This window comes from Caballeronia sordidicola, assembly GCF_001544455.2.
Lineage (GTDB): Bacteria > Pseudomonadota > Gammaproteobacteria > Burkholderiales > Burkholderiaceae > Caballeronia > Caballeronia sordidicola.
In genome coordinates, this window is record NZ_FCOC02000004.1 from 1 (window position 1) to 57,671 (window position 57,671).

The 57,671-nt window shown below is 61.0% G+C and carries 43 protein-coding genes (1 of these 43 running past the window's edge); 31 read left to right on the forward strand and 12 right to left on the reverse strand.

Features of this window, described 5'->3' with window-relative positions; genetic code table 11:
• Positions 1-106: 106 nt before the first annotated feature.
• On the reverse strand, positions 107-1,102 hold the full coding sequence (locus AWB64_RS09295; RefSeq protein ID WP_060818442.1) for an HpcH/HpaI aldolase/citrate lyase family protein: 996 nt from the start codon (positions 1,100-1,102) through the stop codon (positions 107-109).
• Positions 1,103-1,236: 134 nt separating this feature from the next.
• Positions 1,237-2,223: a malate dehydrogenase gene (locus tag AWB64_RS09300; protein WP_056362837.1), complete on the reverse strand. Its 987-nt coding sequence runs from the start codon at positions 2,221-2,223 to the stop codon at positions 1,237-1,239.
• Between the two features lie 579 nt (positions 2,224-2,802).
• On the opposite strand from AWB64_RS09300, the gene AWB64_RS09305 reads away from it, so the two are divergent.
• The 27 genes from AWB64_RS09305 to AWB64_RS09435 all read left to right on the forward strand — a co-directional run bounded on the left by AWB64_RS09305 (position 2,803) and on the right by AWB64_RS09435 (position 29,528).
• Positions 2,803-3,591, forward strand: coding sequence for a GntR family transcriptional regulator (locus AWB64_RS09305; RefSeq protein ID WP_060818443.1), 789 nt, complete (start codon positions 2,803-2,805; stop codon positions 3,589-3,591).
• Positions 3,592-3,748: 157 nt separating this feature from the next.
• Positions 3,749-4,159, forward strand: a complete 411-nt coding sequence (gene sdhC, locus AWB64_RS09310) for a succinate dehydrogenase, cytochrome b556 subunit (RefSeq protein ID WP_060818444.1) — start codon at positions 3,749-3,751, stop codon at positions 4,157-4,159.
• An 8-nt stretch (positions 4,160-4,167) separates the two neighbouring features.
• Positions 4,168-4,536, forward strand: coding sequence for a succinate dehydrogenase, hydrophobic membrane anchor protein (sdhD, locus tag AWB64_RS09315; protein ID WP_099050513.1), 369 nt, complete (start codon positions 4,168-4,170; stop codon positions 4,534-4,536).
• Between the two features lie 3 nt (positions 4,537-4,539).
• Positions 4,540-6,318, forward strand: coding sequence for a succinate dehydrogenase flavoprotein subunit (gene sdhA, locus AWB64_RS09320; protein WP_060818446.1), 1,779 nt, complete (start codon positions 4,540-4,542; stop codon positions 6,316-6,318).
• Positions 6,319-6,333: 15 nt separating this feature from the next.
• Positions 6,334-7,038, forward strand: a complete 705-nt coding sequence (locus AWB64_RS09325) for a succinate dehydrogenase iron-sulfur subunit (RefSeq protein ID WP_031362534.1) — start codon at positions 6,334-6,336, stop codon at positions 7,036-7,038.
• Positions 7,039-7,051: 13 nt separating this feature from the next.
• Positions 7,052-7,324 (forward strand): FAD assembly factor SdhE, encoded by a 273-nt coding sequence (locus AWB64_RS09330; protein ID WP_060818447.1) that lies wholly within the window; start codon positions 7,052-7,054, stop codon positions 7,322-7,324.
• A gap of 74 nt (positions 7,325-7,398) precedes the next feature.
• A complete protein-coding gene (gene gltA, locus AWB64_RS09335) occupies positions 7,399-8,700 on the forward strand; it encodes a citrate synthase (RefSeq protein ID WP_060818448.1) in 1,302 nt (433 codons plus the stop codon).
• A gap of 224 nt (positions 8,701-8,924) precedes the next feature.
• Complete coding sequence (locus tag AWB64_RS09340) at positions 8,925-9,140, forward strand: DUF3079 domain-containing protein (RefSeq protein ID WP_060818709.1); 216 nt, start codon at positions 8,925-8,927, stop codon at positions 9,138-9,140.
• 165 nt (positions 9,141-9,305) lie between these two features.
• The gene (locus AWB64_RS09345; RefSeq protein WP_060818449.1) at positions 9,306-9,527 is read left to right on the forward strand and encodes an HP1242/YdcH family protein; all 222 of its coding nucleotides are present in this window, start codon (positions 9,306-9,308) and stop codon (positions 9,525-9,527) included.
• A gap of 56 nt (positions 9,528-9,583) precedes the next feature.
• Complete coding sequence (ppk2, locus tag AWB64_RS09350) at positions 9,584-10,684, forward strand: polyphosphate kinase 2 (RefSeq protein WP_082850418.1); 1,101 nt, start codon at positions 9,584-9,586, stop codon at positions 10,682-10,684.
• Positions 10,685-10,932: 248 nt separating this feature from the next.
• Entirely contained in the window at positions 10,933-12,342 is a 1,410-nt protein-coding gene (gene leuC / locus AWB64_RS09355; RefSeq protein WP_060818450.1) for a 3-isopropylmalate dehydratase large subunit, read from the forward strand.
• Positions 12,339-12,467 carry an entericidin A/B family lipoprotein gene (locus AWB64_RS09360; protein WP_060818451.1) on the forward strand — a complete coding sequence of 43 codons (129 nt, stop codon included), beginning with the start codon at positions 12,339-12,341 and terminating at the stop codon, positions 12,465-12,467. The genes leuC and AWB64_RS09360 overlap by 4 nt, the downstream gene beginning before the upstream one ends.
• Positions 12,468-12,486: 19 nt before the next feature.
• The gene (gene leuD, locus AWB64_RS09365) at positions 12,487-13,137 is read left to right on the forward strand and encodes a 3-isopropylmalate dehydratase small subunit (protein ID WP_060818452.1); all 651 of its coding nucleotides are present in this window, start codon (positions 12,487-12,489) and stop codon (positions 13,135-13,137) included.
• A 31-nt stretch (positions 13,138-13,168) separates the two neighbouring features.
• Positions 13,169-14,236, forward strand: coding sequence for a 3-isopropylmalate dehydrogenase (gene leuB, locus AWB64_RS09370; protein ID WP_060818453.1), 1,068 nt, complete (start codon positions 13,169-13,171; stop codon positions 14,234-14,236).
• A 468-nt stretch (positions 14,237-14,704) separates the two neighbouring features.
• On the forward strand, positions 14,705-15,826 hold the full coding sequence (gene asd, locus AWB64_RS09375; RefSeq protein ID WP_060818454.1) for an aspartate-semialdehyde dehydrogenase: 1,122 nt from the start codon (positions 14,705-14,707) through the stop codon (positions 15,824-15,826).
• Positions 15,827-15,953: 127 nt separating this feature from the next.
• Positions 15,954-18,041 carry a motility hub landmark protein FimV gene (locus AWB64_RS09380; RefSeq protein ID WP_060818455.1) on the forward strand — a complete coding sequence of 696 codons (2,088 nt, stop codon included), beginning with the start codon at positions 15,954-15,956 and terminating at the stop codon, positions 18,039-18,041.
• A gap of 7 nt (positions 18,042-18,048) precedes the next feature.
• Positions 18,049-18,894, forward strand: coding sequence for a tRNA pseudouridine(38-40) synthase TruA (gene truA / locus AWB64_RS09385; protein WP_244164006.1), 846 nt, complete (start codon positions 18,049-18,051; stop codon positions 18,892-18,894).
• Positions 18,872-19,540, forward strand: a complete 669-nt coding sequence (locus AWB64_RS09390; protein ID WP_082850432.1) for a phosphoribosylanthranilate isomerase — start codon at positions 18,872-18,874, stop codon at positions 19,538-19,540. Before truA ends, AWB64_RS09390 begins: the two co-directional genes overlap by 23 nt.
• Before the next feature lie 49 nt (positions 19,541-19,589).
• On the forward strand, positions 19,590-20,783 hold the full coding sequence (gene trpB / locus AWB64_RS09395; protein WP_060818712.1) for a tryptophan synthase subunit beta: 1,194 nt from the start codon (positions 19,590-19,592) through the stop codon (positions 20,781-20,783).
• 11 nt (positions 20,784-20,794) lie between these two features.
• Entirely contained in the window at positions 20,795-21,658 is an 864-nt protein-coding gene (locus tag AWB64_RS09400) for a DNA-methyltransferase (protein ID WP_060818458.1), read from the forward strand.
• A 61-nt stretch (positions 21,659-21,719) separates the two neighbouring features.
• On the forward strand, positions 21,720-22,523 hold the full coding sequence (gene trpA / locus AWB64_RS09405) for a tryptophan synthase subunit alpha (protein ID WP_060818459.1): 804 nt from the start codon (positions 21,720-21,722) through the stop codon (positions 22,521-22,523).
• Between the two features lie 64 nt (positions 22,524-22,587).
• A complete protein-coding gene (gene accD / locus AWB64_RS09410) occupies positions 22,588-23,460 on the forward strand; it encodes an acetyl-CoA carboxylase, carboxyltransferase subunit beta (RefSeq protein WP_060818460.1) in 873 nt (290 codons plus the stop codon).
• A gap of 116 nt (positions 23,461-23,576) precedes the next feature.
• Positions 23,577-24,899: a bifunctional tetrahydrofolate synthase/dihydrofolate synthase gene (gene folC, locus AWB64_RS09415; RefSeq protein ID WP_060818461.1), complete on the forward strand. Its 1,323-nt coding sequence runs from the start codon at positions 23,577-23,579 to the stop codon at positions 24,897-24,899.
• 35 nt (positions 24,900-24,934) lie between these two features.
• Complete coding sequence (locus AWB64_RS09420; RefSeq protein WP_060818462.1) at positions 24,935-25,822, forward strand: SPOR domain-containing protein; 888 nt, start codon at positions 24,935-24,937, stop codon at positions 25,820-25,822.
• A 6-nt stretch (positions 25,823-25,828) separates the two neighbouring features.
• Complete coding sequence (locus AWB64_RS09425; protein ID WP_060818463.1) at positions 25,829-26,365, forward strand: CvpA family protein; 537 nt, start codon at positions 25,829-25,831, stop codon at positions 26,363-26,365.
• Positions 26,366-26,502: 137 nt separating this feature from the next.
• Positions 26,503-28,050 (forward strand): amidophosphoribosyltransferase, encoded by a 1,548-nt coding sequence (gene purF, locus AWB64_RS09430; RefSeq protein ID WP_060818464.1) that lies wholly within the window; start codon positions 26,503-26,505, stop codon positions 28,048-28,050.
• 284 nt (positions 28,051-28,334) lie between these two features.
• Entirely contained in the window at positions 28,335-29,528 is a 1,194-nt protein-coding gene (locus AWB64_RS09435; RefSeq protein WP_060818714.1) for an O-succinylhomoserine sulfhydrylase, read from the forward strand.
• Positions 29,529-29,579: 51 nt separating this feature from the next.
• On the opposite strand, the gene AWB64_RS09440 is transcribed toward AWB64_RS09435, so the two are convergent.
• Complete coding sequence (locus AWB64_RS09440) at positions 29,580-29,921, reverse strand: FKBP-type peptidyl-prolyl cis-trans isomerase (RefSeq protein ID WP_060818465.1); 342 nt, start codon at positions 29,919-29,921, stop codon at positions 29,580-29,582.
• Positions 29,922-30,177: 256 nt separating this feature from the next.
• Here AWB64_RS09440 and AWB64_RS09445 point away from each other — a divergent pair, with 256 nt between their 5' ends.
• Together AWB64_RS09445 and AWB64_RS09450 are read left to right on the forward strand one after the other, a co-directional pair.
• Entirely contained in the window at positions 30,178-31,323 is a 1,146-nt protein-coding gene (locus AWB64_RS09445; RefSeq protein WP_244164007.1) for a sensor histidine kinase, read from the forward strand.
• Positions 31,324-31,383: 60 nt separating this feature from the next.
• Complete coding sequence (locus AWB64_RS09450; protein ID WP_060818718.1) at positions 31,384-32,790, forward strand: hemolysin family protein; 1,407 nt, start codon at positions 31,384-31,386, stop codon at positions 32,788-32,790.
• Between the two features lie 52 nt (positions 32,791-32,842).
• On the opposite strand, the gene treY is transcribed toward AWB64_RS09450, so the two are convergent.
• The 9 genes from treY to AWB64_RS09500 form a co-directional block, all read right to left on the reverse strand.
• Positions 32,843-35,755 carry a malto-oligosyltrehalose synthase gene (gene treY, locus AWB64_RS09455; protein ID WP_060818466.1) on the reverse strand — a complete coding sequence of 971 codons (2,913 nt, stop codon included), beginning with the start codon at positions 35,753-35,755 and terminating at the stop codon, positions 32,843-32,845.
• Positions 35,752-37,995, reverse strand: coding sequence for a 4-alpha-glucanotransferase (gene malQ, locus AWB64_RS09460; protein ID WP_082850419.1), 2,244 nt, complete (start codon positions 37,993-37,995; stop codon positions 35,752-35,754). The genes treY and malQ overlap by 4 nt, the downstream gene beginning before the upstream one ends.
• Positions 37,992-39,863 carry a malto-oligosyltrehalose trehalohydrolase gene (treZ, locus tag AWB64_RS09465; RefSeq protein ID WP_060818722.1) on the reverse strand — a complete coding sequence of 624 codons (1,872 nt, stop codon included), beginning with the start codon at positions 39,861-39,863 and terminating at the stop codon, positions 37,992-37,994. Before treZ ends, malQ begins: the two co-directional genes overlap by 4 nt.
• 108 nt (positions 39,864-39,971) lie before the next feature.
• On the reverse strand, positions 39,972-42,242 hold the full coding sequence (glgX, locus tag AWB64_RS09470) for a glycogen debranching protein GlgX (RefSeq protein WP_082850420.1): 2,271 nt from the start codon (positions 42,240-42,242) through the stop codon (positions 39,972-39,974).
• Positions 42,243-42,957: 715 nt separating this feature from the next.
• Positions 42,958-45,177 carry a 1,4-alpha-glucan branching protein GlgB gene (gene glgB / locus AWB64_RS09475; RefSeq protein ID WP_060818724.1) on the reverse strand — a complete coding sequence of 740 codons (2,220 nt, stop codon included), beginning with the start codon at positions 45,175-45,177 and terminating at the stop codon, positions 42,958-42,960.
• Positions 45,170-48,559, reverse strand: a complete 3,390-nt coding sequence (gene treS, locus AWB64_RS09480) for a maltose alpha-D-glucosyltransferase (protein ID WP_060818467.1) — start codon at positions 48,557-48,559, stop codon at positions 45,170-45,172. The genes glgB and treS overlap by 8 nt, the downstream gene beginning before the upstream one ends.
• Positions 48,560-48,694: 135 nt before the next feature.
• The gene (locus AWB64_RS09485) at positions 48,695-52,075 is read right to left on the reverse strand and encodes a maltotransferase domain-containing protein (RefSeq protein ID WP_063493188.1); all 3,381 of its coding nucleotides are present in this window, start codon (positions 52,073-52,075) and stop codon (positions 48,695-48,697) included.
• Between the two features lie 448 nt (positions 52,076-52,523).
• Positions 52,524-54,185, reverse strand: coding sequence for a glycogen synthase GlgA (gene glgA, locus AWB64_RS09495; RefSeq protein WP_060818469.1), 1,662 nt, complete (start codon positions 54,183-54,185; stop codon positions 52,524-52,526).
• Positions 54,186-54,580: 395 nt separating this feature from the next.
• Positions 54,581-55,237: a DUF1345 domain-containing protein gene (locus tag AWB64_RS09500; protein ID WP_060818470.1), complete on the reverse strand. Its 657-nt coding sequence runs from the start codon at positions 55,235-55,237 to the stop codon at positions 54,581-54,583.
• Between the two features lie 256 nt (positions 55,238-55,493).
• Between AWB64_RS09500 and AWB64_RS09505 the strand changes: the two genes are divergently transcribed.
• A complete protein-coding gene (locus tag AWB64_RS09505) occupies positions 55,494-56,075 on the forward strand; it encodes a sugar dehydrogenase complex small subunit (protein ID WP_060818471.1) in 582 nt (193 codons plus the stop codon).
• Positions 56,076-56,158: 83 nt separating this feature from the next.
• Positions 56,159-57,671, forward strand: partial view of a GMC family oxidoreductase gene (locus AWB64_RS09510; RefSeq protein ID WP_060818472.1) — the 5' portion only. Its footprint extends 89 nt past the window's final position; the window shows 1,513 of its 1,602 coding nt (coding positions 1-1,513); its start codon is at positions 56,159-56,161; its stop codon lies beyond the right edge, outside the window.

A 57,671-nucleotide genomic window follows, 5' to 3' on the forward strand; every position in this document is an offset into this window, starting at 1 on the left:
CACCTGAAAGCGCGACGGATTTTTTCGGTTTGAAGCCGCCGGCAGCGGGTGCTTCTTTTGTCAGGGTATCGCTCATTCGACCCGGTCTCCTGATAGGTAGGTCACGCTACTCGTCTTCTGAAAAAAGCGTCTCTGCGCTTTCGGGTAGCGCTTGTGCCGACGCTTTCGCGCGGCGCAGCACTGACCAGTAATATCGATAACTCGCGCGATCGTGCAAGGTGTCCCGATACCGCGTCGGGCCCCACTGCGCGTTTTGCGCAGCGAGCAAGATCTCCGTGGCCGTGACGATTTCGTCGCCGCGCGGCAGGAAGGCATCGACTATCGGCTTGATCTGATCCGGATGAATGCTCCACATGCGCGTGTAGCCGAACTCGTTGCGGGCGCGCCGGGCGTCGTTGGCAACCACGCTCATGTCGCGCACTTCGGTGCAGACGTTATGGGACGCCACTTTCCCGTGCGCATGGCAAGCCGCTGCGATTTCGAGCTTCGCGCGCCGCACGAGCGGATGATCGAACTGGCCGGGCGAGCGCATGGCGGTATCGGGAATCGCGCCGTTATGCGCCGACACAAAGTCCATCAGCCCGAAACTCAGCGCGTCGACGCCGGGCAAAGCCGCGAGGTCGAACACTTCGGCCAGCGCGCCATGCGTTTCGATCAGCAGATGGCAAGGGATGGCATGCTCGATCCCGAACTCACATCGCGACGCCTCGATAAACGCGATCATCTCGGCGGCGTCGAACACGCTGCGGATCTTGGGAAGGGTGATGTAGGCCGGCGCCTTTTTGGCGGCGCGCAAGATGATGCGTACATCGTCGCGCCACGCGCGGTTCGCGAAGTCGTGGATGCGAACGCCGACACGGCCGAAGCGGTCATCTTCGCCGCCCAGAAACGATGCCACCAATTCCGCGTGAGACGCTTCCTGCCCGACTTGCGCGCCGTCTTCGCAGTCAAGCGTGATATCGAATACCGGACCGAGTTGCGCCTGCAACGCGAGCGATTTCCTGATCAGCTTCTCGCTTCCCGCGTAGTGATCGCACGGCGGCATCACGGCGGGGGGCACATCGCCTTCAAACAGCACTTCGGCGGGGGTGAGAGCGCGCATCGTCGGCGTCGGGTTTGCTTTAAAGAGGGTGGAAACTGCGGATTCGAATGGATTCGGCTAGATATAAACCGGCCAAACGCACTCGAATCAGCCGCGGGCGCCCTTGAAAGCGCCCGCGTGACACATGAGGCGGCTTACTTGCCCAGCAGATGCGCAACGCCGTCGCGCTCTTCCAGCAATTCGTTCAGCGTGCCGGTCATCTTCTCGCGCGAGAACGCGTCGATTTCCAGACCTTCCACGCGCTTGTATTCGCCGTTTTCGCACGTCACCGGCACGCCGTAGATGATGTCTTCCGGGATTTCGTACGAACCGTCAGACGGAATGCCCATGGTGACCCACTTGCCGTTCGTGCCGAGCACCCAGTCGCGCACATGGTCGATCGCCGCATTCGCAGCGGACGCTGCCGACGACAGACCACGCGCCTCGATGATCGCCGCGCCGCGTTTGCCGACTGTCGGGATGAACGTGTTGCGGTTCCATTCGTCGTCGTTGATGAGCTTGGTGAGCGACTCGCCTTCGACCGTTGCAAAGCGGAAATCCGGATACATGGTCGGCGAGTGATTGCCCCACACAGCCAGTTTTTCGATGGCGGCGACCGGCTTGCCCGACTTCGACGCCAGCTGCGACAGTGCGCGGTTGTGGTCCAGGCGCAGCATTGCCGTGAAATTCTTCTTCGGCAGGTCCGGCGCCGACTTCATCGCGATGTATGCGTTCGTATTCGCCGGGTTGCCCACAACCAATACCTTCACGTCGCGGCTCGCCACGTCGTTGAGCGCCTTGCCTTGCACCGTGAAGATTTCCGCGTTCGCCGAAAGCAGGTCCTTGCGCTCCATGCCCTTCGAACGGGGACGCGCGCCGACCAGCAACGCCACGTCGGCGTCCTTGAACGCGACCTTCGGGTCGTCGGTCACCACCACGCCGGCCAGCAGCGGGAATGCGCAGTCTTCCAGTTCCATGACTACGCCCTTGACGGCGCCTTGCGCCTGCGGCAGGTCGAGCAACTGAAGAATGACCGGCTGATCCTTGCCAAGCAGATCGCCATTGGCGATGCGAAACAGCAGCGAGTAACCGATTTGACCTGCGGCGCCAGTGACGGCAACGCGCTTTGCGGACTTAGCCATTGAGAACACTCCTGAACGGTGCGTGAAACGCTGGGGAAAACGCCATTTTAGGCGTGTTACGCGAAGCGTTGATGAAGCAGGTGATCCGAACTGCGCGGGCAACCCTGAAAAGCCCGTGGCAACGCGCCTGAAGCGAGATTGTCACTGACTGTCCGGTAGCATGCCGGCAATCGCAGCCTGATTCGCCTGCTGGAAATCGGGTCCTGAGAGCGGGTTTGCGTTGAGGGTCAAGCTTCCGTCAGCAGCCCAGCGCCCTGTGCGTCGCGCTTTTCATATGCTCAGGCGTTGCGAGGGCGGAGCACTGACAGCGGCCGGGCGAACATGAAAACGGTTCGGCCTCAAGCGATGAGCCAGACAGTTCTGACGCGAGTTCGGCAAAAACGCAGTGCAAAAAGCGCTTGGTCAGCCGACAAGCCAGATACGCCCGGCGGCGCGTGCATCACCCCGCAAACCCTTGCTCGCCAAGGAGTGTAGGATTCGAATGAGCCAAAGTCAACCATATCATATGTCTTATATAAGACATAGGAATGACCGGGAAACCGCTGGACGCGGCTTGCGCCTTTATGATGAAATGCGCGGATGAATTCCAACCCAGCGAGCACACCGAACTCTCCCGGCACGCCCGGCGCGGCTGACGTCGCGCCCGCTTCGTCGCCGACGTTCAGCCCGCTGTATCAGCAGATCAAGGCCCTCATCACCCAGGGGCTCGAATCGGGCGAATGGAAGCCCGGCGAAATCATTCCCAGCGAAGTCGAGCTTGCTGCGCGCTACAAGGTGAGCCAGGGCACGGTGCGCAAGGCGATCGACGAACTCTCGGCCGACAATCTGCTCGTGCGCCGTCAGGGAAAAGGCACGTTTGTTGCGACGCACAACGAAGATCGCGTACAGTTCCGCTTTCTCAGGCTGCTGCCCGAAGACGGCGACGTCCATCCCCACGTCAGCCGTTTGCTGGAATGCCGCCGCTTGCGCGCACCCGCTGAGATCGCCCGCCAGCTCGACCTGAAGCCGTCCGATCCGGTGGTTTGCATCAAGCGTCTACTGCAGTTCGATGGCGAAACCACGGTATTCGATGAAATCTGGCTGCCTGGCGCGGTATTTCGCGGACTTACAGCCGAGCGGCTCGCGGATTACAAAGGCCCGCTTTATGCCATGTTCGAAACCGAGTTCGGCACCCGCATGATCCGGGCATCGGAAAAGATAAGAGCGGTTGGCGCGGACGTCGCGGTCGCGCAATTGCTCGGCGTAAGCGAGGGTTCGCCGCTGCTGTCTGTCGAGCGCGTGTCCTACACCTATGGCGACCGCCCGGTAGAAGTGCGGCGCGGGTGGTATGTCACGAACGGCTATTACTATCAAAACGATTTGAGTTGAAACAGAACGTGGACGGCTTGATGACGAACCCGCAAGGTCGGCATGAAAGCCTTTCTCACGCGATTGGCAATAGCTTCTTGTGAGGCATTTCGCTGCAGCGCGATATGAAAAGGCGCTAAAATCGCGGACTAGTGTGATAACAAAGTTGGGGTCTAGCATGGCTGAAGCTGTAAAAAAACCAAGGCCTGAGTACCGGAATATCGGACTTGCTCAGCTCGCAACCTACCGCTTGCCGCTAGCGGGCAAGGTTTCGATTCTTCACCGCATCAGTGGTCTGCTTCTATTCGTAGCGCTGCCGTTTCTGCTTTATCTGCTGGACCAAAGCCTGACGTCTGAAATCAGTTTCGACGCATTCAAGGGCTTTCTCGCCAACCCTCTCGTCAAGCTCGTGGTGCTCGTGCTGTCGTGGTCCTTCCTGTTCCACTTTTGCGCAGGCATCCGTTTTCTCCTCCTCGATACCCATCGCGCAGTCAGCAAGGAAGGCGGCAAGCAGACGTCCATCGTCGTCCTGACGGTGTCGACCCTGCTGACAATCGTCGTTGCGCTTAAACTCTTCGGAGCCTTCTGACAATGGCCGTGAATAACAACAACCGAATTGGTCCCAAGCGCCTCGTGGTCGGCGCGCATTACGGCCTGCGCGACTGGCTCGCGCAGCGCATTACCGCCGTTGTCATGGCTTTGTACACGCTGGTGCTGCTGTTCTGGTTTTTCGGTGCGCGCGATTTTTCGTATGACGGCTGGGCGTCGATCTTCGCCATGCAATGGATGAAGCTCGCCACTTTCGTAGCCTTGCTCTCGCTCTTCTATCACGCGTGGGTCGGCACTCGGGACATCTGGATGGACTACGTGAAGCCGGTGGGCTTGCGTCTGTTCCTGCAAGTGGCAACGATCCTCTGGCTGGTCGGTTGTATCGGCTACGCGGCACAGATTCTCTGGAGAGTTTAAAGAATGGCTGCAATTAAAACGTCCCTGCCGCGTCGCCGTTTCGACGTAGTCATCGTAGGTGCAGGCGGTTCCGGCATGCGCGCTTCGCTGCAACTCGCTCGCGCGGGTCTGTCGGTCGCGGTGCTCTCGAAGGTGTTCCCCACGCGTTCGCACACGGTAGCGGCGCAAGGCGGCATTGGCGCGTCGCTCGGCAACATGAGCGAAGACAACTGGCACTACCATTTCTACGACACCATCAAGGGTTCCGACTGGCTCGGCGATCAGGACGCGATCGAATTCATGTGCCGTGAAGCGCCCGGCGCTGTCTACGAACTCGAACACATGGGCATGCCGTTCGACCGCAATGCGGACGGCACGATCTATCAGCGTCCGTTCGGCGGCCATACCGCGAACTATGGCGAAAAGCCGGTCCAGCGCGCGTGCGCTGCAGCCGACCGCACCGGCCACGCGCTCTTGCACACGCTGTATCAGCAGAACGTCGCGGCCAAGACGCACTTCTTCGTTGAATGGATGGCGCTAGACCTGATCCGCGACGCCGACGGCGACGTGCTCGGCGTGACCGCGCTGGAAATGGAAACGGGCGACGTCCACATTCTCGAAGGCAAGACCACGCTGTTCGCAACGGGCGGCGCGGGCCGGATCTTCGCGGCATCGACCAACGCGTTCATCAATACCGGCGACGGACTCGGCATGGCGGCGCGTTCGGGCATCGCGTTGCAGGACATGGAATTCTGGCAATTCCATCCGACCGGCGTTGCCGGCGCGGGCGTGCTGATTACCGAAGGCGTGCGCGGCGAAGGCGGCATCTTGCGTAATTCGGATGGCGAGCGCTTCATGGAACGTTATGCGCCGACGCTAAAGGATCTGGCGCCGCGTGACTTCGTTTCGCGTTCGATGGACCAGGAAATCAAGGAAGGCCGCGGCGTGGGTCCGAACAAGGATCACGTGCTGCTGGACCTGTCGCACATTGGCGCCGAGACGATCATGAAGCGTCTGCCGTCCATCCGCGAAATCGCAATGAAGTTTGCGAACGTCGATTGCATCAAGGAGCCCATTCCGGTTGTGCCGACCATCCATTACCAGATGGGCGGCATTCCGACGAACATTCACGGCCAGGTTGTCGGCACACTCAAGGGCGGCTACGAAGAACCCGTCAACGGCTTCTACGCTGTCGGCGAATGCTCGTGTGTGTCGGTGCATGGCGCGAACCGGCTTGGCACGAACTCGCTGCTCGATCTCGTGGTGTTCGGCCGCGCGGCTGGCAACCACATCATCAAGCACGCGAAGGAAATGAAGGAGCACAAGCCCCTTCCGGCCGACGCAGCCGACGCCGCGCTCGCGCGCCTCGCGGTGCTGGAAAACTCGTCGTCGGGCGAATACACGCAAGCCATCGCCAACGACATCCGCGCGACCATGCAGGCGCACGCCGGCGTGTTCCGTACGTCCGCGTTGCTGGCGGAAGGCGTGGGCAAGATCAAGGAACTGTCCGAGCGCGTGAAGCATGTGCATCTGAAGGACAAGTCGAAGGTCTTCAACACGGCGAAGGTCGAGGCGCTCGAACTCGCAAACCTGATCGAAGTGGCGCGCGCCACCATGATTTCGGCGGAAGCGCGCAAGGAAAGCCGCGGTGCGCATGCGCACAGCAACTTCGAGATCCGCGACGACGACAACTGGATGAAGCACACGCTGTGGTTCAGCGAAGGCGACAAACTCGACTACAAGCCGGTGCACATGACGCCGCTGACGGTCGAATCGGTGCCGCCCAAAGCGCGGACCTTCTAAGGCAAAGGAATCGAAATGGCAAAGCGTACTTTTGAAATCTACCGCTACGATCCGGACAAGGACGCGGCGCCTCGCATGCAGACGTACGAGATCGAAATCGACTCGCACGAGCGCATGTTGCTGGACGCGCTGCTGAAGCTGAAATCAGTCGATGAAACCCTGTCGTTCCGCCGCTCGTGCCGTGAGGGCGTGTGCGGTTCGGACGCCATGAACATCAATGGCAAGAACGGTCTCGCCTGCCTGCAGAACATGAACGACCTGCCGCAGAAGATCGTGCTGCGTCCGTTGCCGGGCCTGCCGGTTGTTCGCGACCTGATTTGCGACTTCACGCAATTCTTCAACCAGTATCATTCGATCAAGCCGTACCTGATCAACGATACGCCGCCGCCGGAAAAGGAGCGTCTGCAGACGCCCGAGGAACGCGACGAGCTTGACGGCCTGTACGAGTGCATTCTGTGCGCCAGTTGCTCCACCTCGTGCCCGAGCTTCTGGTGGAACCCGGACAAGTTCGTGGGTCCGGCGGGCTTGCTGCAAGCCTATCGTTTCATTGCGGACAGCCGCGACGAAGCGACGGGTGAACGTCTGGACAACCTGGAAGATCCGTATCGTCTGTTCCGTTGCCACACGATCATGAATTGCGTGGATGTGTGCCCGAAGGGACTGAATCCCACGAAGGCAATTGGCAAGATCAAGGAATTGATGGTGCGCCGCGCTGTCTGATAGGGACTGTGTCATGAATGACTCCGGGCATCAGTCCGACCCTCTACGTCGCGCACGCCTTAGGTGGCGGGCGCGGCGCGGTCTGCTGGAAAACGATCTGATCTTCGAGCGTTTTTTCAGCCGATATGAGCATGACCTCAGTGACACGGACGTCGGCGTGCTGACGAAACTGCTGGAACTGAGCGACAACGACCTGATGGACTTGCTGCTGGCACGCAAGGAACCGGATGGCGAACTGGCCTCGCCGGATATGACTCGTGTGCTGGAGATGCTGCGCTCAGCCTGAGCCAGCCACGCAGTTGTGCAATTGTCGTGCGGATTATCGAAAACCTGTTTCCATACTTCGATTGAGGATGTGCTATGACCCCGTCAGATGTTAAAGCCACGCTATCGTTCAGCGACAACTCGCCGAGCGTCGAAATGCCGATCTACAAGGGCACCCTGGGCCCGGACGTGATCGACATCCGCAAGCTGTACGGCCAGACCGGCAAGTTCACCTACGATCCGGGCTTCATGTCGACGGCGGCGTGCAACTCCGCGATCACGTACATTGACGGCGACAAGGGCGAGTTGCTGTATCGCGGATATCCGATCGAGGAACTCGCGGTCAAGGCCGACTTTCTTGAAACCTGCTACGCGCTGTTGCATGGCGACTTGCCGACCGCCGAGCAGAAGGAAGAGTTCGTTGAAACCGTCACGAAGCACACGATGGTTCACGAGCAAATGCATTTCTTCTTCCGCGGTTTCCGCCGCGACGCACACCCGATGGCCGTGCTCGTGGCCGCCGTTGGCGCACTGTCGGCGTTCTACCACGACTCGCTGAACATCAACGACCCGCGTCACCGCGATGTATCGGCCATTCGCATGATTGCGAAGCTGCCGACGCTGGTGGCCATGGCGTACAAGTTCACGATCGGCCAGCCGTTCGTGTATCCGAAGAACGACTTGTCGTACAGCGCGAACTTCATGCACATGATGTTCTCGAACCCGTGCGAAGAGTACAAGGTCAACGACGTGCTCGTGCGCGCGCTGGATCGCATCCTGATCCTGCATGCGGACCATGAGCAAAATGCATCGACTTCTACCGTGCGTCTTGCCGGTTCTTCGGGCGCGAATCCGTTTGCGTGTATTGCCGCGGGGATTGCTTGCTTGTGGGGGCCGGCGCACGGCGGCGCGAACGAAGCCGCGTTGAACATGCTGGAAGAGATCGGTTCCGTCGATAACATTCCTGAATTCATCAAGCAGGTGAAGGACAAGAATTCGGGCGTGAAGCTGATGGGCTTCGGGCATCGCGTGTACAAGAACTACGATCCGCGCGCGAAACTGATGCGTGAAACGTGCCACGAAGTGCTCGAAGAACTGGGTCTGCACGATGATCCGCTGTTCAAGCTTGCAATGGCGCTGGAAAAGATTGCGCTTGAAGATGAATACTTCGTTTCGCGCAAGCTGTACCCGAATGTTGATTTTTACTCGGGTATTGTTCAGCGTGCGCTTGGTATTCCGACCGCCATGTTCACTTGTGTGTTTGCAATGGCACGTACCGTGGGCTGGATCGCGCAGTGGAACGAAATGATTGCTGATCCGGAGCAGAAGATTGGTCGTCCGCGTCAGTTGTTTATTGGTGAAACGCCGCGTGAAGCGAAGGCGATTGATAAGCGGTAAGCAATAAGCCATTTCGCGCATGCATGACCCCAAAGGGCGTGTAATGCGCGAGGCAAGGCTGGATTGACAAACGCCCTGACTGGTTCTCAGTCAGGGCGTTTTCTTTGGCTGATGCTAATTGCCGCAGCTCGCGTGCGCCGAGTGTGAACGGAGAGAGAATGTTCAGCGGTGCGAAGCCGGCAGCCGCTCTTCGCGTTTTTCATCTGCGAAGAGGAGTCAATCAAATGGCAAAGAAATTTCCGGAACACCCGAAGCATCCCGAACGAAATTGTTGGGGATGCGATAAATACTGCGCCGCCGGTTCCATGAACTGTGGAAATGGCAACGTCCGCACGCAACACCCGGTTGAAGTGCTAGGGGACGATTGGCTCGAATGGGAACGGGGCGTTGCTGAGGAGATGGTGGCGGTGCAGGTCAGGCGGCAAGACGAAGTGGCGTAGTGCAAAGTTCTTGACCGGCGTCCCAACCCATCACAACCCATCCCACCCAAGCCAAAACTCACGCAAACACGATGTTTATCAACATCGCAATTGTGTAGTAATGCCAAGATATCCAGGCTTACTGACCCTGCGGGCGTTACCCGCATCATGTTTGAGGAGCTCCAGATGTTTCCCGAATTCCGTGATCTGATTTCCACACTCAAAACCGAAGACGCTCACTTTGCCCGATTGTTCCAGCGGCACAACGAACTGGATCATCAGATCAAGAACCTGGAGAACGGTCCGCTTCCGGCGGATGGGCGGTCCGTCGAAACGCTCAAGAAGGAAAAACTGCTGCTGAAGGACAAGATCTATGTGGTTCTGAAGAAGGCCGCAACAACCGCTTGAGAGGGCGGTGCCCCGGCGAACCGGACAGCCGGGGCACTCAGACAAGGAAAAATACTTTGACAACACAGCATGACAAACTCGACGCTCGCAATTCAACCGTGCGCAACGTTGCGCGCGGAGACATATTACCGACCCGCACCGCGCGAGCCGCGCAGATCGATGAAACAAGCCGCGCCATCGACGCAGCCAACGAACATATTGCAAGCACCGTCCAGCAAGTACTGTCGACGAATGTCACGCAGGATCCCGTCACGTTGATGGAAACCATCAAGACGTTGATGAACGGCCTTTCGCCCGATGAAACCGCGGCCTTGCGCAGCGTCATGCTGGAGGGCGACCCGGCGTTGTGGAATGCCCGCTCTTCGCGTCACCCGGACGACGAGTTGTCGCGTAACTGGCGCACGGGCGGTTATCCGTACCGGAACCTAATGTCGCGGCGCGGATATGAGAAGGAAAAGTACGCCCTGCAAGTGGAATTGTTGAAACTGCAGGCGTGGGTACGGGAAACGGGCGAACGTCTCGTGATCGTTTTCGAAGGGCGCGACGCGGCAGGCAAGGGCGGCGCCATCAAACGGTTCATGGAACACATGAACCCGCGTGGCGCCCGCGTCGTCGCGCTGGAGAAGCCGTCGGAATCCGAGCGCGGCCAATGGTATTTCCAGCGATACGTCCAGCATCTTCCCACGGCGGGTGAGATCGTCTTGTTCGATCGTTCCTGGTACAACCGTGCGGGCGTCGAGCGTGTGATGGGCTTTTGCTCGGAAAATGAATACACCGATTTCATGCAACAGGTGCCGGAGTTTGAACGGCAACTGGTCCGCAGCGGAATACATGTCGTGAAGTTCTGGTTCTCGGTAAGCCGGGAAGAGCAACGCCGGCGTTTCAAGGAACGCGAGATTCATCCGCTCAAGCAGTGGAAGTTGAGCCCTGTCGATCTTGCATCGCTGGACAAATGGGACGAGTACACCGAAGCCAAAGAGGCGATGTTCGCGCAAACGGACACGGCCGATTGTCCTTGGGCGGTGGTCCGGTCGGATTGCAAGAAGCGCGCGCGGCTCAATGCCATGCGTCATATCCTGCATAAGCTGCCGTATGCGAATCGGGATATTCGCGCAATCGGGACGGTCGATCCGTTGATCGTGGGGCGAGCCTTGTAAGTTTGCAGGCTGAGATAAAGGTATTTCGGGCGTAAGTGCGATAAGTGCTTACGCCCGTTTTGCGTTCTGGCGCGCGGATTGTCCGCAACGCACCAGCCCGGTATTTCCCATACAGGTAGCACGAGTACCACCCTAACTCCATGTTTTATATCGGTTTTTGCTTGGAGCGGCAGCGCAGCGCGCCGTTGTGCGTGGCATAATCATCAAACCAAAAAACATACCCCGCAGTTACAACCGTTCAAAAGACCATGGCCCAGACTCTCTATGACAAGTTGTGGAATTCGCATGTGATCCACACCGAGGACGACGGCACGTCCATTTTGTATATCGATCGTCATTTGCTGCATGAAGTGACCAGCCCGCAAGCGTTCGAGGGACTGAAGCTCGCTGAACGGCCAGTCTGGCGAATCAGCGCGAACCTGGCGGTGTCGGATCACAACGTGCCGACCACCGACCGTTCACACGGCATCGCCGATCCTATCTCGAAGCTGCAAGTCGATACGCTCGACGACAACTGCGACGCCTACGGCATTACGCAGTTCAAGATGAACGACTTGCGCCAGGGCATCGTGCATATCATCGGGCCGGAACAGGGCGCCACGCTGCCGGGCATGACCATAGTCTGCGGCGATTCGCATACTTCAACGCACGGTGCGTTTGGCGCGCTGGCGCACGGCATTGGCACGTCGGAAGTCGAACACGTCCTCGCCACGCAAACGCTGCTGCAAAAGAAGAGCAAGAACATGCTCGTCAAGGTGGAAGGGCCGTTGCCGCGCGGCTGCACGGCCAAAGATATCGTGCTGGCGATCATCGGCAAGATCGGAACGGCCGGCGGCACGGGTTATGCCATCGAATTCGGCGGATCGACCATTCGGGCGCTGTCCATGGAAGGCCGCATGACAGTCTGCAACATGGCTATCGAGGCGGGCGCGCGGGCTGGCATGGTCGCTGTCGATGAAACCACCATCAACTACCTGAAAGATCGTCCGTTTTCGCCGCAGGGCGTGGAATTCGAGCAGGCGGCCACGTATTGGCGCTCGTTCAAGTCGGACGCGGACGCGAAATTCGATCGCGTGGTGGAGTTGAATGCGGCCGAGATCGTGCCGCAAGTGACGTGGGGTACGTCGCCGGAAATGGTGACGTCCATCGACGGCCGCGTGCCCGATCCCGAACGCGAGAAGGACCCGGTCAAGCGCGATGCGATTGAACGCGCGTTGAAATACATGGCGCTCGAACCGAACACGCCGATGCAATCCATCAAGCCGGACAAGATTTTTATCGGTTCGTGCACGAATGCGCGGATCGAGGACTTGCGCGCGGCGGCGTATGTGGTGAAGACGCTCGGCCGCCGCGTGGCGTCGAATATTCGTCTGGCGATGGTCGTGCCGGGCTCGGGTCTCGTAAAGGCGCAAGCCGAGCGCGAAGGGTTGGACAAGGTGTTTATCGACGCTGGTTTTCAGTGGCGCGAACCCGGTTGCTCGATGTGTCTCGCCATGAACGCAGACCGGCTGGATCCGGGCGAACGGTGCGCGTCCACGTCGAATCGCAATTTCGAAGGACGTCAGGGCGCGGGCGGCCGCACGCATCTGGTGAGCCCGGCAATGGCGGCGGCAGCGGCCATCGAGGGCCATTTCGTCGATATTCGCGAGCTCGCATGAAACGCGTCGCAATCTGGCTTGCGCTGATGGGCGTTGTACTCGGCGCCGCGGCCTGCAACACGGTTCACGGCTTCGGCGAGGACATGCGCGCCACCGGCAACGCAATCAGCAACGCGGTCAAATAAACCAAACCGGTTACGGATCATGGAAAAATTCACTGTACATAGCGGGCTCGTGGCGCCGCTGGATCGTGCAAACGTCGATACCGACGCGATCATCCCGAAGCAGTTTTTGAAGTCGATCAAGCGCACGGGTTTCGGCCCGAATGCCTTCGACGAATGGCGTTACCTGGATGTCGGCGAACCCGGCCAGGACAATTCGAAGCGTCCGCTGAACCCGGATTTCGTGCTGAATCAGGCGCGCTACAAGGGCGCGTCGATCTTGCTGACGCGCGAGAATTTCGGTTGCGGCAGCTCGCGCGAACATGCGCCGTGGGCGCTGGACCAATACGGTTTTCGAGCGATCATCGCGCCGAGTTTCGCGGATATCTTCTATAACAACTGCTTCAAGAATGGCCTGCTGCCGATCGTGCTGACGGAAAGCCAGGTCGACAAGCTGTTCAACGAAACCTACGCATTCAACGGCTTCACACTGACCGTGGACCTCGAGCGTCAGGTCGTGCTGACGGGCAACGGCACGGAATATCCGTTCGACGTACCGGGCTTTCGCAAGTTCTGCCTGCTGAATGGTTTCGACGATATCGCCCTGACGCTGCGCCACGCCGACAAGATCCGGCAATTCGAAAACGAGCGTCTCGTCACGCAACCGTGGCTGAACAATCGCCTCGTGCGCTAAGAACCAAACAACCAAGACCCAAGGAAACACCATGAAGATTGCAGTGCTGCCCGGCGATGGCATCGGTCCGGAAATCATCAAGGAAGCTGTCAAGGTCCTGAACGCGCTTGGCGAGAAGTTCGAGATCGAAGAAGCGCCGGTCGGTGGCGCGGGTTACGAGGCGAGCGGCCATCCGCTGCCGGACGCAACGCTCGCGCTGGCGAAGGCATCGGATGCGATCCTGTTCGGCGCGGTCGGCGACTGGAAATACGATTCGCTCGAGCGCGCACTGCGTCCCGAGCAAGCCATTCTGGGCCTGCGCAAGCATCTGCAATTGTTCGCGAATTTCCGGCCAGCGATTTGTTATCCGCAACTGACGGCGGCTTCGTCGCTGAAACCGGAGATTGTTGCCGGGCTGGATATTTTGATCATCCGCGAACTGAATGGCGATATCTATTTCGGCCAGCCGCGCGGCGTGCGGTCATCGCCGGATGGCTTGTTCGAAGGCGCGAAGGAAGGCTTCGACACCATGCGTTATTCCGAGCCGGAAGTGCGCCGCATTGCGCACGTCGCGTTTCAGGCTGCGCAAAAGCGCGCGAAGAAACTGACGAGCGTCGACAAGGCGAACGTGCTCGAAACGTCGCAATTGTGGCGCGACGTGATGATCGATGTATCGAAGGAATATGCGGACGTCGAGCTGTCGCACATGTACGTGGACAACGCGGCCATGCAGCTGGTAAAGGCGCCGAAAGCGTTCGACGTGGTCGTGACGGGCAACATGTTCGGCGACATTCTCTCGGACGAAGCGGCCATGTTGACGGGGTCTATCGGCATGTTGCCTTCGGCTTCCCTCGACAAGAACAACAAGGGCTTGTACGAACCATCGCATGGTTCGGCGCCGGATATCGCGGGCAAGGGCGTGGCGAATCCGCTCGCAACCATCCTTTCCGCCGCAATGATGCTGCGTTATTCGCTCGGCAAGACGGAGCAGGCGGATCGCATTGAAACGGCGGTGAAGAAGGTGCTGGCGCAAGGTTTCCGTACCGGCGATATCGCCACGCAAGACGGCCGCACGGTCGGTACGAAGGAAATGGGCGACGCGGTTCTCGCGGCGCTTTAAGTTCCTGGAAATGGCAACGCGCTTTTCCGCTGAGCAAAGCGGCGAAAAATTCCGGTGGAAAAGCGTCTCGCGATCGGGGTGTTATCAAGATACGGTCGATCGCGATATTTCATCTCGATTCGTGGCTTTTGGCGCATGAACCACGTCGAAACAGCGTGAAACGCTTGCGCAGAGCACGAAACGAGCACGAAATAGGTGGGTTATCGTGTAGACTCTTTTGTTATGGCGAAGATCTCTAAAATCTCTCAGGACTCGATTTCATGCGGCGGCATTGAAGGCGCCCGCACGATTCGTCTCGCCATTACGCGTTTGAACACACGCACGTGCCTCAAACGCATTACGAAAACCATTTCCCTCAAAACGATCACGTTGCGCTGATCGCCTGCCGTGCCCGCCCATCTTCCCCGCGCGGTCACGCCGGCGGAGGGTCGGATCCAAGCGGGGAAGTGTCCAAACTAAAGGTTAGTCATGAACGTAGGTCTCGTTGGTTGGCGCGGCATGGTCGGCAGCGTCCTGATGCAGCGCATGCAGCAGGAAGGCGATTTCGACCTGATCGAACCGGTGTTTTTCAGCACCAGCAATGCGGGCGGCAATGCGCCGTCGTTCGCGAAAAACGAGACGAAACTCAAAGATGCGACAAGCATTGACGACCTGAAAAAGTGCGACGCGATCATTACGTGCCAGGGCGGCGATTACACGAACGACGTGTATCCGAAGCTGCGCGCGGCCGGCTGGAAAGGTTACTGGATCGACGCGGCTTCGTCGCTGCGCATGAAGGACGACGCGGTCATCGTTCTTGATCCGGTGAACCTGAACGTCATCAAGGATTCGCTGGTCAAGGGCGGCCGGAATTTTATCGGCGGGAATTGCACGGTCAGCCTGATGCTGATGGCGCTCGGCGGCCTGTTCAATCACAAGCTGATCGAATGGACGACCGCCATGACGTATCAGGCGGCTTCCGGCGCGGGCGCGCAGAACATGCGCGAACTGCTGCAGCAAATGGGCGTGCTGTACGGGGCGGCCAAGGAAGATCTGGCGGACCCGGCATCGGCTATTCTGGATATCGACAAGCGCGTTCTGGCGGCCATGTCGAGCGAACGCATGCCTGTTGACAACTTCGGCGTGCCGCTCGCGGGCTCGCTGATTCCGTGGATCGATAAAGATCTCGGCAACGGCATGTCGAAGGAAGAATGGAAGGGCGGCGCGGAAACCAACAAGATTCTCGGGCTTCCCGCCATGGGCGAGCCAGGCTCGGTTCCGGTCGATGGCCTGTGCGTGCGCATCGGCGCAATGCGTTGCCATTCGCAGGCGCTCACCATCAAGCTCACGAAGGACGTGCCGCTGGATGAGGTGCACGGCATTCTGGCATCGGCGAATGATTGGGTGAAGGTGGTCCCGAACGAACGTGAAGCGTCGATGCGCGATTTGTCGCCGGCGGTCGTTACGGGTTCGCTGACGGTGCCGGTCGGCCGTCTGCGCAAACTCGCGATGGGCGGCGAATATCTGTCCGCGTTCACCGTGGGCGACCAGTTGCTATGGGGCGCGGCCGAACCGCTGCGCCGGATGCTTCGCATCCTGCTCGACAAGTAAAGTAAACTACGCGCCACGACGCGCGGCTGTTCGATTGAAGCGTCGCGCTTGCGCGGCGCTTTTTCGTTTTGCGACGGCGTTTCCGCGGTTCCGTTTCCTGTTTTCCGTCCACTCGCCTGGAGTTTCAATGATCGTTCGTCCGAGTCGGCCACTTCGTTCGCAGCCCCGCCACGCCAGCCGTGCGCGGCGCACGGTGCTGATTGCGGCGAGCGTTGCGAGTGTGCTGCTCGGGACGTCTGTTTCATTCGATGCAATGGCTCAAGCCAGCGCTGCATCCGCCACCGTGGCTGCATCGGACGCAGGCGCGGTCACGCAATACAGCGTGAAGCCCGGGCAATCGCTGAGCGATATCGCTACGCAGATCACAGGATCGACCGATCGCGCCACGCGCGAAAAAATGGCCCGCGCGCTCTTCGATGCCAATCCGAACGCGTTCATGGGTCACGATCCAAGCCGGTTGAAACTGGGATCGGTTTTGAACGTGCCTCAGACAGATGGCGCGGCGAGCGCGGCGGAGGCTTCGGCTCCTGATGGCGCGGCGTCCGGTACGGCGGCGTCGGTGGCGTCCGTGGCGTCGGCGCCCACAGTCGGAGCAAGCGCTCCGGAAACCGCAGGTGCTCCAGCGGAGGCGGCATCGAATGTCACCGGTGGGCCGATAAGCGGCGCCGCGACCGCAACGAGCGATGCAAGCGCAGCAGCACCTGTCTCCGAGGCTCAGCCTACTGCGAGCGGCAGCGAAAGTACGCCGGCATCCACGCCGGCAGTGGCGTCGGCGCCCGCTGCGCCGCCGGTTGTGCCCGCGTCCACGGTGAGTCCTTCGGCCGCGCCGGCAAACGGGCCGATTGCCTGGATCATCGGCGTGATTGTGGCTATTGGCCTGCTTCTCATGGCAATGCGAGCCGGCAAGCGGCGCCGTGTCGCCGCAGCGCCAGCGGACGAACCCGTAACGCCGGACACGCCTGTTGTTCCACCGCCACCGGAAACGCCGCGCACCCTGGCGCACGAAGCCCCTTCGCATTCGGCGACAGGCGCTGCCGATCTGGAAGGCACGGCCGTGCAACGCGGGCAAGGTGAGTTGAACGTGGTCGCGGGCAGCATGGAAAACTACGATGCGGCCCAGGTCTTCGATTCCCCTACTGAAGACATGCCGCTCACGCCGAACGAAGCCGATCTCGACGATGCCGACGCAGCGCGCGTGACGTTGAGCACTGCTGCCCTGCCGCCCGAGCCAGAGGCGAAGCGTGCGCCGTTCATGCCGGATGCACCGGCGGCGCTTCATCGTGATTTCACGCCGCCACGGCCGGGCGCGGTCGAGGCGGCGCTGGCTGCTGAACGCGCTGCAGCAGAACACGCCGCAGCCCTGGAGCAAGCGACGCGGGAGGCCATTGCCCGGGAAGCTGCCGTTCGGGAAGCGGAGGCGAGGGAGGCGGCGGCACGCGAGGCGGCTGCACGCGAGGCGGCTGCGCATGAGGCCGAAAGAGTGGAGGCTGAGGCGCGCGAAGCAGCAGTTCGGGAAGCCGAAGCCCACGAGGCCGCTACACGCGAAGCTGCGGCTCGAGAAGCCGAAGCTCGTGAAGCCGCTGCACAAGAAGCCACGATTCAGCCCCCCGATCACGCAACCGACTCCGATTCTTCCTACGACGACGAGCCATCCTCCGCCGCTTCGGGCCTTCCTCAACCCAAATTCCCGCAGGAAGCAATCGAAGCCTTGAGCGCGCTCGATTTCGGCTTGCCGCCTCGCCGGGAAGCGCCGCTTGAAACCGACCATCCCGCAGCGGCAGAACCACCCCAAATCGATCCAGCCACGATAATCCCGCAACCCATCGCCGATCCCGCCGTGTTCGATCGTCAGAACGAGCAGCATCGTCATCCCGATGCGCCGTCCGGGCCGTCTGCGGAATCGGCCGCCGGGCAAATCGAAACGGGGACGGCCGGCGCGGCCTCGGTGGCCGGTCTGGGAGCCTCGCGCTTCGGGCCGTTGAGCCTCGACTTCGACTACGACTCGCCCGCAAGCCAGACCGAGCCGCTGCCTGCATTCACCCCGGAGCAGATTGCAACCATCGCTCGCAACAAGCTGGAACTGGCTGTCGAATACATCGAACTCGGCGACTTGTCCGGCGCGCGCACGCTGTTGCAGGAAGTCATCGAATCCAACGATCCAGCCACGCGCCAGCCCGCCGCCACGCTGTTATCCACACTGGCGCCGCTTTCCTGATATGCCCTTGAAACGCATTGCACTTGGTATCCAGTACGACGGTTCGGCGTTCAGCGGCTGGCAGACACAATCCGACGTCGAGACCGTGCAGGACGTGCTCGAACATGCGCTCGGCAAGTTCATGCAGACGCGCGTGCAGACGGTTGTCGCGGGACGCACGGATGCGGGTGTTCATGCGCTAGGTCAGGTCGTTCATTTCGATACCGAGCTCGACCGTACCGACTTTGCCTGGGTTCGCGGAACGAACGCGTATTTGCCGCACAGTGTCGCGGTCCAGTGGGCGCGCCCGATGCCCGACGATTTCCACGCGCGCTTCGGCGCGTTCGAGCGCACGTATTACTACGCGCTGTACGTGAACCCCGTTCGCTCGCCTATGATCCCCGGCCGCGCCGGCTGGTGCTACGCGCCGCTCGACGCCGACGCAATGCGCGAGGCGGCGGCCAGCATTATCGGCAAGCATGATTTCACGGCGTTTCGATCGTCCGAGTGCCAGGCGAAGACGCCGGTGAAATACTTGCATCAGATCGACATTGTGGAGCAGGGCGATTTCATCCACTTCCGCTTTCGCGCAAACGCGTTTTTGCATCACATGGTGCGCAACCTGATGGGATGTTTCGTCGCGATTGGCCGTGGCAAGCATCCGCCTTCTTGGATGCGCGAATTGCTGGAGGCGCGCGATCGCAAGCGCGCCGCGCCGACCTTCATGCCCGACGGCCTCTATCTGGCCGAGGTCGGCTATCCTGAGCACTTCGCCGTGCCCGCGCCGTGTCTGGGAAGCTACCCGTGGAGCGCGGTCTGGCAAGAAATCGAACGTGGACGAGAGCGTGAACGTGAACAATCAGGATCTGCATAGAACGCGCATCAAGCTGTGTGGTCTGTCGAAGACGGAAGACGTCGATACCGCCGTCGACCTGGGCGCCGACGCCGTCGGTTTCGTGTTTTATCCGCCGAGCCCGAGATCGGTCAGCGTCGGCCAGGCGATAGATCTGGCGGAACGCGTGCCGCCGCTGGTGTCGGCCGTGGGTTTGTTCGTCAACGCGACGCCGGAATGGATTCGCGAAGTGACGTCGAATGTGAGATTGTCCCTGCTGCAATTTCATGGCGACGAAACCCCGGCCCAATGCGCCGCGCTTGCCGAAGTCGCCGGTTTGCCGTGGTGGCGGGCGGTTCGGGTAGGGCCCGATGCCAACGCACGCGATTTGGTAGAATCATCTCTCAATTATTCAGCAGCCAGCGGTTTGCTTCTCGACGCTTTTGTCGATGGCTACGGTGGCGGTGGAAAGGTATTCGATTGGTCACTTATCCCAACAGATCTCGGGCATCGGGCCGTTTTGAGTGGTGGGTTGAACGCGCAAAACGTCCATGAGGCCATCCGGCTCGTGCGGCCCTACGCGGTCGATGTCTCCAGCGGCATCGAAGTAGCGGGGGCCAGGGGCGTGAAGGATCACGCCCGAATGGCGGCGTTCGTACGCGCGGTGCGTGAAGCGGATGCCGGATGATCAACGCGGACAAGCGCAACGCTTCCCGCGGACCGAGAGAGTGACATACATGTACAACTTACCAGACAATCGAGGCCATTTCGGCCCTTATGGCGGCACGTTCGTCTCCGAAACGCTCATTCATGCACTCGACGAACTTCGCGATGCATACGCCGAATGCAGCAAGGATCCGGCGTTCATCGCGGAATATGAATATGAACTGAAGCATTACGTTGGCCGTCCGTCGCCGATCTATCACGCCAAGCGCTGGAGCGAGATGCTCGGCGGCGCGCAGATTTACTTGAAGCGCGAGGATTTGAACCACACCGGCGCGCACAAGGTGAACAACGTGATTGGCCAGGCGCTGCTCGCACGCAAGATGGGCAAGCCGCGCGTGATCGCGGAAACCGGCGCGGGACAGCACGGCGTGGCGACCGCGACCATTGCGGCGCGTTTCGGCATGGAATGCGTTGTGTATATGGGCTCGGAGGACGTGAAGCGTCAGGCTGCGAACGTGTACCGCATGAAGCTCCTTGGCGCGACGGTCGTGCCGGTGGAATCCGGTTCCAAGACGCTAAAAGACGCGCTGAATGAAGCCATGCGCGACTGGGTCACGAACGTCGAAAACACGTTCTACATCATTGGCACGGTGGCGGGTCCGCATCCGTATCCGATGATGGTGCGCGACTTCCAGCGCGTCATTGGCGACGAATGCAAGGTTCAGATGCCCGAGATGACCGGTCGTCAGCCCGATGCGGTGATCGCATGTGTCGGCGGTGGATCGAACGCAATGGGTATCTTTTATCCGTACATCGAGAATGAAGACGTGCGGCTGATCGGCGTGGAAGCTGCAGGCGATGGCATCGAAAGCGGGCGTCACGCTGCTTCGCTGATAGGTGGAAGTCCCGGCGTGCTGCACGGCAACCGCACTTATCTTCTGCAGGACGATAACGGCCAGATTATCGAGACGCATTCGGTCTCGGCGGGGCTGGATTATCCGGGCGTCGGTCCGGAACACGCGTGGCTGAAGGATGCGGGACGCGCGGAGTACGTGGGCATTACCGACGAAGAAGCGCTGAAGGGTTTCCACGATTGCTGCCGGATCGAAGGGATCATTCCCGCGCTCGAGTCGAGCCATGCGCTTGCCTACGCCGCGAAGCTCGCGCCCACGCTGCCCAAGGACAAGCTGCTGCTCGTCAATCTGTCGGGTCGTGGCGACAAGGACATGCATACGGTCGCCGAGCGCACCGGCATCACGTTCTGAGCCCACAACTCATGCGCGATGAGATTGTCCATGCAACGCCGGATGCCACCGACGCCTACGCGCACGGCGGTATCCAGTTGCATCATCGCGATTTTCTCGCCGATGCAGCGAACCTGCCGGACGGCTCGATCGATCTGATCGTGGCCGATCCGCCGTATGGTCTCGGCAAGGATTACGGCAACGATTCGGACATGCGTTCCGGCGATGCATTCCTCGACTGGACCTACGGCTGGCTTGAACTGGCCATTCCGAAGCTCAAGCCGAGCGGTTCGCTCTACATTTTTTGCACGTGGCAATATGCGCCCGAGATTTTTGTGTTCCTCAAGCGCCGCCTGACAATGGTCAACGAGATTGTCTGGGATAGGCGGGTGCCGAGCATGGGCGGAACGGTGCGCAGATTTACGTCGGTGCATGACAACATCGGTTATTTTGCGGTATCGAAGGATTACTTCTTCGATCTCGATCCCATCCGCATTCCCTACGACGCAGTGACGAAGAAAGCGCGTTCGCGAAAATTGTTCGAAGGTAGCAAGTGGCTCGAACTCGGATACAACCCGAAAGACGTGTGGTCGGTGTCGCGGTTGCATCGGCAGCATGCTGAGCGGGTTGATCATCCGACGCAAAAGCCGCTCGAAATCGTCGAGCGAATGGTATTGGCGAGTTGTCCGCGCGGCGGCCGCGTGCTTGATCCGTTCATGGGAAGTGGCACGACGGCGGTTGCCTGCGCGCGCCACGGGCGGCAGTTCGTCGGCTACGAGATCAACGCGGATTACCACGCGATTGCGCAAGCGCGCGTGGCACAGACTCCACCGGCTGTTGTGGCTGCCGAAAAGCCGGCGGTCATCGCTGAAAATGCTTCCATCGATCAAGCGTGAAGTTCGCTCAAGTCGCTGCTAAAAAACGTCAAACGCGCGGCTAACGCGCAAAGAGATAATCATGTCCCGTATCAAAAGTACATTCGCGGCATTGGCCGAGCAGGGCAAAAAGGGTTTGATCCCGTTCATCACTGCAGGCGATCCGAATCCCGAGCAGACCGTCGAATTCATGCACGCGCTCGCCAAGGGCGGCGCGGACGTAATCGAACTCGGCGTGCCGTTTTCCGACCCCATGGCCGATGGTCCCGTGATCCAGCGTTCTTCCGAGCGGGCTTTGGCGCGCGGCGTATCGCTCAAGCACGTTCTCGCTGACGTAACGCGCTTTCGCGAAACCAATACCGTGACGCCGGTTGTGCTGATGGGATATGCGAATCCGATCGAGCGCATGGGCACCGAAGCCTTCGCAAAGGCCGCGAAGGAAGCGGGCGTGGATGGCGTATTGGTCGTGGATTATCCGCCGGAGGAATCGGTGGAATTCAGCCAGTCGATGCTCGCTGCCGGTATCGATCCCATCTTTTTGCTTGCGCCCACATCGACCGATGAACGCATTGCCGCCGTGGGCAAGGTGGCAAGCGGCTATGTGTATTACGTGTCGTTGAAAGGCGTGACCGGCGCGGCAAATCTGGACGTGGCGAGTATCGCGAGTAAAATCCCGGCCATCAAGGCGCATGTAGCGCTGCCGGTCGGCGTTGGTTTTGGTATCCGCGATGCGGCGTCGGCAAGGCTGGTGGCGGATGTAGCGGATGCTGTCGTGATCGGCAGCCGTCTCGTGCAATTGCTCGAAGAGGCGTCGCCGGACACGGCGGCTGAGAAACTGACGGGTTTTATCGCCGAGATTCGTGCGGCGCTCGATTCTGCAAAATAACCCGTGATTGTGGCTATATGAAGCAAAATAGCTGCGAAAACACGCGAAACATGAAGGAAACACGATGAGCTGGCTCGACAAACTGTTACCGCCCAAGATCAAGCAAACCGATCCGAAAAGCCGCAAGGGCATTCCGGAAGGGTTGTGGATCAAGTGCCCGTCGTGCGAAGCGGTGCTGTACCGCAACGACGTCGAGGCGAATCTGCATGTCTGCCCGAAGTGCAGCCACCACATGCGGATTGGCGCGCGCGAACGGCTTGACGGCCTGCTCGATCCGGAAGGCCGCTATGAAATCGGCCAGGAAGTGCTGCCCGTCGACGCGCTCAAGTTCAAGGACAGCCGCAAGTATCCGGATCGCCTGAAAGAAGCGATGGAAGATACCGACGAGACCGACGCCATGGTGGTCATGGGCGGCGCGATCCACACCATTCCGGTCACGACCGCCTGCTTCGAGTTTTCGTTCATGGGCGGCTCGATGGGTTCGGTCGTCGGCGAACGTTTTGCACGCGGCGCGCGCAATGCGCTCGAACAACGCACGCCGTTCATCTGCTTCACGGCATCGGGCGGTGCGCGGATGCAGGAAAGCTTGCTGTCGCTCATGCAGATGGCTAAAACCACGGCCATGCTGACCAAGCTCGCCGAAGCCAAGTTGCCGTTCATCTCCGTTCTCACCGATCCCACCATGGGCGGCGTATCCGCCAGTTTCGCCTTCCTCGGCGACGTGGTGATAGCGGAACCGAAGGCGCTGATTGGTTTTGCGGGACCGCGCGTGATCGAGCAGACCGTGCGCGAAAAATTGCCGGAAGGCTTTCAGCGCTCGGAGTTCCTGATTCAGAAGGGCGCGATCGATATGATCGTGGATCGCCGGAAAATGCGCGAAGAAATTGCGCGCCTGATTGCGTTGCTGACAATGCAGCCGGCTGATTCGGTGGCCTGAAGTCATAGCGCGTTGTTTTCACGCGCCGCGCGCGAACCCGCCGAGGGTTGCGTGCGGCGCTTTTGTTTTCGCCTTTTCTTTTTTGCTCGTTTTTAGCCGGCTGGCAGCACTCTTTCATGACGACTTCTTCGGTTAGTTTTCCTTCCCTCGACGCATGGCTGGCGCATCTGGAATCGGCGCATCCGGTCGGTATCGATATGGGTTTGACGCGCATCAGCCAGGTCCGCGACGCGCTGGGTCTCGAGTTCTCGTGCCCTGTGATCACCGTGGGCGGGACCAACGGCAAGGGTTCGACCTGCGCGATCATCGAAACAATCCTGCTGCGCGCCGGATATCGCGTGGGCTGCCATACGTCGCCGCATCTGCTTGAATTCAACGAGCGCGCGCGGATCAACGGCGCCGACGCCACCGATGCGCAATTGCTCGAACACTTCGAAGCCGTTGAAAAGGCGCGCACGAGCCTGGCCGAACCCGTGTCGCTGACGTATTTCGAATTCACGACGCTTGCGATCATGCGGCTGTTTGCATCGAGCGGACTGGACGCCGTGATCCTGGAAGTGGGCCTTGGCGGACGGCTGGACGCGGTCAATATCATCGATGCGGATTGTGCGATCGTGACGAGCATCGATATTGACCATACGGCCTATCTTGGCGACACGCGGGAGAAGATCGGCTTCGAGAAAGCCGGCATTTTCCGTGCAAACACCCCTGCGGTTTGCGGCGATCCGTCGCCGCCGCAGTCGCTGATCGATCACGCGGAGGCGATCGGTGCGGATCTGTGGCTGGTCGGGCGAGACTTCCGATACGAAGCGCAGGGCGGCAACGAGCGCCAGCAATGGAGTTACATCGGCCGTACGCAGCGGCGCTCCGCGCTGGCCTATCCGGCATTGCGCGGCGCGAATCAACTGATCAATACGTCGGCGGCGCTTGCCGCGCTCGAAGCCTTGCGCGACCGGATTCCCGTATCGGCGCAGGATATTCGCCTCGGCCTCGCGAACGTCGAGTTGCCGGGCCGTTTCCAGGTCGTGCCGGGCAAGCCGCAAGTGATCCTCGACGTCGCCCACAACCCGCACGCAGCAGCGGTTCTGGCACAGAATCTCGGCAACATGGGCTTTTTTCCCTACACCTATGCGGTGTTCGGTGCGATGGCCGACAAGGACATCGCCGGCATTGTGGAACATCTGAAAGGCGAGATCGATCACTGGAATGTGACGGCGCTGCCCACGCCCCGCAGCGCCTCGCCGGCCGCGCTCGAACGCGTTTTACGCGACGCTGGCGTCAACGACAGCGCGGACAGCAGCGTTACACAATTCAGTAATCCGGCCGACGCTTTTCAAGATGCGTTAAAGCGGGCGTCCGAAAATGATAGAATTTTGGTTTTCGGCAGTTTCCATACGGTGGCCGGTGTCATGGCGTACCGTAAATCGCAGCGTCATTGAACGGACGGCCGGCCAGCCTCTCGCACAAGCCAACCATGTCCTTTTTTTCGTTCGGCAAGAAAGACGACGCGCCTTCGGGTCGCGATGCATATTCCGACTCTCCGCGCGGCTCGCGTCAGACCGTCCGTACGGAACGCAGGACGCGCCGCAGCGACCGCCCCGAAGCCGACGCCATGATGCTGGACCCTACGCTGCCCGAAAAGCAGCGTGCGCGTCGCCGTCTGGTGGGCGCGCTTGCGCTGGTCGCGGCGGCGGTGATCGTCCTGCCGATGGTGCTGGATTCACATCCGAAGCCCGTCACCGACGACATTTCCATCGATATCCCCGCGCGCCCCGCCGCGCCGTTGCCCAAGACTTCCCGTAGCGATACGGCAGCGGGTCCGGCGACCGATTCAGCGGCCGAATCAGCAACCGATACCCAGGCAGGCGTGGCGCCCGACAGTCCGGCCGCTGACGCGGACAATCCGCCCAAAGCCGCCGCACCGGCAGCCAGGCCCCAGTCGAAGCCGGCTGCAAAACCCGCCGAATCGCAGGCACAGGCGAAAGCCGCTGCGTCCGCCCCAGCCGCACAGAAACCAGTCACACCGGCAACGCCGCCCGCACAAGCCGCGAAGCCGCTCGCGGACGCGCCGGCAACTGCCGCTGCCGCCCAGAAGAACACGCCTGCATCGCCCGCGGGTAGCCGCTTTGTGATCCAGATCGGTACTTTCGACGAAGACGCCGTCGCCCAAAGTTGGGTTGCCAAGTTGAAGGCGGCGGGAGTGCCCGCATATGTCGAACATCGAAAAGAAGCCGACGGCACGACGCGCGCACTGTTGCGTGCGGGGCCGTTTGCTGACCGGACGGCTGCATCGGCGGCGCTGGGCAAGGTGCGTCAGGCAGGCCTTGGCGGTGGCGGCAACAACAATGCGTCGGCGAATTAGCATTTGATGTTCACGAGTTTTGACTACGCGGTGATGGCCGTGATCGGCCTCTCCGCGCTGCGCGGCATGTGGCGTGGCTTGCTGGCCGAAGTGTTCGGCCTGATCGGCTGGATCGCGGCGTTGTTGATCGCCGGGCGGTTTGTCAGGCTCGTCGTGCCGTACATTCCGGCGAACTGGCCGGGCGGCGCGCTGACACAATGGCTGATCGCGTTTTTGCTGATCGTGGCGGCGGTACTGCTGATATCGAGCGTGGCTGGTGCGTTGCTCACGCGCGTGACCGAAGTGGTGGGGCTGCGCGGTATCGACCGGTCGCTTGGACTTTTGTTTGGCCTCGTGCGAGGCGCAATTCTGGTAGTGATCCTGGTCGCCCTGGCGGGCTTGACCGAACTGCCGCAACACGATTTCTGGCGTAACGCGTTGTTCCGGCCCGCGGCCGAACAGGGCGTGCGAGAACTGAAACCGCTGCTTCCCGATACGCTCGCCGCGTATGTGCGCACCACGCCGGACGGCTCGCAAGAACCGTCGACGGCGCCCGCGCAATAACGCTCAAGGCGCGCTCCACGGGGGTTGTGTGAAGGCTCGGCGCAGCACCACGCAGTTCAGGCATATTTTGAGATGCTCTGAACCGTTGCGCCGATACGCCCTTTCGACCCGTTTCGACTCTTTGAAGGACCAATGCCATGTGCGGCATCGTAGGCGTAGTTTCCCAGACTCCCGTCAACCAGTTGATCTATGACAGCCTGCTGCTCCTGCAGCATCGCGGCCAGGATGCAGCGGGCATTGCGACGGCGAACGGCAACAACTTCCACATGCATAAGGCCAATGGCATGGTGCGCGACGTGTTCCGCACGCGCAACATGCGCAGCCTGCCGGGCAATGTCGGCATTGGCCAGGTGCGTTATCCGACAGCCGGGTCGGCTTCGAGTGAAGAAGAAGCCCAGCCGTTCTACGTGAACGCGCCGTTCGGCATCATCCTCGCGCACAACGGCAACCTGACGAACTGGCCGCAGTTGAAGGAAGAAATGTTCCGGATCGATCGCCGGCACATCAACACCGCGTCCGATACCGAAGTCCTGCTCAACGTCTTCGCCCACGAACTACAGTTGTCGAGTTCCGGCCTGCAACTCGACCCGGCCGCGCTTTTCAAGGCGGTGAGCGGCGTGCATCGGCGCGTGAAGGGTTCGTACGCGATCGTTTCGCTGATTGCCGGTTACGGCCTCGTGGCGTTCCGCGATCCGTTCGGCATTCGTCCGCTCGTGCTCGGCAAGATGGAAACGGCGACGGGCGTGGAATGGATGGTTGCGTCGGAATCGGTGGCGGTTGAAGGCATTGGCTTCGAGTTCGTGCGCGACGTGGAGCCGGGCGAAGCGATTTTCATCGATAACGACGGCAACCTGCACAGCCAGCAATGCGCCGATAACCCCAGCCTCAACCCCTGCATTTTCGAACTCGTGTATCTGGCGCGTCCCGATTCGTGCCTCGATGGCGTGCCGGTCTACAACGCGCGCTTGCGCATGGGCGATTACCTCGCCGAGAAGATCAAGCGCGTGCTGCCGGGTGTGGCGATTGATGTGGTGATGCCGATTCCCGATTCGTCGCGTCCCGCCGCCATGCAGGTGGCCGCGAAGCTGGGCGTGGAGTATCGCGAAGGGTTTTTCAAGAATCGCTACGTTGGCCGCACGTTCATCATGCCGGGCCAGGCGGTGCGCAAGAAGTCGGTGCGTCAGAAACTGAATGCCATGGCGATCGAATTCAAGGGCAAGAACGTGTTGATCGTGGACGATTCCATCGTTCGTGGAACGACGTCTCATGAAATCGTGCAGATGGCGCGCGATGCCGGCGCCGCGAAGGTGATTTTCGCGTCCGCCGCGCCGCCGGTGAAATTCCCGAACGTGTATGGCATCGACATGCCCACGCGTGGCGAACTGGTCGCGCACGGCCGATCGGACGACGAAGTCGCGCGCATGATCGGCGCGGATCATCTGGTGTATCAGGACGTGGCGGATCTCAAGCAGGCCATTCGCGACATCAACCCGGAGTTGAACGAATTCGACGCATCGTGTTTCGACGGCAACTACATCACCGGCGATATCAACGAGGCTTATCTGGATCGGCTCGAAACGGCGCGTCTGGCGCCCTCGGCGCAGTCGGATCGCGACGCCGCCAGTGAAGCGATGGAAGGCGGCGTATCGCGTTCGCAGTTGCATCTGCAGTTGTCGGTGGAATGACCTGACTAAGAAACGCGTGATAGGATTGGGTTTGCGTCGATTTGAGATCAGCTTGCGGACGCGGGTTTTGATGGCTTCATCAGTCGAGACCCGAAACAGCTAAAGCGAACCGGTGGTGAGAACGGTAAATACCGATCACCTCCCGGCGACGCTACCGGCTTTTCCGCACCGAGCCCGCTCATGCTGACGCAGAAGCGGGCTTTTTTGCGTCCCGGTTTTTGGCTGCCGCCGGGCCACCACGAATAAAAGAGATGAAAAGAATGGACAGAACAGACGATATGAACATGGACGACAACCTCAACTTCGACACGCTCGCCGTGCGCGCGGGAACGCTGCGCAGCGACTTCAACGAGCATTCGGAAGCGATATTCCTGACATCGAGTTTTGTGTTCGAAAGCGCCGCGCACGCCGCGGAGAGCTTCAAGAACGCGGAAGAGGCATATACCTACTCGCGCTTCACCAATCCAACCGTCGCAATGTTCCAGAAGCGCCTGGCCGCGCTCGAAGGCGGCGAGGCGTGCATGGCGACCGCGTCGGGAATGGCCGCGATCATGTCGGTGGTGATGTGTTCCATGCAGCAGGGCGACCATCTGGTCAGTTCGAAAAGCCTGTTTGGATCGACGGTTGGCATGTTCTCGCAGATCTTCACCAAGTTCGGCATTACCACCACATTCGTCGATCCGACCAATCTCGATGAATGGCGCGCCGCCGTGCGGCCTGAAACGAAGATGTTTTTCCTTGAAACACCGTCGAATCCGTTGACGGAGATTGCGGACATCGAGGCAATCGGAAAGATTTCGAAGGAAGTGGGCGCGTTGTTCGTCGTCGATAACTGTTTTTGCAGTCCGGCGCTGCAGCAGCCCTTGAAACTCGGCGCGGACGTCGTGATGCATTCGGCCACCAAGTTTCTCGATGGCCAGGGCCGCGTGCTGGGCGGCGCGCTGGTCGGGTCGAAGCAGTTCATCATGGAAAAGGTGTTCCCGTTCGTGCGCAGCGCCGGGCCGACGTTGTCCGCGTTCAACGCGTGGGTGTTGCTGAAAGGCATGGAAACGCTTTCCTTACGCGTCGAAAAGCAATCCGCGAATGCGCTGGAGATTGCGCGCTGGCTGGAAACGCATCCGGCTATCGAGCGTGTGTTTTATCCGGGGCTCGCGTCGCATCCGCAATATGCGATTGCTCAAAAGCAGCAGAAGGCGGGTGGCGCAATCGTGTCGTTCGAACTGAAGGGCGCGACCCGGGAAGAGCAGCGGGCGAACGCGTGGCGCGTGATCGACTCGACGAAGATCTGTTCGATCACCGGCAATCTCGGCGATACGCGCACGACGATCACGCATCCATCCACGACAACGCATGGCCGATTGACGCCTGAGGTTCGGGAAGCGGCGGGGATTCGCGAGGGATTGATCCGGCTGGCGGTGGGCCTGGAGAATGCCGCGGATATCAAGGGAGACCTGGAACGCGGCTTGAACGCGCGATAAAGCCGGCCGCGGGCGGCGAGGGTCTGACCGGCCGCCGCCCGCGCTGGAAAATCAAACGTCCAGCAATTCCACATCGAATACCAGCGTGGCATTCGGCGGAATCACCCCGCCTGCGCCACGAACGCCGTATCCGAGTTGCGGCGGAATCGTCAGCTTGCGCTTGCCGCCGACTTTCATTCCCTGCACGCCTTCATCCCAGCCCTTGATGACCATTCCGCCACCCAGCACGAACGCGAAAGGATCGTTGCGGTCATGGCTCGAGTCGAACTTCTGCCCGTCAGTCAGCCAGCCGGTGTAATGCACGCTGACCGTTTTTCCGGCGACGGCATCCGCGCCTTCACCCACAATCAGGTCTTCATATTTGAGGCCCGAATCTGTCGTCACGATCGCCATGTAACTCTCCTTGTGTGTGCCGGCGGCGTCGCCAGCTAAAATCGAAACCCGTATTGTAGGGCTTTCGAGCTGGTCGTTACATCGGGCGAAGCATGCACGGCATTTGCTCCATCTTCATGCTGATATCTTGAAAATAATTGCATGAGGCTGACTTTCCCTGAAGCGAGGCGCCTTCCGGTACTCCCCTATAATGAGTGGGCATCTCGATAAAGCGGGCGAGCGCCTCGCCTCTATCAACGCTCAAGGATTTCCAATCGTGACAACGTCTTTTTCCGGCACGGTCGAAACGGGGCGGGTTGCCCGTCCTGAAGCGCCGGTCGCGGGCATGGATGGCGTGCTCGTGCTGAATGCCGCGCAGCGCTGCCTCTCTGCCGATACCGTCCTCGCCCATCTGTTCGATCGCGACGCCCACGCGTTCGAAGGCCACGCGCTCACCGATATCCCGCTGCCCAAGCCATTGATCGCGGTGCTGGCCGAAGTCGCCGACGCAGCGCTCGCCGCCGGCAGCGTGCGGCGCGCGCGGGTATCGATTGAAGAGGGCGACGCGCCGGCCCGATTGCGCGCATTTGCCATCCTCGCATTGCCCAATACGGATACGGTGACGCTGATCGTGTCGCCGTGCAGTCCGGAAACCTCCGCCTGCCAAACGCCGCAGAAGCAGGCGGACGAGCGTACCGCGCACTTGCGCGCCGAAGCGGCGTTGTTCATGCGCGATCACGTGCTGGGCATCGCGTCGCACGACCTGCGCGGACCGTTGAACGCGATCCATAGCTGGGGTTACGTGCTCGAGCGCAAGGTCGACGCCGCCGATGCCGCAGCGCAACGCGCCCTCGGCGGGATTCGTTCGGGCGTCGAGCAACAGGTGAAGCTGATCGAGCAAACAATCGATACCACCCGCGCCGAAACCCGGACGCTCACGCTTGATCGCACCATATTCGCCTTGCGTCCGCTCGTCGAGCACGCGGCGAGCGACGCGCGCGCGGGTCTTGCCACGGCGCGCAAGGTGACGCTGCAGGTGGAATCGGCGCTGGCCGAAGAGCAGATGAGCGGCGATCAAGAACGCTTGGTGCAGGCGCTGTGGCTGATGCTCGCATTCGCCGCCGAGGGCAGCACGGCAGGCTCAACGGTTATCGCACAGGCGCGCGTGGAGGACGGCGCTTTCCAGGTGGCCGTCAGTTTCACCGCATCGGTGAAAGCGCTTACCGACCCCGACTTGCCCCACGCGCTCGAAGCATTTGCGCGCAAGCAGGCCACGCAGCCGCGGGAAGCGGCGCGCATTGCATGGGGACTGGCGCTCTGCAAGCGGGTAGCGGAGTCGCACGGCGGCACCTTCGAACACGACGACATAGCCGATAACGCCAACATCACGCTCAAGCTGCGCGTCCCGCTGAGCGGCACCTGATTTAACTTTCGATCAGCTTGCGCCTCTATACTGGCGTTTTCTCTCGTGGAGCAGGTTGCTTTGAATCAGGTTGTCGCGCTAATTGGTGCCTTGCTGCTCGTCGCGTTGAACGGGTTTTTCGTCGCGGCCGAGTTCGGGCTCGTGAAGTTGCGCGCCACGCGCGTCCAGGCTATCGCGCGGTCGAACGGCTTGCCCGGGCGCCTGCTCGCGAAGGTTCACGGCAAACTCGACGCGTATTTGTCGGCGTGTCAGCTCGGCATCACGCTAGCATCGCTTGGGCTCGGCTGGCTGGGCGAGCCGGCGTTTGCCGCGTTGCTGCATCCGCTTTTCGCGCTGGCGGGTATTGAATCGGCGAAGCTGATCGATGCGGTCTCGTTGTTCTTCGCTTTCTCCTGCATTTCTTTTCTGCACATCGTGGTGGGCGAACTCGCGCCGAAATCGTGGGCGATCCGCCGCGCCGAACAGGTCGGCCTGTGGGTCGCCATGCCGCTCTACGGCTTCTATTGGGCGATGTATCCGTTCATCTGGGTGCTCAATTCAAGCGCGAACTTCGTGCTGCGCCTGTTCGGACTCGGCACCGGACACGGCGGCGACGCGCATTATTCCACCGACGAACTCAAGCTGATCCTGCGCGGCCGGCGGCTGAGCGGCGCGTCGACCACGCCGGATACATTGGGTTTGCCGGGATCGAGCGCCGCGTCCAGCTATAACGCCGACGAATGGAACACCATTGCGCATTCGCTGGATTTCAGCCGCATGACGGTGTCCGACCTGATGCGCCCGAGTCACGAAATGATCGGCCTTCGCAACGACGTGTCCATGCGCGAAAACATGCAGGTGGTCGCGCGGCACCGCTTTAGCCGCTATCCGCTTTTCGCCGATGGCACCAGCGAGCGCGTCCTCGGCATGATCCATCTGAAAGACCTGCTGCTTGCACGCGATGGCGCCGGGCGCGGCCTTCTCCACGGCTTGACGCGTCACGACACCAAACAGGATTCGCTCGCGCGCCACGTGCGCCCGGTCCAGTACGTGGCGGGAAATCTGTCCGCGCTCGAATTGTTCCGGCGTTTTCGCAAGGGCGCACCGCATTTCGCCCTGGTTGGCCGCAAGGGTGAAAAGCCGCTAGGTTTTCTTACGCTCGACAATCTTCTGGGTGCGCTCGTCGGCCAGATTCACGACGAATTCCGTCAGGGCGACGCCGACTGGTCGCGCATGGACGACGGCACGCTGATGGGCAAGGGCAGCTTGCCTGTGGTATCGCTTGAGCGGGCGTTGGGGATCGATATAGACGAAGGGCAGGCGGAATCGGTTGGCGGCCTCGTGATCAACGCGTTGGGCGATTTGCCAAGCGAAGGGCAGCGCGTGGGGTTCGACCACTTCGATATCGTCGTGAAAAAAATGAACGGACCGCGCATCGTGCTCGTGCGCGTGTATCCGCATGAAGAGGTCGCGGAAGAAGCGCATTGATTCTTCCGCTCGGGACCGCTTGAGACCACTCGGGACCGCTTAAAACCCATCGCTAGACGCGCGGCACGCCTTCTTCCATCAGCAACGCCACAGGCATTGAAGCCAGCGCATCGCGCATGAACAGGCGCTGGCCATCAGCCTTGGGCGCATTGGGACTCAACCAGTCGAACAATGCCCGCGACGCCAACGCTTCCGGCAATATGACCGCCGTGTCTTCCCAATGAGCGGCGTCGACCAGGGGTAGGCCGGAATCGTTTTCAGCCAGCAATGAATCGGCCAGGCGCGTTGCAATCACTACCGCGTAGGCGCTCCCCGCATGCCGCGCAAACGCGATCACGCTGTCCGCGTGCTCGCCTTCGACCTTCAGCGGTATGTACGATCCTTGCGCGAACAATGACTGCGCATGTGCGCGCAACGCAAGTGCGCGGCGCACGATACCCAGCTTCACGCGGCCGTCGCGCCAGTTCTGCAACTGCTCCGAGGGCGCGCCTTGCGCCTCGCCGTCGGCCAGCCACGCACGCCGTTGTTCGAAATCCACAGGCCGGCGATTGTCGGGGTCGACGAGACTGAAGTCCCATAGTTCGGTGCCCTGATAAAGATCCGGCACGCCGGGCGATGTCAGCCGCAACAAGGTCTGCTGGAAACTATTGATTGCGCCTGTGCGGGCAATCCGCGCGACGAACGCCGGAAGCTCGCCGAGAAAACCATCGCGGCGCTGGGGCGCGAGGATATCGAAGAGAAAATCGCGGCAGGCGTTTTCATACGCTTCGTCGGGCGCGAACCAACTGGTACGCAACTTGGCTTCGCGCATGGCCTTCAGTTGCCATGCGCTTACGCGCTCGGCAAGTTCCTTGACGCCGGCTTCGTCGTCGGGGGACAGCGTCGGCGGCCAGCAGCCCACCAGCGTTTGATACAGCATGGCTTCAGCGGCGGCGCCGGGCGCCCAGGCGGTCTTGTCGCCGTCCGCGTCGCCCAATATGCGTCTGTGCGGCGTGTTCAGCGTGGACCAGCTTTTTAACGTCGCGGCCCATTCGTCCGGGATTTCGCTCAACGCCGCGATCCGCGCGCGCACGTCTTCGCCGCGCTTGTGGTCGTGCGTGGCCGTGGTCAGCATGGCGTTCGGAAAGCGCGCGGCGCGTTCCTGATTGCCTTCGTGAAACAGATCGACCGACAAGGAAAACTCGCCCGGATCGGCGCCGACTTCGTTGCGCGAGATGAGCCGGCCGTATCGATAACACGCGGTGTCTTCAACGGCCTTCGCGGCGACCGGCGAGGTCAGTTGCGAAAACAGGGTTTGCGCGTTGCGTCGATGTGAACCGCTCGAATTCGAGCCGCTGGCGCTGGCCGGCGGATTCTGGAATGCGCTCACCGGACGCTCGCGCCCGTTGCGGTCGAGAAGACGTTCGCGCGGCTTTTCTTCGACGGGTTCGTCGCCGCCCGGGCCGCCGAGCCATTGCGCGATCCGCTCGAGAATGGCATGGTCCGCCGGCGCCAACGCGGCCTTCGCGCCTTCGTAAGCCTGCGCGAAGAAGCGTTCGTCCTCGGCGCTGCGCTGTCCGCCGATGGGATAGATCCGGTACACAGGGAAGTGGACCACGAGTTCGGCCGCCACCCGTTTCAGCGATGAAAATGTGAAGTCGCGCGTGGTCGGTGTGTCGCGTGCAATCCGGTGCAACGCGCGCGCCGCGCGGTCGAGTTCGGCGGAAAGGTTCTCCGCAAGGATCTTGCGCCGGGCGGCCTTGGCCTCGACGTCGAACTCGGCGGGGCGTCCTGACAACTCGGCCCAGTTTTGCGCCAGGGGTTGGGCGCCGCGCGGATCGTGCAGGAGCGCGCCGACGTCGTTCATGAAGTCGTAGCCGGTGGTGCCATCGATTTGCCAGTCGTCGCGCACGGGTTCGCCGCGCGCGAGAATTTTCTCCACGACGAAATACGTGCGCGGTTGCTGCAGATTTTCAGGCCGCTGCGCCGCGAGTTCTTCAAGACGGTTGCGCAGGCGCTGGCAATATTCGCGCGGTTCGGCGAGGCCATCGACGTGATCGATGCGCACGCCGTCTATCAGCCCTTCGGTGAACAACCGGAAGATCAGCGCGTGCGACGCCTCGAACACTTCCGGGCGCTCCACGCGCATGCCGCCAAGCGTGCTGACGTCGAAAAAACGGCGCCAGTTCACTTCATCCGCCGCCGTGCGCCACCACGCGAGGCGGTAATGCTGGCGCTCGAGCAGGCGATGCAAACGGTCGCGTCCAGTCGGGTTGTCGCCGGAATGCGCGCGGATGGCGGTATCGATAGCCTTCTTGCCTTCTTCCGACGCAGTGAATTCCTTGAGCGCGGCGCGCGCTTCGTCGGCGCGCGGCTGATCGGCGGGTTGCGTCGAGAGGCCGGTGAAGCGCTGCGCCATTTCCGGCGCGTGTTCCTGCAGGATGGCCGCGTAGTCGAGCGGGCTGACCGGGAACGTGTTGCTGTAATACGTGATCTTGAAGCGGCCGTCTTCGGGGTCGAACGTGAGCTTGATCTTGCCGCCCTGCAACTCCTCGCCATACGCCGCGCCCAGGAACGGCGCAAGCACCTTGCCGCGCAACGCGGGATCGGGCGAATGCCAGTCGACGTCGAAATACCGCGCGTGCGCCGCGTGGCGGCCCCATTCGAGTATGTCCATCCACCAGAGATTTTCGGAGCCGCCAACACCCATGTGATTCGGCACCACGTCCACGATCAAACCCATTTCATGCGCGCGCAGCTTGTCGACAAGGCGCTTCAAGCCCTCTTCGCCGCCGAGTTCGGGGTTCACGCGCGTGTAGTCGACGGTGTCGTAGCCGTGCGTGGAACCGCTTGTGGCGGTCGTGATCGGCGACAGATACGCGTGGCTGATTCCGAGCGACGCCATGTAGTCGACCTGGCGCGCGGCGTCGTCGAAGGTGAAATCCTTGTGAAGCTGGAGGCGAAGCGTGGAGCGCGGGACGGTCATGGTGTTCGGTCAGTGGGTGATGCGTTAAGCGCGGCGTCATGCGCGGCCGCCTTCGTCTGGCTGGATTTCTGCCGGGCTTGATCGATGGCGAGCAAACGGTCGACGAACGAATCGTCATCGAACAGTTCGGATACGGGTACAGCCAGTCTCCGGCGCCAGTTCGGATGCTCGTCGATGGAACCGGGCAGGTTCGGCATTTCGGCGAGCGCGAGCAGGTCTTCCAGCGGATAGGTGACGAGCGGCGCGGGCGTGGACGCCACGAACGCGAGCGCTTCGTCAACCGGCGCGGTCTGCGGGGAGATATCGGCGGGAACGTCGACATCCGGCGCGGCCACTCCAGCTTCCTGGAAAGCAGTCCATAGCAATTCACGATCCTCGCCGCGTTCTGCCTGCGCCACTTCAACGGCGTCGCGGCCGTCCGCGCGTACGGCGGTCTGGCCAATCTTCGAACGCCAGACAATGTCTTCGCCGATCCACCAGCCGGTGACAGTCGGCAGGTCGTGCGTGGTCGTGGTCGCGGCGACACCGTGATCCCAGTCGGCGGGCGCCTTGAAACCCGGGCCGTCTTCGGCACGTTCGAACCACAGCACGCGAATGCCGAGCAGACCGTGTTCCTGCAAGCGCTCGCGAAAACCCGGCGGAACCGTGCCGAGATCTTCGCCAATCACGATCGCCTTGTGACGCCACGATTCGAGCGCGATCAGACGCAGCAGGTCTTCGAGCGGGTATCGGAGATACGCGCCATTTTTTGCGCTCTCGCCGTCGGGCACGAGCCACAGGCGGCGCAGCCCGAGAATATGATCGATACGAATCCCGCCCGCGAGCGTGAACGCCGCCCGCAGCATATCGATAAACGCCTTGAAGCCCTGCGTGCGCATGGCGCGCGGGGAGAACGTGGTGAGTCCCCACGACTGCCCTTTCTGGTTGAACAGATCGGGCGGTGCGCCGACTGACACGCCTTGCAGCATTTCATCACGATACGACCATGCATGGCTGCCCGCGCTGTCGCACCCAACGGCCAGATCCGCGATCAGGCCAAGTGCCATGCCGGAATCGCGCGCCACGTGTTGCGCGTGTGACAAGCCTTTTGCGGCGAGCCATTGCGCGAAGAGGAAGAAGTCGACCTCGTCCCGGTGCGCGGCGGCAAATTCAGCGACGGCGTTGCTGCGTGGATTGTTGAGATCGCCCGACCAGTTGCGCCAGTGGCCCTCGCCGGATTCCTTCAGTTGCGCGGCCTGCAGCGCTTCGAAACGCGCGTGATCTTCCAGCGCGCGGCCGCCGTGCTTGACGAACTTCGCGAAGTCGTCATGCAATGTGTCATTGCCCGGCGCGTTGAACTGGGCGAACAGCGCACGCAACACCGCCAGCTTGGCCGTCACCGCGCGCGGCCAGTCGACGAGCTGCAGCGCTTCGAGTTCGGCGAGTTCATCGGCGACACCGGCTGCCTCAATAGCCGCCTGGGCCGCTTGGGCACCCATCACAGCAGCCGGATCGATATGCGCAATGTTCAGGAACAGGCGCGACGACGGCGAATACGGGCTGAACTTGTTCGGCTCGGCGCTGAACATGGCGTGCATCGGGCTGATGGCGACCGCGTGGCTGCCGCGCTGCGCGCTCTCGGCGGCGAGCGTGGCGAGCGCCGTGTAGTCGCCGACACCGCCGTCGCCCGTGCGCCGCAAGCCGTAGACTTGCGCGGCTACGCCCCACATTGGCGGCGCTTTTTTCGCGTTGGATTCGATCGCGCGCCAGGCGTCGTCGATGGTATAGCAGCGTGGCGGCGCGACCGCGAGCGTCGTGCGCTGCTCGTTGATCACGAGCGTGTGATAACCGGGCTCGGAAATCGGCGACAGCAACGCGGTCTGGCCGCGAGGCGATGTGAACCTTCCATCGATCACGGCCCCGCTTTCCAGTTCTATCCGATACCGCGCGCCCGTCTTCACGGCAGCGACTGGCAGCGCGATGGCGCCGTCAATTTCAGCCGTCATCAGCGGCGGCAGCTTGCGGCCGGTCAATTCGGCGTCGAGCGTGGCGGTGCTTTGCTTGAGCTGGCTTGCGTCGCTACATGGAAGCCCGAGCCGTTCCAGCAGCACGGTCAGCGTTTCTTCCGGAACGCGCTGCGTTTGCTTGTGGGCGTCCTGCCATTCGACTTCGAAGCCGGCCTTGATGGCGAGCGCCTCGACTGGCGTGGGCGGCGTTTGCGGTGTCTGGCCGGCCGTGGCCGGCGGTGTGGTCGTGCTCACGAGGTTTTCCCCGAAGCTTTGACGCGGCGGGCGTCGTGATTGAACGCGGCATCGGCGAAATCGCCCGTCAGCCACGCGATAAAAGTCTCGGCGCCAAGCTCGCCCTTGTCGGCGATGTCGCGTGCGCGCGCCGGCGTTTCGAATACGACCTTGCCCGGCGGATGACCCGCGAGCTTCACGGCTTCCCGCCCGAGATTCAGCGCAATGGAATACGTGCTGCCGTCGCCGAGACGCCAGTTCGCCACCACCGCCTTTTCGCCGATCACCTTCGCGCCCAGCGCCTGCGAATTCTTCAGGCGCGGCATCAGCAGCTTCGTGCGCACGGCCAGCGCCGAGCGATAGAAATGCAGCCAGTCGTTGTGGTCGGCGGCGCGCTTCGTCTCATCCGGCGACGACATCTTGAACGTGTCGATATGGTTCGGATCGGGAATCTGAGCACGGCGTTTCTCGTCGGTAAAGGCGGTGAACTTCGCGAATTCCTTGCGGCGGCCTTCGCGCACGGCGTCGGCGAGTTCGTCGTGATAGTCGGTGAAGAACAGGAACGGCTGAGTCGAACCGTACTGTTCTTCCATGAAAAGCATCGGAATTTGCGGCGACAACAGCATCAGACCTGTCGCGGCGTAAAGCGCGTCTTCCGAGGCCAGCGTTCGCAGACGGTCGCCCATCGCGCGGTTGCCGACCTGATCGTGATTCTGCAAGAACATCACGAACGCGGTCGGCGGCAAATGGCCGCTTGGTTCGCCGCGCGGCTTGTTGTCGTGAATGGGTGAAGGTTCGCCTTGATACACGAAACCTTCGCTCAGCACGCGGGCGAGTTTTTGTATCGGTTCGTCTATGTATGCGCCGTAGTAGCTTTCGTCCTCGCCGGTCAGCAGCACGTGCAGCGTGTTGTGCGAGTCGTCGCTCCACTGCGCGTCGAAATGCGATTCCAGCAAGCTCGACGTGTTGTGCTCGTTCTCCAGCACCAGATGGACGTGCCGTCCATGTTCCACCGACGAACGCACCCGGTCCGCCAATTCGCGCAGCCATTCGTCGTCGTTGATGGCGTGCACGGCGTCGAGGCGCAAACCGTCGAAGCGATATTCATTGAGCCAGTAGATGGCGTTATCGAAGAAGAAATCGCGCACTTGCGGGCGTTCGAAATCGATTGCCGGGCCCCACGGCGTGTTCTCGCCTTCGCGGAAAAATGTCTTGGCGTACGCGCTCAGATAGTTGCCGTCCGGGCCGAAGTGGTTGTACACCACGTCGAGGAAGACCATGAGGCCGAGACCATGTGCGGTATCGATGAGCGTTTTGAGTTCATCCGGCGTGCCGTATGCAGAATCGGGCGCGTAGGGCAGCACGCCGTCGTAACCCCAGTTGCGGCTGCCGCTGAAGTCGTTGAGCGGCATGAGTTCTATGGCCGTCACGCCGAGATGCGCGAGTTCCTCCAGGCGCCGCGTGACCCCGGCATAACCGCCGAGCGCTCCCACGTGCAGTTCGTAAAGCACGGTTTCTTCCCACGGACGGCCATGCCAGTTCGTGTTTTCCCACCGGAATGCGCGCGGATCGACGACTTCGCTCGGACCGTGAACGTCTTCCGGCTGAAAGCGCGAAGCGGGATCGGGCACGGCCAGATCGTCATTCAACCGATACCGGTAGCGCGTGCCGGCACCGCCAGGCGCGAGGGTTTCGTACCAGCCTTCGCCGGTTGCGTTCATTTCGACGACCAAAGGCTTCTGGCCGTCGTCATACAGTTCGAGCTGGACCGACTTGAGCGAAGGCGCCCAGAACCGGTAGCGCGTGTGTCCGGCATCGGTGAGATGAGCGCCGAAGGGCAGGCAATGAGCGTACTGGCGCTTGTGCGGATCGATAGGAGTTTCGGACATGGTCTGTGTGCCTTCAAGTGCGCTTTCAAATACTTTGCCGTGGTGCGTAGGCTTCAACTTGGCCTTCAATATTCGCCACGTTCGCTGCTTCGTTCCGCGCTATGTGGTTCAACTTTTATCTTCCCCGGGCGTGGACTCGTGCGTCGCCGGAATCTCTGGTGATTTCCACGGGTCCGCCGTGCGCCGTGGGCCGACCGTGCCGGGGTCCGGCGGCAACGCGGTGAGCAGACGTGGTCCTTCGTGCGCGCCGGCCATCCACACGGCCTGCCAGTCGGCGTCGCCCGTTGGTTGCGCGAGAAGCACCGCCACGCTGTGCGCCTGCAGCTCAAGCTCCGGGCCAATCAGCGGATGGCGCACCGCGTCGGGCACAGCGCTATCCATGAGCACATTCCATTCCAAGTGCGGTGCGGGTGGCACGAAAGTCAGCGCCTGGGACGAAGCGTTCATCATGATCAGCACAACGTCGATCTGCCCGTCGAGCCCGGGCCCCGCGCGACGCAGCGTGAGCGCGCGTCCTTCAGGGTCTTGCCATGCGTCGATGGTGAGCGCGGCGCCCCGTTCGTCGAACCAGCCGACATCGTAGAGACCTGGAAGCACCTCTTTGTCGCCGTGGAGGAAACGCATTTCACGTAACAGCGGGTAGTTTTTTCGCAGCGCGATCACGCGGGCGACGAAGTCTGTCATGGTGCGGCCGGCGGGCGTCTCGGCGAGACTCCAGTCCATCCATGAAATCTCATTGTCCTGGCAATACGCGTTGTTGTTGCCGCGTTGCGTGCGGCCGAATTCGTCGCCGCCAAGGAGCATGGGCGTGCCGAGCGACAGCAGGTTGGTTGCGACCAGCGCGCGCGCCACGCGGCCGCGCGTTTCGAGGATTTCGGGGTCGTCGGACGGGCCTTCGACGCCCCAGTTCGCGCTGCAGTTTTCGTTATGGCCGTCGTTGTTGCCTTCCTTGTTGACCTCATTGTGTTTTTGCTCGTACGCGGTGACGTCGGCGAGCGTAAAGCCGTCGTGCGACGCCACGAAGTTCACCGATGCCCACGGTTTCCGGTGCCGCCGATGAAACAGCTCCGCCGATCCGGTCAGCCGCGCCGCGAGATCGGGTCGCACGCCCGCGTCGCCGCGCCAGAAACGGCGCACGCCATCGCGGAATTTATCGTTCCATTCCGCGAAGCCGGGCGGATGGTTGCCGACCTGATACCCATCGGGGCCAATATCCCACGGTTCCGAAATCATCTTGCGGGTGTTGAGGATCGGGTCCTGGCGGATCGCGTCGAAGAAACCCGAGCCAGGGTCGAAACCATGGCCTTCGCGTCCGAGCGTCACGCCGAGATCGAAACGGAAGCCGTCGATATTGAACGCCGTCGCCCAGTAGCGCAGCGAGTCCATCACCATTTGCAGCACGCGCGGATGCGAGAGGTTGACTGTGTTGCCGCAGCCGGTGTCGTTGATGTAGCGGCGTTCGTCGCCGGGGACGAGGCGGTAATAGCTGGCGTTGTCGAGGCCGCGCCATGACATGGTCGGGCCGAGTTCGTTGCCTTCGCACGTGTGGTTGTAGACCACGTCCAGAAACACTTCGATGCCTGCTGCGTGCAGGCGGCGCACGGCAATGCGCATTTCGTTCAGACGGTTTGTTGACAGGTAGGACGGTTCGGGCGCGAAGAAACACGCGGTGTTGTAGCCCCAGTAATTCTTCAGGCCACGTTCGACGAGAAAACGGTCATTGAGAAACGCGTGCACGGGCAGGAATTCGACGGCGGTAATCCCGAGCTTCTGCAGGTGTTCGATAAACCATGGCGACGACAGTGCCGCGAACGAACCGCGTTCGTGCTGGCGGATGTCATGGCGAAGCATGGATGTGCCGCGCACGTGCGTTTCGTAGATGACGGTTTCGCCCCACGGGACGTTGGGGCGCGAGTCGCGAGACCAGTCGAAGGCGTCGTCGGTGACGACGCATTTGGGCATGGCGGGCGCGGAGTCGCGGCGATCCATTGAAAGGTCGAGGCGGTTCGAATGCACGCGGTAGCCGAAGAGTGCGTCCGACCATCGCCATTGGCCGACGAGTTTTTTTGCGTAGGGGTCGAGGAGGAGCTTGTGGGGGTTGAATCTGTGGCCGTGTTGCGGCTGGTATGCGCCGTGGGCGCGAAAGCCGTAGACCGTGCCGGGGTGGGCGCCGGGGAGGTAGCCGTGCCAGATTTCATCGGTGCATTCGGGGAGCTCGAAGCGGGTTAGCTCTTTGCGGCCGGTTGTGTCGAAGAGGCAGACTTCGATCTTTTGCGCATTCGCGGAGAAAACCGCGAAGTTGACACCCAAACCGTCCCAGTTTGCTCCGAGCGGGTAGGGCACGCCCGGGAGTAACTTTTCGGGTAATGAATTCGCCATGGGGTTTTCGTTCGCACTTGGGTTGGTTTTGGGGTGGGGTTTAGTGCAGGGTTGCTGCTATTTGCGCCTGCGAGCGGTCTGTTTTAGCTGTCATTTTTATCACTGTTAGCCACTGTCCGTGGCGGGACTTCATTTCTTTTTCCAACGGCGAAAAAGAAACGAAGCAAAGAAAACGCCTTCCAACCGCTAATTCTTAAGTGGACCAAGCGTGCAGTGATATCTGCTTGGGACTTCAAAAGAACCCTCGACGCCATAACCACCAACACCTGAAACCCTCCCCCTCCGAACTCCTACATCCACACGCTTCGCCATAAGTGCTCTCGGGCAAGCACACATACCAAAGAACCAGTTCAGCCAAACACCTCGTTCGCGTGCAAAGCACGCAAACACGCGCGCGCCGCGCTTTCCTGTTTGAGGCTACTCACACTGGTGGCGAAGCGTGTGGGTAGACGTGAACGAAGGGGGAGGGTTTCAACTGTCCGGGGTTTTACGCTGAGTGTTCTTTTGAAGTCCCAAGCAGATGTCAGTGCACGCTCGGGCTCCTTAAGAACTAGCGGTGGAGAGGCGTTTTCTTTGCTTCGTTTCTTTTTCGCCGTTGGAAAAAGAAATGAAGTCCCGCCACGGATAGTGGCTAACAGTGCTAAAAAGATCAACGAACACCGAATGCGCGAAGACCTAAAACGCAGCAACCCGGCCCCCCCCTTGACCGCTAAATCTAGTCCACTCTCAAAACAATAGTCGCTAATGGAGGCAAAACCAGCAAAGCAGAAAACTCCCTCCCATGACTAGAAACCTTCTCGGCGTGAATAACGCCCCCATTCCCCATATTCGACCCTCCATAAACAGAAGCATCGGAATTAAGAATCTCCGTCCACCTTCCGCCGCACGGCAATCCCACCCTATACCCCTGCCGGGGCACCGGCGTCATGTTCGATATCACCACGCACTCGCGCCCTTCACCATCGGTGCGCCGAAAAGCAAACACACTATTTCCGGCATCGTCGCCAATCAGCCAGTCAAACCCGCGCGGATCGCTGTCAAGCTTATGGAGCGCCGGCTCCTCCCCATACACACGATTCAAATCGCGAACCAGCTTCTGCAAACCACCGTGGTACGGATCATCCAGCAAATGCCAGTGCGGCGATGCATCGTGATTGAACTCGCCAAATTGTCCAAATTCACCGCCCATGAACAATAGCTTCTTACCCGGATGCGTCCACATGAATCCCAGGTAAGCCCGCAAGTTGGCAAACTTCTGCCAGTGATCGCCCGGCATCTTGCCAATCAACGATCCCTTGCCATGCACGACTTCATCGTGCGAAAGAGGCAGCACGAACCGCTCGGAATACGCATACACCATCCCGAACGTGAACATGTTGTGGTGATACTGCCGATACACAGGGTCCTCTTCCATGTAATGCAGCGTGTCATGCATCCATCCCATGTTCCACTTGAAATCGAAACCCAATCCGCCGTCTTCAACCCGCGCCGTCACACCCGGCCACGCGGTCGATTCTTCCGCAATCGTGATCGCGCCGGGAATTTGGCGCACCTCGTGGTTAAGGCGCTTGAGAAACGCAATCGATTCCAGATTCTCACGGCCGCCATATATGTTCGGCACCCATTCGCCCGCCTTGCGCGAATAATCGCGATACAACATCGACGCCACCGCGTCCACGCGCAATCCATCCACGTGATAGCGCTTCAACCACGCCAGCCCCGACGCCACGAGGAACGCGCTCACCTCATTGCGCCCGAGGTTGTAGATCATCGTGTTCCAGTCCTGGTGATACCCCTCGCGCGGATCGGCATGTTCATAAAGCGGCGTGCCGTCGAACTGGATCAGGCCGTGGGCATCGTTCGGGAAATGCGCCGGAACCCAGTCGAGAATGATCCCAAGCTCGGCTTCATGCGCGCGGTTCACGAACTCGGCGAACTGCTCAGGCGTGCCGAAGCGTGCCGATGGCGCAAATTGCCCCAACGGCTGATAACCCCACGAACCGCCAAACGGATGCTCGGCAATCGGCATGAACTCGAGGTGCGTGAATCCCATGCTTTTCGCGTAAGGAATCAGGCGCTCGGCAAGCTCGTGCCAGTTCATGCCGCGATTTCCCTCTTCCGGCACACGCAGCCACGATTCGGCATGCACTTCGTAAATCGAAATGGGCGCATTGACGGTCTGCTTCGGACCGCGTTTTGTGTTCATCCATTCGCTGTCTGTCCAGCTATATCCGTCGATAGCATCCGCGTCCGCCACCACGGACGCCGTCGCCGGCGGCCGCTCGCTTTGCATCGCGCAAGGGTCGGCTTTCAGCGGCAGCGCATGGCCATCGCGAGTGATGATCTCGTACTTGTAGCGCGTGCCCGCGCCGAGCCCCGGCACGAACAGTTCCCACACGCCCGCGTCATGGCGCAACCGCATGGGGTGACGGCGGCCATCCCACGAATTGAAGTCGCCAACCACGGAAACACGGCGCGCATTCGGCGCCCAGACGGCGAACCGCACGCCCGATACCCCGTCGTGCACGACCGGCCGCGAACCCAGACATTCGAGCACCGCGTAGGGATCGCCCCACGAAATGCGCATCAGTGCGTCATCGGCGAGAACGGGGCCGAAGGAATAGGTATCGGCGACTTCCTGCGGCGTGCCATGCCAGTCGATGTTCAGCCGGTAAGCCTGCGTTTCATCGATAAACCCAACGAACAGCCCCGCCGGATGAATCTGCGTGAGCGTGGCGAGCGGCGCGCCGCTGTCGCGTGCAAGAACCTGCACGCTGGATGCACCCGGCAGCAGCACGCGCACCACGGGACCGGCGTCGGTCTGGTGCAGCCCGAGCTTCGAAAAGGGATCGGGATGGCGCGCCTCGACGAGCGCGTCGATATCGAGCGGATGCAGGCCTTCGGTCAAGGCTCGGTCGTCGGTGCGCTTATTCATGTTCGTTTCCATCAGATGTGTCCTTTTGTGCGGCGTCCGCGGGACGCGAGCCCGGCGCGAGCTGCGCGCCCGTGTCGCCAAGCAGGCGGCTCGCAAGCGACGCGAGGCCACGTAACGGCAAGCCGATCCAGGTCGGACGGTTCGCCGCTTCATAGCGGATTTCGTATGCGGCTTTCTCGATCAGGAACAGATCGAGCAAGGCGGCCAGGGTGGCGTCGTCGCCGGCAATGGGCTGCGGGGAAGCCGCAACCGCCGCGTGATACTCGGCCAGGAAACCTTCTTCGCCATGCGCGCGCAAGCGCTCGAACAACGCGCGCTTCCTGTCGGCGGTTGCCGCCGGCGCGTTCTCGGTCGTCGGCTGCGCGGCGGCGCTCGCATACGACAACGAACGCAATAAGCCGGCCACGTCGCGCAACGGGCTCGACTTCTTGCGGCGTTCCTCCAGCGGCCGGGCCGGTTCGCCTTCGAAGTCGATCAGGAACGCATCGCCTTGCGCCATCAGAACCTGGCCGAGGTGGAAGTCGCCGTGAATGCGGATACGCAGCGCCTTCGCGCTCTCCGGCACGAGTTTCTGCACGGCCGCGAGCAGCAGGTCGCGGCGATCGAGCAGGCTTTGCGCGAGGTCGCGGTCATGCTCGTTGAAGTCGCGAATCTTGGCGCTCAGGATATCGAGCGCGGTGACGAGCAGCGCGTGGGTGCCGTCGTTCCAGGCACGCACGTCTTCCTTCGACGCCGTTTCGGGCGAGAACGCGGGATCGTCGGAAGGCGAGGCGAGCGCGACATGAAGCTCGCCCAGACGTCGCCCGATGATTCCCGCGATCTTCCGGTATCCCTCGATACCGAGCATTTCCTTCTCGCGATCAACCGAGTGATCGCCGGTGTCGACCGCGAGCGCGAGTTCATCGACGGTGCGGCGCAGGTAATCGAGCGCGTAGTTCCAGGCGTCGCCCTGGTTGTCGATGAAACCCTGCAATATGCACAGCGTATGCGGCACGCCTTCAGGATCGACACGCACGACTTCGCCGAAGAGCGGCCCCGTGTTCGCGTAACCGAGTTTGGTCAAATAGCGGCTCATTTCCGCTTCGGGATGAATGCCGCCAACAAGACGCCGCACCAGCTTCAGTACGACCTGATCGCCGATCACAAGGGAACTGTTGCTCTGTTCGGCGGCGAGCCAGCGGATCTCGGGCAGCGGTTCGCCCGGCTTGAAGTTGAAGTTCAGTTCATCCAGGCGCTCGGTGGGAATAAAGCGGATTTCGCTCTTCTGCACGGTCGGCACGACCGCGCGTTGCTTGAGCTTTCTCAGCACGCCATACGTGAACGTCGGAACGGCGAAGGCGTCGGTGATATGACCAATATTGCGGCTCTGGCGCACGCGAGCCAGCGCCAGTTGCATGTACAGCGGCGACGTGGTTTCCGTGCCCCACGCAATGGTCAGCGGCAGCACATAGCGCTCGGTGTGATCGCCAACGTCGGCTTCCACTTCCGTGAACGCAAAGCCTGCTTCGGGAATCGTGGTCAACGCGGCAAGCCGCACGCGCTTCAACGTCTGATCCTTCGATGCAAACCAGCGCCGCTTGCTCAAGTAAGACGGCAGCACTTCGGATTCGAGCAGGCGCACGTTTTCCGGCGTCGGGCCGGTCTGGCCGGCGCGGATCACCATGGTCACGAATTCCGGCAATTGTTCCGATGGCGCCTGGCTCCATGCCGGACGCTGATTGCCCGGGCAAAGCTGGAACCACAGGAAGCCATACGGCGGGAACGTCAGCAAATACGTCAGTTGCCCGATGGGCGGGAACGCCGAATCGGCGGTCATTTCCAGCGGCACGGAACCGGCATATTCGGAGAGATCGAGTTCCACCGCTTGTGGCGCGCGCGAGAGATTCGCTACGCACAGGATTGGCGGCTCGCCTTCTATCTCGCGGATATACGCCAGGATCTTGCGGTTGTTCGGACGCAGGAAACGGATCGTGCCGCGGCCGAACGCATGCTTCGCGCGCCGCACGGCGAGCATCTTGCGTGTCCAGTTGAGCAGCGAGTGCGGATCGCGGCTTTGCGATTCCACGTTGACCGCGTCGTACCCGTAGAGCGAGCCCATCACCGGCGGCAACACGAGCTGCTCGGGATCGGCGCGCGAAAACCCGCCGTTCCTGTCCGATGACCATTGCATCGGCGTGCGCACGCCATCGCGGTCGCCCAGGTGAATGTTGTCGCCCATGCCGAGTTCATCGCCGTAATAGATGACGGGCGTGCCGGGCATGGAAAGCAGCAGCGAATTGATCAATTCTATGCGGCGGCGGTCGCGCTCCATCAACGGCGCAAGGCGGCGGCGAATGCCAAGGTTCAGCCGCGCGCGGCGATCGCTCGCATACGTGTTCCACAGGTAATCGCGCTCCGAATCCGTGACCATTTCCAGCGTGAGTTCGTCGTGATTGCGCAGGAAAATCGCCCATTGGTTCGTTGGCGCGAGGTCCGGCGTCTGCCGCATGATGTCGGTGATCGGAAAGCGGTCCTCGCTCGCAATCGACATGTAAATGCGCGGCATCAGCGGGAAGTGGAATGCCATGTGGCATTCGTCTTCGTCGCCGAAATATTCCTTCACGTCTTCCGGCCATTGATTCGCCTCGGCCAGCAGCATGCGGTTCGGATATTCCTTGTCGATGGTCGCGCGAATCGTCTTCAGAATCGCATGCGTTTCGGGCAGGTTCTCGTTGTTCGTGCCTTCGCGTTCCACGAGATACGGCACGGCGTCCAGCCGCAGGCCGTCAATGCCCATGTCCAGCCAGAAGCGCATGACCGACAGCACTTCCTTCAGCACGGCGGGGTTGTCGAAGTTCAGGTCCGGCTGGTGATTGAAGAACCGGTGCCAGTAATACTGTCCCGCGACCGGATCGTGCGTCCAGTTGGACGGCTCCGAATCAATGAAGATGATCCGCGTGTCTTCGTACTTCTTGTCGGTATCGGACCAGACGTAGTAGTTTCGGTGATTCGAGCCGGGCTTCGCGAGCCGGGCGCGCTGGAACCACGGATGCTGGTCGGACGTGTGGTTGATGACCAGTTCCGTCACCACGCGAATACCGCGCGCGTGCGCTTCCTGAATGAAGCGCTTGACGTCGGCGAGCGTGCCGTAATCCGGATGCACATTGCGATAATCGGCGATGTCATACCCATCGTCGCGCCGGGGCGACGGGTAGAACGGCAGCAGCCAGATGCAATCCACCCCGAGTTCCGCGATGTAATCGAGCTTGGCGAGCAGGCCGGGGAAATCGCCGATGCCGTCGTTGTTGGCATCGAAAAAGGACTTGATGTGGATCTGATAGATGATCGCGTCTTTGTACCAGAGCGGATCGTTGCTGAGAGTCGAGTTCTTGTTGCGCTTCACGTGTCGCTCCTTGAGCCGGCGAGGTGCGCCTGGGCGCCCGCTTCCGGCTGTGTGAGTTGTTCTGTGCCACGTCGGCCGATGCCTTCGTGATGATGGCCCGCGCGTCTTTCAAGGGACGCGCCGGACCTTGGGCTTTCAGACCGCTGTCTCCCGGCGAGGCAAGCCCCACGGCGGCGCGATTCTCCAGATCGCGAACGGCCGCGTGTTGGGGTCGAGCCGGATGTGCTGCCGTCTGCCGCGCCATTCGAGACGTTCGCCCGTCAACTGATCTTCCACGGCAAGCGCGTCCCACTCCTGGACGCCCCAGTCGTTGAGCGTCTGCCACGGCAATTCCACGTCCGCACCTTGCTCATTGAACGGATCGAGGTTGATGGCGACCAGCACCACGTTGTCGCGCGCGGCGTTGGCTTTCTCGAAAAAGAGAATGTTTTCGTTGTGGGCCGGCAGGAAGTTGACGCCGAGATGCGAATGCAGCGCCGGATTCGCCTTCCTGATGCGGTTGAGCGCCGTAATTTCGCCGACGATATTTCCCGGCCGGTTCCAGTCCCACGCGCGGATCTGATACTTCTCGGAATCGAGATATTCCTCGCTGTTGGGCAATGCGGCGGCTTCGCAAAGCTCGAAACCGCTGTACACGCCCCACAGACCCGAAAGCGTGGCGGCAAGCGCCGCGCGAATCACAAACCCGGCGCGTCCCGAACGCTGGAGGAAACGCGGGTTGATGTCGGGCGTATTGACGAAGAAGTTCGGACGGAAGAAATCCTTCGCGTCGGTCTGCGTCAGGTCATGCATGTATTCGATGAAATCGCGTTTCGACTCCCGCCACGTAAAGTACGTGTACGACTGCGAGAAACCGAGCTTGGCGAGACGGTTCATCACGCGCGGCCGGGTGAACGCTTCGGCCAGGAACATCACATCGGGATGACGCGCGCGCACGTCGCCAATTACCCATTCCCAAAACGGCATGGGTTTGGTATGCGGGTTATCGACGCGGAAAATCTTTACGCCCGCCGCGATCCAGAACAGGAACACGTCGCGCAATGAAAGCCACAAGTCGGGCTTTGCGTCCTTCGCGTAGAAGTCCGGATTCACGATGTCCTGATATTTCTTCGGCGGATTCTCGGCGTATCGCAAGGTGCCGTCTGGACGCCACGCAAACCAGGTCGGATGTTCCTTGAGCCACGGGTGATCCGGGGAACATTGCACCGCGAAGTCGAGCGCGATTTCCAGCCCGTGCGCTCGCGCGGCTTCGAGCATGCGCTTGAAGTCGTCGAGATTGCCGAGTTCCGGATGCACCGCGTCATGCCCGCCTTCCTTGCCGCCGATGGCATACGGGCTGCCAACGTCGCCGGGCTGCGCGGTGAGCGTATTGTTCTTGCCCTTGCGGTTCGCAATGCCAATGGGGTTGATCGGCGGGAAGTACAGCACGTCGAAACCCATCTCGCGGATACGCGGCATCTTGCCGATCACATCGATAAACGTGCCGTGACGGTTCTCGTCGTCGCTCATGGAACGCGGGAAAATCTCGTACCAGCTTGCGAAGCGGGCGGCGGCGCGCTCGGCGTCGATCCGGTACGTCACCGGATCGCGCGAGAGAAACGGCCTGTGCCGCGCCGCTTCAATTGCCTGCGCTGTTTCCGGCGCCAAGGCAATCGCAAGGCGCGTTTCGGCGTCGGCTTTCGCAAACTGCTTGACGATGCCTTCCAGCGGCTCCGTTTGCGAACCTTCCGTGGTCTTCACTTCGGCGAGGATCAACGCAAACAAATGCCGCAATTCTTCGAGTTCCAGCTCGACGGTTTGCTCCGCCTTGAGCTTCTTCTGCATGTGATCGATCAGCGACGCAAAGTCGTCGCGCCACGCGATCACTGTGAATTCATGACGGCCAAGCCGGTCGAGCGGAATGCGGGTCGTCCACAAGTCGTTGCCAAGCGGAATCACCGGAACCATCTTCGCTTCGTGCCAGTCGGTTTCGTCGGCGGCGCGCCATTGCACGGCGGCGGCGATCTTGTCATGGCCTTCCGCGAAGATTGCAGCCGTGATTTCCACCGCTTCACCCACGATCCGCTTTGCCGGAAAGCGCCCGTGATCGACCGACGGCGTCACGCTTTCGATCATCACTCGCGGCGCCAGCAGCGCTTCGTTGACCGATTTTTTATCGGCGGATTTCGCGCCTCGCTTGACTTGCGGTTGCGCAAGCAGAATAGGCGCCTCGGACGCGCCGCGCAGCAAGCGGACTTCGCCCGGCTGCAGCAGGAAAGGTTTCAACGGTAGCGGCGTGCCCGACGTGTCTTCATCGATCTCGCGAAAACGCGTGAAGTTGCCCGGCGCGCCATCCAGCAAATGACGTGTATCGATATAAACCGGCGTGGTGAGATCGGCGTTGATGACGATCAGCGCGGCTTCGCTCGCCGTGCGCAAATCCGGGCCGCTGCCGCGCAGGATTGCCGCGTAGGGCGTGCCGGGACCGGTCAGCGTGCGCAGTTCCCCAGTGCTCGCGAGCGCCGCCGAATTGCGTTGCAGCGCGTTCGCGTGCGCCACTTCCGCCGACACGTTGAAGCGCGCGCCGTCTCTCGCACGCTTGAATTCTTCCGCGCTGCCGTGGTTGTACGCGAGCGGCTGCGTGACGCCGTATTCAAATCCCATGGGCACGAGCACGCCGGTGCCCATGCCGGCAGCCGTGTATAACGCGCGCCGGTAAGCGCGCTCCACCAGCGACGAATCGCTCGTGTCCGGCAGGTCATGAAGCAGTCGCGTGCCATACGGTTCTTCAGGGAACGCAATCGGCGGCGCGATGCGGAACAACGCCGCGTGTTCATCGAAGAGCCAGTTGCTCTGAAAGTCCCACCATCTCGCCGATGAAAACACCGAGTCGAAACCGGCATCGGCGAGACCCGCCAGATCGTGACGGCTGATGCCGACCGTCCACGCAAGCCATTTCGTTTGCGGATGACGTTCGCGCACGGCCGCGCCCAGACGCCGCCACACATGCGCCGGCACCTTGTGCGGCGCTTCGAAGCGAAAGCCGCCAATCCCGGCGTCGGCAATCAGCATCAATTCACGCGCCCACCATTCGGTGAGCGCATGTGCCGCTTCGCCATCGGCGAAATTCGCGTGCGCGACACTTTCTTCATGCGGTGCGGTACGTGGATCGAGCCGCGCTTCCGCCGCCTCGAACGGATGAAACCAGTGCCGGTTGTCCTGGAACAGGCCGCCTTCGGCGCTGACGCGGTCGAGGTTGATGTCCACAAGCAGGGTGAGTCCATGTTGCGAAGCCTGGTCGGCGAGCAGACGCAGTCCTTCGCTGGCGGACAGACCGGATTCGAAAGCGGGATGCAGCTTGTGATGATCGGCCACGGCTTGCCGGTGACCGTTCTTGCCCGGCAGAAAGGGCGCGCCGATCAGGATGTGATCGAAGCCCAGTGCCGCGGCGTGTTCGAATTGCGCGGGCCACGCTGACAATGGTCCGACAAGAAGCGGGTCGATGAAATAGATTCGTGGCGCATACGCTTGAAGCATTTGATGGTGTTCCATCGGTCGTCTTTTCCAGTTCGTCCTGCTATGGCGTGGATGCGGGAAAACGCGATCGCGCTCAACCAGGCGATAAACCAACCGCAAGAACGGTTACGGCAGACGGGCCTCAGACAGTCTTCAAAGCACCAGTTCCGGGGTGACGCGTGCGGTACGTATCTTCATGAACCTGTCATGCACGATACGAGCGTTCGGTGCGGCGCCAGGGTCGCCAGTGAATTACAGCACGTAGCGTGCCGCGCCTTTTTGCGTTTTGAGTTCGACTTCGGTGTCATGGCCCGGCGAGTTTGAACGACGCACCGATGGAACATGGCTGGCGCGCCTGTCAGGTCGACTTCAATCTCTGTCGGGACGACAGCAGTTCGCCGCGCTTGAATCAGCGTGGCGAACTGCCAACGTCATAACCGTACCATTGAACGGCGCGAAGTGACCGCGTTCAGGCGCTGCGCGCGACGAATTGCGCCTGCTCCGCCGTACGGCGATCGGCGGCGGGCGCTGCCATTGCGGCGATGCCGGATACTGCTGGCGCGTGAACCGGCACGCGGCGCGTACGCAGCGGCGCCTTGGCCGGACGCGCGTCGGTGAGACCCGCGTAGAGGTGGATGTATTTGGCTACGGCATGGCTCCAGCCGTAGTCGCGGGCCATCGCATTGCGCTGGAGCGTGCGCCATTGCTGCGGGCGCACGAACGCATGAATGGCGCGCGTGACGGCGGCAACCATGTCGTGGGTCTGCTCGCCATCGAAGAGAAAACCGGTCGCCGGCCGCGACGACGTTGCGCCCTCGAAGCTGCCCAGGCTTTCAACCGGCGAAGACTGAAAACCTTCTTGCAGCGCCGAGGCTTCGGCCGCATCCACGATGGTGTCCGCCAGTCCGCCCACGCGCGATGCCACCGGCAAGGTGCCATAACGCATTGCATAGATCTGGGTCAGACCGCAGGGTTCGAAACGGCTGCCGTGCAACAGGATATCGGCGCCCGAATGCAGCACATGCGCACGGCGTTCGTCGTAACCAATATGCACGCCAATGCGATCCGGCCAGGTTTGCGCCAGCCGCTGAAACGCCGTTTCAATATGCGCTTCGCCTTTGCCGATCACCGCGATCTGCAAACGCGGATGCTGTTCGAGCAGCGCGGGAATGGCGTCGATGGCGACATCGGCCATTTTCTGCGATGTCATCCGGCTGCCTATCGCAATCACCGGCGCGAACGGGTCCACCGGAAGGCCAAACATTTGTTGCAGTTCGCGTTTGCAGGCGTGCTTGCCGCGCATGTCGTCGAAACAATAATTGCGTGCGATCTGCGAGTCGGTCATTGGATCCCACGCGCTAACGTCGATCCCGTTGATGATTCCCGAGAGTTTGTCCGCGTAGCATTGCAGCACGCCTTCCATCAGGTGCCCGAAACGCGGCGTGAGGATTTCACGTGCGTAAGTTTCGCTGACGGTCGCGACATGATCGGCGTGGACAATGCCCGCTTTCATCAGACTCAACGCGCCATAAAATTCGATGCTCTTTGGTTCCGTCAATGCCGGAACAAGCCACTCCGCCGGCACGCCGAGCGCTGCACCAAGCGAGAGCGAATAGTTGCCCTGGAACGCCAGATTGTGGATCGTGAAAACGCTTTTTGCGTGCACGCCCGCATGCTTCATTAAAAGCGGCGTGAGGCCGGAATGCCAGTCATGCGCATGCACGATGTCCGGCTTTTTAAAACCGCGAACGCCTTCGGCCAGGCGAACGGCGGCCGCTGAAAGCGATGCGAACCGGATCGCGTTGTCTTCGTAGTCGCGTCCCTTTGAATCCTGATAAAGCCCGTCGCGCGCATATAAATGATCCATGCGCAGCAGGATCACAGGTACGCCCGTATCCGGCATGCGGCCGCGATACAGCGCGCCATCACCGCCCGGAAGGCCCGTCATCAAAGCCACCTTCTGCAATCCCTCGACCATCGCCAATGCGTTCGGATACGCCGGCAGAAGTATTGCGGCATCGACTCCCGCTTCACGCAACGCCGCGGCGTATGCGCTGACCATGTCACCCAGGCCGCCAGTTTTGGCAAGCGGCACGGCCTCGGAAGCGACAAGCAATACGTTCAAAGACAAAGCTGACTCCTGGCGTTTGAAAGATGAAAAGCGATGGGTGGCGCTCAGCCAATTGATAGGCGGCGCACGCGTCCGGTGCTTTTATCGGGGGAAGAGGGGATGCGGATTTGTTTAGAGCAAGCGTTGTGCCATGCAGCATACTTTTTGGCGAAACTGCGGGAAAGCGATAGCCACGCCACACTTGAAGCACGACGTTACGCTCGGAAGAAGACAGACTTTTGACGTCGTGTAAAAAAGCACTCGTAGAAGAAGGCGTTTTTACACGGCGGTTTTGAGAATGGTTATATGAAACTACCGTTGTACATTCGATGTACGAAACATCGTATTCGTCAGCTTTATTTGCTCCGGAAAATAAGACCGGAATTATCCGCTTACAGCAATTATTGCTTGATGCTCTAAGAACCTAATAATCCCGCGGCGGTATTGACGCACAAACCGAGCACAGCCGCATTAAAGAAAAACGACAACACCGATTGCGCCAATGCGGTTCGCCTGACTTCCGTGGAACGCAGCACCACATCCGAAGTCTGCGACGCCACCGCGATGGTGAACGAGAAATAAAGGAAATCCCAATAGCCGGGCTTGAGGTGAGCGTCGGGGAATTTCAGTGAGGTCTCTTCCTGCGACTGATAGTAATGACGGGCGTAATGAAGAGTGAACATGGTCGGGATCAGGAACCATGCGCCGAACATTGTGATGCCAGTCAGCAGGTAGTTGGGGAAGGCGCTGCGAAATCCCATGTTCTTGGCGGCGGCCAGCTCCGCGACAATCGCGACAATGCTCGCCATGGCGGCAAGACTGACAATCAGCAATACCATGCCGGCATTTTCATCCTCGCGCGCGGCGAGCTTTTGCACTTCGTCCTGATGCGCTCTCCACATCTGAATCCAGATCAGCACGAGATAAAGCCATACTGCGGTATCCCATCCAATCAGGCCACGCACGAGCAGACGTAATTCATGAGGAACCAAAATTGCGACAACGGCACCAATGACCAGAGCAATGACTGCCCTCGGGCGATATCGAACTACGTTGGGAAGCATGAGATTCATTTTTATCGTGGCCTGGTAATAGCGGTCCTGGCAGTCGGGGTGTCAGTAACCATAACGCTGCTTAAGCTGTTGCGCCGCGATTATTGCGCGCGCAGCTTTCAAATTCCAATGGGCTTTCAGTGCAACTCGCAGTTGTCACGTGCGCGCTCCTTCACGCGGGCTTTAGCCAACCATTTCCAAAGATATCGACAACCCGTGTCCTACAGACCGTGTCGATCTTCGCCTTCTGCAAAACGCGAATCGAGACTTCTAACCAATGACAAAGCTTCAGCATTCCTTGACTGCCGCCGGTTCGGTTGGGCATTCGGCTGCGCGCAGGCGCTTCGTGCTCGGCGCATGCGCGTCGGCGGCCGCGCTCGCGTTCACGTCGGCGGGCATGGGATTTCCGTCCTTCTTCACGCAGGCTTTCGCCGATACCCCACCGGCCGGCCTCGAAGGCTTTCTTCTGCTCTCGCGCAAACTCACCGGCCGCACGACGTTCGATCTAGCAGTGGCGCAGCGGGTCTATGACGCGTTATCGAAAGCGGACAGCGAGTTCGTCGCGAACGTGAGCGCGCTCAACCAGTGGCTCGAGGCGCATGGCGGCGTGCCGTCGGATACGGTCACGCAAGCACTCAAGATGGACACGCCCAAACTCGCCAGCACGGTCACGGCGACATTGCGCGCGTGGTATCTCGGGCTCGTCGGCGATGCGCCGCGCGTGAGCGTGGTCGCGTATGAACGTGCGTTGATGTTCGACCCTGTGAGCGACGTGCTGACCATCCCGTCATATTGCCGCGATGTGCCGTTTTACTGGACGCAGAAACCGCCGGCCGTTGGCGCACCCAAGGCCGCCTGACCCCGAGCCTGGAAGAATCAAGCCGGCGCGCCATCTGAATGCGCGACCGAAGCCTATAAGCAGTACCTCACAGGACAATACACATGGCAAATTCGAATTCGGCCGATGTCGTGGTCGTCGGATCCGGTGTCGCGGGCGGCTTGCTCGCCCATCAGCTCGCGAGCGCGGGCGCATCCGTGATCCTGCTCGAAGCCGGGCCGCGCATTGCGCGCTGGCAGATCGTCGAGAACTTCCGCAACTCGCCCGCGAAATCGGATTTCGCAACGCCGTATCCTTCCACGCCTTACGCGCCGCATCCGCAGTATTCGCCCGAGAACAAGTACTTGATTCAGAAGGGCGAGTACCCGTACGCGTCGCAATACCTGCGGCTCGTGGGCGGCACGACATGGCACTGGGCGGCGGCCGCGTGGCGTTTGCTTCCCGCCGATTTCAAGATCAGGACGCTTTACGGCGTGGGCCGCGACTGGCCGATTTCGTACGAGACGCTCGAGCCGTGGTATCAGGCGGCGGAAGTGCAACTGGGTGTATCGGGTCCGGGCAGCAATGTCGATCTCGGTTCGCCGCGCTCGAAACCGTATCCCATGGACATGCTGCCGCTTTCCTACATGGACCAGCGTTTCTCCGATGTCCTCAACGCCGATTCGTTCCATGTCGTGCCGGAACCCGTTGCGCGCAACAGCCGCCCTTACGATTCGCGCCCGACGTGTTGCGGCAATAACAATTGCATGCCCATCTGCCCGATTGCGGCCATGTATAACGGCGTCACGCATGCCGAGAAGGCCGAACGCGCGGGCGCCAGGCTGATCCCGCAAGCAGTGGTTTACAAGATCGAAGCCGACGACAAAGGCCTGATCACCGCTGTCCACTATAAAGATCCGAACGGCAACAGCACGCGCGTCACGGGCAAGTTGTTCGTGCTGGCGGCGAACGGCATCGAGACACCGAAGCTGATGTTGCAGTCGGTATCGGACAGGTTCAAAAGCGGGATTGGCAATAGTTCGGATCAGGTCGGCCGCAACCTGATGGATCATCCCGGCACCGGCGTGACGTTCCTTGCCAACGAAACCGTATGGCCCGGACGCGGGCCGATGGAAATGACGTCCATCGTCAATTTTCGCGATGGCGCCTTTCGCTCCGAGTATGCAGCGAAGAAGCTGCATTTATCGAACGGCGTGGCGACCATGGCGATCACCGCCGACCTGATTGCTAAGGGATTGAGCGGCGCCGAACTCGATCGCCAGATTCGCGACCGCGCCGCGCGCACCATGAACATCAACAGTTTCCACGAGCATCTGGCCGAACCCCGCAACCGCGTGCTGCCTTCGTCCGACCACAAGGATTCGCTCGGCATTCCGCAGCCCGAGATCTATTACTCCATCAACGACTACGTGAAGAAAAGCGCCGCGGACACACGCACGCATTACGCGCGCATCGCGGAGTTGTTCGGCGGCACGGAGATTACCTTCGACGATAAATTCGCCCCGAACAATCACATCATGGGCACGGCCATCATGGGCGCCGACCCGAAGGATTCCGTAGTCGATACCGAATGCCGCACGCATGACCACCCCAATCTTTTTGTGGCAGGCAGTGCGG

Bases quoted from the DNA above. Each gene is read 5' to 3' on its own strand.
- gltA (WP_060818448.1), top strand. From the start codon at position 7,399: ATGACCCCGTCAGATGTTAAAGCCACGCTATCGTTCAGCGACAACTCG.
- AWB64_RS09360 (WP_060818451.1), top strand. From the start codon at position 12,339: ATGAAACGCGTCGCAATCTGGCTTGCGCTGATGGGCGTTGTACTCGGC.
- AWB64_RS09500 (WP_060818470.1), bottom strand. From the start codon at position 55,237: ATGAATCTCATGCTTCCCAACGTAGTTCGATATCGCCCGAGGGCAGTC.
- leuD (WP_060818452.1), top strand. From the start codon at position 12,487: ATGGAAAAATTCACTGTACATAGCGGGCTCGTGGCGCCGCTGGATCGT.
- AWB64_RS09485 (WP_063493188.1), bottom strand. From the start codon at position 52,075: ATGCTTCAAGCGTATGCGCCACGAATCTATTTCATCGACCCGCTTCTT.
- trpA (WP_060818459.1), top strand. From the start codon at position 21,720: ATGTCCCGTATCAAAAGTACATTCGCGGCATTGGCCGAGCAGGGCAAA.
- AWB64_RS09440 (WP_060818465.1), bottom strand. From the start codon at position 29,921: ATGGCGATCGTGACGACAGATTCGGGCCTCAAATATGAAGACCTGATT.
- asd (WP_060818454.1), top strand. From the start codon at position 14,705: ATGAACGTAGGTCTCGTTGGTTGGCGCGGCATGGTCGGCAGCGTCCTG.
- sdhC (WP_060818444.1), top strand. From the start codon at position 3,749: ATGGCTGAAGCTGTAAAAAAACCAAGGCCTGAGTACCGGAATATCGGA.
- leuC (WP_060818450.1), top strand. From the start codon at position 10,933: ATGGCCCAGACTCTCTATGACAAGTTGTGGAATTCGCATGTGATCCAC.
- sdhA (WP_060818446.1), top strand. From the start codon at position 4,540: ATGGCTGCAATTAAAACGTCCCTGCCGCGTCGCCGTTTCGACGTAGTC.
- purF (WP_060818464.1), top strand. From the start codon at position 26,503: ATGTGCGGCATCGTAGGCGTAGTTTCCCAGACTCCCGTCAACCAGTTG.
- treY (WP_060818466.1), bottom strand. From the start codon at position 35,755: ATGACCGTCCCGCGCTCCACGCTTCGCCTCCAGCTTCACAAGGATTTC.
- treZ (WP_060818722.1), bottom strand. From the start codon at position 39,863: ATGTCCGAAACTCCTATCGATCCGCACAAGCGCCAGTACGCTCATTGC.
- AWB64_RS09505 (WP_060818471.1), top strand. From the start codon at position 55,494: ATGACAAAGCTTCAGCATTCCTTGACTGCCGCCGGTTCGGTTGGGCAT.
- trpB (WP_060818712.1), top strand. From the start codon at position 19,590: ATGTACAACTTACCAGACAATCGAGGCCATTTCGGCCCTTATGGCGGC.
- AWB64_RS09345 (WP_060818449.1), top strand. From the start codon at position 9,306: ATGTTTCCCGAATTCCGTGATCTGATTTCCACACTCAAAACCGAAGAC.
- AWB64_RS09305 (WP_060818443.1), top strand. From the start codon at position 2,803: ATGAATTCCAACCCAGCGAGCACACCGAACTCTCCCGGCACGCCCGGC.
- accD (WP_060818460.1), top strand. From the start codon at position 22,588: ATGAGCTGGCTCGACAAACTGTTACCGCCCAAGATCAAGCAAACCGAT.
- AWB64_RS09425 (WP_060818463.1), top strand. From the start codon at position 25,829: ATGTTCACGAGTTTTGACTACGCGGTGATGGCCGTGATCGGCCTCTCC.
- leuB (WP_060818453.1), top strand. From the start codon at position 13,169: ATGAAGATTGCAGTGCTGCCCGGCGATGGCATCGGTCCGGAAATCATC.
- glgB (WP_060818724.1), bottom strand. From the start codon at position 45,177: ATGAATAAGCGCACCGACGACCGAGCCTTGACCGAAGGCCTGCATCCG.
- AWB64_RS09435 (WP_060818714.1), top strand. From the start codon at position 28,335: ATGGACGACAACCTCAACTTCGACACGCTCGCCGTGCGCGCGGGAACG.
- AWB64_RS09400 (WP_060818458.1), top strand. From the start codon at position 20,795: ATGCGCGATGAGATTGTCCATGCAACGCCGGATGCCACCGACGCCTAC.
- AWB64_RS09300 (WP_056362837.1), bottom strand. From the start codon at position 2,223: ATGGCTAAGTCCGCAAAGCGCGTTGCCGTCACTGGCGCCGCAGGTCAA.
- AWB64_RS09325 (WP_031362534.1), top strand. From the start codon at position 6,334: ATGGCAAAGCGTACTTTTGAAATCTACCGCTACGATCCGGACAAGGAC.
- AWB64_RS09295 (WP_060818442.1), bottom strand. From the start codon at position 1,102: ATGCGCGCTCTCACCCCCGCCGAAGTGCTGTTTGAAGGCGATGTGCCC.
- AWB64_RS09380 (WP_060818455.1), top strand. From the start codon at position 15,954: ATGATCGTTCGTCCGAGTCGGCCACTTCGTTCGCAGCCCCGCCACGCC.
- AWB64_RS09420 (WP_060818462.1), top strand. From the start codon at position 24,935: ATGTCCTTTTTTTCGTTCGGCAAGAAAGACGACGCGCCTTCGGGTCGC.
- AWB64_RS09330 (WP_060818447.1), top strand. From the start codon at position 7,052: ATGAATGACTCCGGGCATCAGTCCGACCCTCTACGTCGCGCACGCCTT.
- folC (WP_060818461.1), top strand. From the start codon at position 23,577: ATGACGACTTCTTCGGTTAGTTTTCCTTCCCTCGACGCATGGCTGGCG.
- AWB64_RS09340 (WP_060818709.1), top strand. From the start codon at position 8,925: ATGGCAAAGAAATTTCCGGAACACCCGAAGCATCCCGAACGAAATTGT.
- glgX (WP_082850420.1), bottom strand. From the start codon at position 42,242: ATGGCGAATTCATTACCCGAAAAGTTACTCCCGGGCGTGCCCTACCCG.